General features: G+C 76.5%; 57 protein-coding genes (1 of these 57 cut by a window edge). 30 read left to right on the top strand and 27 right to left on the bottom strand.

Features of this window, described 5'->3' with window-relative positions:
• The 11 genes from ACI8AK_RS13085 to gcvP form a co-directional block, all read left to right on the top strand.
• Positions 1 to 713 carry the final stretch of an elongation factor G-like protein EF-G2 gene (locus ACI8AK_RS13085; RefSeq protein ID WP_456902455.1) on the top strand. The gene continues 1357 nt to the left of window position 1, outside the view, so the window shows 713 of its 2070 coding nt (coding positions 1358-2070); its start codon lies off the left edge, out of view; its stop codon occupies positions 711 to 713.
• 106 nt (positions 714 to 819) lie between these two features.
• Positions 820 to 1554, top strand: coding sequence for a CDP-alcohol phosphatidyltransferase family protein (locus ACI8AK_RS13080; RefSeq protein ID WP_387988170.1), 735 nt, complete (start codon positions 820 to 822; stop codon positions 1552 to 1554).
• Between the two features lie 56 nt (positions 1555 to 1610).
• The gene (locus ACI8AK_RS13075; RefSeq protein WP_387988171.1) at positions 1611 to 2522 is read left to right on the top strand and encodes a DUF881 domain-containing protein; all 912 of its coding nucleotides are present in this window, start codon (positions 1611 to 1613) and stop codon (positions 2520 to 2522) included.
• Positions 2523 to 2525: 3 nt separating this feature from the next.
• On the top strand, positions 2526 to 2858 hold the full coding sequence (locus ACI8AK_RS13070) for a small basic family protein (protein ID WP_387988172.1): 333 nt from the start codon (positions 2526 to 2528) through the stop codon (positions 2856 to 2858).
• Positions 2855 to 3790 carry a DUF881 domain-containing protein gene (locus ACI8AK_RS13065; protein ID WP_456956560.1) on the top strand — a complete coding sequence of 312 codons (936 nt, stop codon included), beginning with the start codon at positions 2855 to 2857 and terminating at the stop codon, positions 3788 to 3790. The genes ACI8AK_RS13070 and ACI8AK_RS13065 overlap by 4 nt, the downstream gene beginning before the upstream one ends.
• An 83-nt stretch (positions 3791 to 3873) precedes the next feature.
• The gene (gene gcvH / locus ACI8AK_RS13060) at positions 3874 to 4278 is read left to right on the top strand and encodes a glycine cleavage system protein GcvH (RefSeq protein WP_387988174.1); all 405 of its coding nucleotides are present in this window, start codon (positions 3874 to 3876) and stop codon (positions 4276 to 4278) included.
• Positions 4279 to 4542: 264 nt separating this feature from the next.
• On the top strand, positions 4543 to 5061 hold the full coding sequence (odhI, locus tag ACI8AK_RS13055; protein ID WP_387988175.1) for an oxoglutarate dehydrogenase inhibitor Odhl: 519 nt from the start codon (positions 4543 to 4545) through the stop codon (positions 5059 to 5061).
• A gap of 18 nt (positions 5062 to 5079) precedes the next feature.
• A complete protein-coding gene (gene ftsR / locus ACI8AK_RS13050; protein ID WP_387988176.1) occupies positions 5080 to 5817 on the top strand; it encodes a transcriptional regulator FtsR in 738 nt (245 codons plus the stop codon).
• A gap of 91 nt (positions 5818 to 5908) precedes the next feature.
• Positions 5909 to 6394: a bifunctional nuclease family protein gene (locus tag ACI8AK_RS13045; RefSeq protein ID WP_387988177.1), complete on the top strand. Its 486-nt coding sequence runs from the start codon at positions 5909 to 5911 to the stop codon at positions 6392 to 6394.
• A 301-nt stretch (positions 6395 to 6695) separates the two neighbouring features.
• Complete coding sequence (locus ACI8AK_RS13040) at positions 6696 to 7271, top strand: MerR family transcriptional regulator (protein WP_456902460.1); 576 nt, start codon at positions 6696 to 6698, stop codon at positions 7269 to 7271.
• Between the two features lie 133 nt (positions 7272 to 7404).
• Entirely contained in the window at positions 7405 to 10392 is a 2988-nt protein-coding gene (gene gcvP, locus ACI8AK_RS13035) for an aminomethyl-transferring glycine dehydrogenase (protein WP_456956558.1), read from the top strand.
• Positions 10393 to 10462: 70 nt separating this feature from the next.
• Here the strand turns inward: gcvP and ACI8AK_RS13030 are convergent, their stop codons facing one another.
• Positions 10463 to 11101, bottom strand: coding sequence for a DUF5701 family protein (locus ACI8AK_RS13030; RefSeq protein WP_456956556.1), 639 nt, complete (start codon positions 11099 to 11101; stop codon positions 10463 to 10465).
• Between the two features lie 104 nt (positions 11102 to 11205).
• On the opposite strand from ACI8AK_RS13030, the gene ACI8AK_RS13025 reads away from it, so the two are divergent.
• Positions 11206 to 12024 (top strand): hypothetical protein, encoded by an 819-nt coding sequence (locus ACI8AK_RS13025; RefSeq protein WP_456956554.1) that lies wholly within the window; start codon positions 11206 to 11208, stop codon positions 12022 to 12024.
• A gap of 67 nt (positions 12025 to 12091) precedes the next feature.
• Here ACI8AK_RS13025 and ACI8AK_RS13020 read toward each other — a convergent pair whose 3' ends face one another.
• Complete coding sequence (locus ACI8AK_RS13020) at positions 12092 to 12295, bottom strand: DUF5999 family protein (protein WP_387988181.1); 204 nt, start codon at positions 12293 to 12295, stop codon at positions 12092 to 12094.
• A gap of 271 nt (positions 12296 to 12566) precedes the next feature.
• Positions 12567 to 13520: a type I pantothenate kinase gene (gene coaA, locus ACI8AK_RS13015; RefSeq protein ID WP_456956552.1), complete on the bottom strand. Its 954-nt coding sequence runs from the start codon at positions 13518 to 13520 to the stop codon at positions 12567 to 12569.
• 121 nt (positions 13521 to 13641) lie between these two features.
• On the opposite strand from coaA, the gene ACI8AK_RS13010 reads away from it, so the two are divergent.
• Positions 13642 to 14445 carry a GNAT family N-acetyltransferase gene (locus ACI8AK_RS13010; protein WP_456956550.1) on the top strand — a complete coding sequence of 268 codons (804 nt, stop codon included), beginning with the start codon at positions 13642 to 13644 and terminating at the stop codon, positions 14443 to 14445.
• A 90-nt stretch (positions 14446 to 14535) separates the two neighbouring features.
• Here the strand turns inward: ACI8AK_RS13010 and ACI8AK_RS13005 are convergent, their stop codons facing one another.
• Complete coding sequence (locus ACI8AK_RS13005; RefSeq protein ID WP_456902464.1) at positions 14536 to 15081, bottom strand: YbhB/YbcL family Raf kinase inhibitor-like protein; 546 nt, start codon at positions 15079 to 15081, stop codon at positions 14536 to 14538.
• A gap of 148 nt (positions 15082 to 15229) precedes the next feature.
• On the opposite strand from ACI8AK_RS13005, the gene ACI8AK_RS13000 reads away from it, so the two are divergent.
• Both ACI8AK_RS13000 and ACI8AK_RS12995 read left to right on the top strand, forming a co-directional pair.
• Positions 15230 to 15961 (top strand): HAD family hydrolase, encoded by a 732-nt coding sequence (locus tag ACI8AK_RS13000; protein WP_387988185.1) that lies wholly within the window; start codon positions 15230 to 15232, stop codon positions 15959 to 15961.
• The gene (locus tag ACI8AK_RS12995) at positions 15958 to 18339 is read left to right on the top strand and encodes a glycoside hydrolase family 65 protein (RefSeq protein WP_387988186.1); all 2382 of its coding nucleotides are present in this window, start codon (positions 15958 to 15960) and stop codon (positions 18337 to 18339) included. Before ACI8AK_RS13000 ends, ACI8AK_RS12995 begins: the two co-directional genes overlap by 4 nt.
• Here ACI8AK_RS12995 and ACI8AK_RS12990 read toward each other — a convergent pair.
• Entirely contained in the window at positions 18336 to 19037 is a 702-nt protein-coding gene (locus ACI8AK_RS12990) for a M50 family metallopeptidase (RefSeq protein WP_387988187.1), read from the bottom strand. The two genes, ACI8AK_RS12995 and ACI8AK_RS12990, sit on opposite strands and share 4 nt — an antisense overlap.
• Positions 19038 to 19222: 185 nt before the next feature.
• Between ACI8AK_RS12990 and ACI8AK_RS12985 the strand changes: the two genes are divergently transcribed.
• Together ACI8AK_RS12985 and ACI8AK_RS12980 are read left to right on the top strand one after the other, a co-directional pair.
• Positions 19223 to 19825 (top strand): antibiotic biosynthesis monooxygenase, encoded by a 603-nt coding sequence (locus ACI8AK_RS12985; RefSeq protein WP_456956548.1) that lies wholly within the window; start codon positions 19223 to 19225, stop codon positions 19823 to 19825.
• A 127-nt stretch (positions 19826 to 19952) separates the two neighbouring features.
• The gene (locus tag ACI8AK_RS12980; RefSeq protein WP_456956546.1) at positions 19953 to 20600 is read left to right on the top strand and encodes a LysE family translocator; all 648 of its coding nucleotides are present in this window, start codon (positions 19953 to 19955) and stop codon (positions 20598 to 20600) included.
• Positions 20601 to 20783: 183 nt separating this feature from the next.
• On the opposite strand, the gene ACI8AK_RS12975 is transcribed toward ACI8AK_RS12980, so the two are convergent.
• Positions 20784 to 22739: an MFS transporter gene (locus ACI8AK_RS12975; RefSeq protein ID WP_456956544.1), complete on the bottom strand. Its 1956-nt coding sequence runs from the start codon at positions 22737 to 22739 to the stop codon at positions 20784 to 20786.
• Positions 22740 to 23409: 670 nt separating this feature from the next.
• Positions 23410 to 24267: an ABC transporter permease gene (locus tag ACI8AK_RS12970; RefSeq protein ID WP_387988191.1), complete on the bottom strand. Its 858-nt coding sequence runs from the start codon at positions 24265 to 24267 to the stop codon at positions 23410 to 23412.
• Between the two features lie 70 nt (positions 24268 to 24337).
• Between ACI8AK_RS12970 and ACI8AK_RS12965 the strand changes: the two genes are divergently transcribed.
• Together ACI8AK_RS12965 and ACI8AK_RS12960 are read left to right on the top strand one after the other, a co-directional pair.
• On the top strand, positions 24338 to 25291 hold the full coding sequence (locus ACI8AK_RS12965) for an ABC transporter permease (RefSeq protein WP_387988192.1): 954 nt from the start codon (positions 24338 to 24340) through the stop codon (positions 25289 to 25291).
• A 524-nt stretch (positions 25292 to 25815) separates the two neighbouring features.
• Positions 25816 to 26055, top strand: a complete 240-nt coding sequence (locus ACI8AK_RS12960; protein WP_387988193.1) for a hypothetical protein — start codon at positions 25816 to 25818, stop codon at positions 26053 to 26055.
• Between the two features lie 33 nt (positions 26056 to 26088).
• Here the strand turns inward: ACI8AK_RS12960 and ACI8AK_RS12955 are convergent, their stop codons facing one another.
• Positions 26089 to 26514 carry a hypothetical protein gene (locus tag ACI8AK_RS12955; RefSeq protein ID WP_387988194.1) on the bottom strand — a complete coding sequence of 142 codons (426 nt, stop codon included), beginning with the start codon at positions 26512 to 26514 and terminating at the stop codon, positions 26089 to 26091.
• A gap of 105 nt (positions 26515 to 26619) precedes the next feature.
• Between ACI8AK_RS12955 and ACI8AK_RS12950 the strand changes: the two genes are divergently transcribed.
• The 6 genes from ACI8AK_RS12950 to ACI8AK_RS12925 all read left to right on the top strand — a co-directional run bounded on the left by ACI8AK_RS12950 (position 26620) and on the right by ACI8AK_RS12925 (position 31695).
• A complete protein-coding gene (locus ACI8AK_RS12950; protein ID WP_387988195.1) occupies positions 26620 to 27396 on the top strand; it encodes a glycerophosphodiester phosphodiesterase in 777 nt (258 codons plus the stop codon).
• Complete coding sequence (locus ACI8AK_RS12945; RefSeq protein ID WP_456902995.1) at positions 27393 to 28292, top strand: lysophospholipid acyltransferase family protein; 900 nt, start codon at positions 27393 to 27395, stop codon at positions 28290 to 28292. Before ACI8AK_RS12950 ends, ACI8AK_RS12945 begins: the two co-directional genes overlap by 4 nt.
• Positions 28293 to 28338: 46 nt before the next feature.
• Positions 28339 to 29685, top strand: a complete 1347-nt coding sequence (locus ACI8AK_RS12940) for an MFS transporter (RefSeq protein ID WP_456956542.1) — start codon at positions 28339 to 28341, stop codon at positions 29683 to 29685.
• Positions 29682 to 30425 carry a thymidine kinase gene (locus ACI8AK_RS12935; protein WP_456956540.1) on the top strand — a complete coding sequence of 248 codons (744 nt, stop codon included), beginning with the start codon at positions 29682 to 29684 and terminating at the stop codon, positions 30423 to 30425. The genes ACI8AK_RS12940 and ACI8AK_RS12935 overlap by 4 nt, the downstream gene beginning before the upstream one ends.
• Before the next feature lie 193 nt (positions 30426 to 30618).
• Positions 30619 to 30963: an RNA polymerase-binding protein RbpA gene (locus ACI8AK_RS12930; RefSeq protein WP_387988199.1), complete on the top strand. Its 345-nt coding sequence runs from the start codon at positions 30619 to 30621 to the stop codon at positions 30961 to 30963.
• 177 nt (positions 30964 to 31140) lie between these two features.
• On the top strand, positions 31141 to 31695 hold the full coding sequence (locus ACI8AK_RS12925) for a dihydrofolate reductase family protein (RefSeq protein WP_456956538.1): 555 nt from the start codon (positions 31141 to 31143) through the stop codon (positions 31693 to 31695).
• A 4-nt stretch (positions 31696 to 31699) separates the two neighbouring features.
• On the opposite strand, the gene ACI8AK_RS12920 is transcribed toward ACI8AK_RS12925, so the two are convergent.
• From ACI8AK_RS12920 to ACI8AK_RS12905, 4 genes are all read right to left on the bottom strand, one after another.
• A complete protein-coding gene (locus tag ACI8AK_RS12920) occupies positions 31700 to 32236 on the bottom strand; it encodes an FxsA family protein (protein WP_456956534.1) in 537 nt (178 codons plus the stop codon).
• A 39-nt stretch (positions 32237 to 32275) separates the two neighbouring features.
• Complete coding sequence (locus ACI8AK_RS12915; RefSeq protein WP_387988202.1) at positions 32276 to 33067, bottom strand: polyprenol monophosphomannose synthase; 792 nt, start codon at positions 33065 to 33067, stop codon at positions 32276 to 32278.
• Positions 33064 to 34707 carry an apolipoprotein N-acyltransferase gene (gene lnt, locus ACI8AK_RS12910; protein WP_456956532.1) on the bottom strand — a complete coding sequence of 548 codons (1644 nt, stop codon included), beginning with the start codon at positions 34705 to 34707 and terminating at the stop codon, positions 33064 to 33066. Before lnt ends, ACI8AK_RS12915 begins: the two co-directional genes overlap by 4 nt.
• Positions 34708 to 34888: 181 nt before the next feature.
• The gene (locus ACI8AK_RS12905) at positions 34889 to 36412 is read right to left on the bottom strand and encodes an amidohydrolase (protein WP_456956530.1); all 1524 of its coding nucleotides are present in this window, start codon (positions 36410 to 36412) and stop codon (positions 34889 to 34891) included.
• Between the two features lie 82 nt (positions 36413 to 36494).
• On the opposite strand from ACI8AK_RS12905, the gene ACI8AK_RS12900 reads away from it, so the two are divergent.
• On the top strand, positions 36495 to 37028 hold the full coding sequence (locus ACI8AK_RS12900) for a GNAT family N-acetyltransferase (RefSeq protein WP_387988205.1): 534 nt from the start codon (positions 36495 to 36497) through the stop codon (positions 37026 to 37028).
• Positions 37029 to 37035: 7 nt separating this feature from the next.
• On the opposite strand, the gene ACI8AK_RS12895 is transcribed toward ACI8AK_RS12900, so the two are convergent.
• Entirely contained in the window at positions 37036 to 37896 is an 861-nt protein-coding gene (locus tag ACI8AK_RS12895) for a lysophospholipid acyltransferase family protein (protein ID WP_387988206.1), read from the bottom strand.
• 30 nt (positions 37897 to 37926) lie between these two features.
• The gene (locus ACI8AK_RS12890; RefSeq protein ID WP_387988207.1) at positions 37927 to 39060 is read right to left on the bottom strand and encodes a carboxylate-amine ligase; all 1134 of its coding nucleotides are present in this window, start codon (positions 39058 to 39060) and stop codon (positions 37927 to 37929) included.
• A gap of 123 nt (positions 39061 to 39183) precedes the next feature.
• Between ACI8AK_RS12890 and ACI8AK_RS12885 the strand changes: the two genes are divergently transcribed.
• Positions 39184 to 40725, top strand: a complete 1542-nt coding sequence (locus tag ACI8AK_RS12885) for an acyl-CoA synthetase (RefSeq protein ID WP_456956528.1) — start codon at positions 39184 to 39186, stop codon at positions 40723 to 40725.
• A gap of 164 nt (positions 40726 to 40889) precedes the next feature.
• The gene (locus tag ACI8AK_RS12880) at positions 40890 to 41741 is read left to right on the top strand and encodes a hypothetical protein (protein WP_456956526.1); all 852 of its coding nucleotides are present in this window, start codon (positions 40890 to 40892) and stop codon (positions 41739 to 41741) included.
• A 77-nt stretch (positions 41742 to 41818) separates the two neighbouring features.
• Here ACI8AK_RS12880 and ACI8AK_RS12875 read toward each other — a convergent pair whose 3' ends face one another.
• The 5 genes from ACI8AK_RS12875 to ACI8AK_RS12855 all read right to left on the bottom strand — a co-directional run bounded on the left by ACI8AK_RS12875 (position 41819) and on the right by ACI8AK_RS12855 (position 46073).
• A complete protein-coding gene (locus tag ACI8AK_RS12875; RefSeq protein ID WP_387988210.1) occupies positions 41819 to 42115 on the bottom strand; it encodes a DUF1540 domain-containing protein in 297 nt (98 codons plus the stop codon).
• A gap of 224 nt (positions 42116 to 42339) precedes the next feature.
• A complete protein-coding gene (locus ACI8AK_RS12870) occupies positions 42340 to 43464 on the bottom strand; it encodes an Rv2578c family radical SAM protein (RefSeq protein WP_456956524.1) in 1125 nt (374 codons plus the stop codon).
• Positions 43465 to 43591: 127 nt separating this feature from the next.
• Complete coding sequence (locus ACI8AK_RS12865) at positions 43592 to 44476, bottom strand: DMT family transporter (protein ID WP_456903004.1); 885 nt, start codon at positions 44474 to 44476, stop codon at positions 43592 to 43594.
• 15 nt (positions 44477 to 44491) lie between these two features.
• A complete protein-coding gene (locus ACI8AK_RS12860; protein ID WP_387988213.1) occupies positions 44492 to 44959 on the bottom strand; it encodes an Lrp/AsnC family transcriptional regulator in 468 nt (155 codons plus the stop codon).
• Entirely contained in the window at positions 44934 to 46073 is a 1140-nt protein-coding gene (locus tag ACI8AK_RS12855) for a M24 family metallopeptidase (RefSeq protein WP_387988214.1), read from the bottom strand. Before ACI8AK_RS12855 ends, ACI8AK_RS12860 begins: the two co-directional genes overlap by 26 nt.
• 89 nt (positions 46074 to 46162) lie before the next feature.
• Between ACI8AK_RS12855 and ACI8AK_RS12850 the strand changes: the two genes are divergently transcribed.
• Positions 46163 to 47080: a 5'-3' exonuclease gene (locus ACI8AK_RS12850; RefSeq protein WP_456956640.1), complete on the top strand. Its 918-nt coding sequence runs from the start codon at positions 46163 to 46165 to the stop codon at positions 47078 to 47080.
• A gap of 49 nt (positions 47081 to 47129) precedes the next feature.
• Here ACI8AK_RS12850 and ACI8AK_RS12845 read toward each other — a convergent pair whose 3' ends face one another.
• The 8 genes from ACI8AK_RS12845 to ACI8AK_RS12810 all read right to left on the bottom strand — a co-directional run bounded on the left by ACI8AK_RS12845 (position 47130) and on the right by ACI8AK_RS12810 (position 55413).
• Positions 47130 to 47780, bottom strand: coding sequence for a DUF4333 domain-containing protein (locus ACI8AK_RS12845; RefSeq protein WP_456956522.1), 651 nt, complete (start codon positions 47778 to 47780; stop codon positions 47130 to 47132).
• A 151-nt stretch (positions 47781 to 47931) separates the two neighbouring features.
• Entirely contained in the window at positions 47932 to 50778 is a 2847-nt protein-coding gene (locus tag ACI8AK_RS12840) for a DEAD/DEAH box helicase (protein ID WP_456956520.1), read from the bottom strand.
• A 151-nt stretch (positions 50779 to 50929) separates the two neighbouring features.
• Positions 50930 to 51817: a diacylglycerol kinase family protein gene (locus ACI8AK_RS12835; protein ID WP_456956518.1), complete on the bottom strand. Its 888-nt coding sequence runs from the start codon at positions 51815 to 51817 to the stop codon at positions 50930 to 50932.
• A gap of 108 nt (positions 51818 to 51925) precedes the next feature.
• Positions 51926 to 52825: a twin-arginine translocase subunit TatC gene (gene tatC / locus ACI8AK_RS12830; RefSeq protein ID WP_456956516.1), complete on the bottom strand. Its 900-nt coding sequence runs from the start codon at positions 52823 to 52825 to the stop codon at positions 51926 to 51928.
• A gap of 20 nt (positions 52826 to 52845) precedes the next feature.
• Positions 52846 to 53151, bottom strand: a complete 306-nt coding sequence (tatA, locus tag ACI8AK_RS12825) for a Sec-independent protein translocase subunit TatA (RefSeq protein WP_456903009.1) — start codon at positions 53149 to 53151, stop codon at positions 52846 to 52848.
• 86 nt (positions 53152 to 53237) lie between these two features.
• A complete protein-coding gene (locus ACI8AK_RS12820; protein ID WP_387989699.1) occupies positions 53238 to 53450 on the bottom strand; it encodes a hypothetical protein in 213 nt (70 codons plus the stop codon).
• A gap of 23 nt (positions 53451 to 53473) precedes the next feature.
• Entirely contained in the window at positions 53474 to 54439 is a 966-nt protein-coding gene (locus ACI8AK_RS12815) for a helix-turn-helix transcriptional regulator (RefSeq protein WP_456956514.1), read from the bottom strand.
• On the bottom strand, positions 54436 to 55413 hold the full coding sequence (locus tag ACI8AK_RS12810) for a helix-turn-helix transcriptional regulator (protein WP_387989693.1): 978 nt from the start codon (positions 55411 to 55413) through the stop codon (positions 54436 to 54438). Before ACI8AK_RS12810 ends, ACI8AK_RS12815 begins: the two co-directional genes overlap by 4 nt.
• Before the next feature lie 162 nt (positions 55414 to 55575).
• On the opposite strand from ACI8AK_RS12810, the gene ACI8AK_RS12805 reads away from it, so the two are divergent.
• A complete protein-coding gene (locus tag ACI8AK_RS12805) occupies positions 55576 to 56634 on the top strand; it encodes a DUF3866 family protein (protein WP_387989690.1) in 1059 nt (352 codons plus the stop codon).
• Positions 56635 to 56725: the final 91 nt, after the last annotated feature.

Raw genomic sequence — 56725 nt, 5'->3', positions numbered from 1 at the left:
TGGGGGAGGCCCACGGCGAGGTGCTGCTGGAGCGGCTGCGCACCCGGCACGGCGTCGCGGTGACCACCGTCCCGGTGCGGGTGCCGATGGTCGAGACCCTCGCCGCGCCGGCGAAGGCCACCGGGCGGCTGGTCAAGCAGTCCGGCGGCCACGGCCAGTACGCCGTCGTCGTGGTGGAGGCCGAGCCCGGGCCGCCGGGGTCGGGCATCACCTTCGAGCAGCGGGTGGTCGGCGGGGCGGTGCCCAGCCAGTACCACGGCAGCGTCGAGAAGGGCATCCGCGCGCAGTGCGCCAAGGGCGTCCACGACGACCGGCCGCTGGTCGACGTGGCCTTCGTCCTCGTCGACGGCAAGGCGCACTCGGTCGACTCCTCCGACGCGGCCTTCCAGTCCGCCGGGGCGCTGGCGGTCCGCGAGCTCACGGCCGCCGCGGGCACCAAGGTGCTCGAGCCGTGGTGCGAGGTCGAGGTGGTCGTGCCCGGCGAGCACGTCGGCGCGGTGATGAGCGACCTGTCCTCCCGCCGGGCCCGGGTCACCGGCAGCGACGCCGACCCCGACCGGGACCGCACCACCGTCCGCGCCGAGGTGCCCGAGGTGGAGCTGCTCGGCTACGCCGGCGCGCTGCGCTCGGTCAGCCACGGCACCGGGTCCTTCAGCCGGCGCCCGCTGGGCCACGAGCCGGCTCCCGCCTCGCTGGTCGCCGTCCCGGCGTAGCCGCCGGCCCCCGGCCGGACGTCCCCGCCACGAGCCTGCGCGTGGCGGGGACGAGCGGGGTCCGTCGACTAGCCTCGGGCACGGTGTGCAGCGGGGTGGAGGAGCAGTGACGTCGTCGCAGGGGTCGTCGGCCGTCCCGGCGTCCCCGGGACCGGGGTCGATGGCGGGCGCGGTCGTGGGGCCGGACGCGGGTGTGGGCCGGGTGCCCGACCGCAACGAGCTGCCCGACCGGGTGTGGACCGTCCCCAACGCCCTGTCGGTGCTGCGGCTGCTCGGCGTGCCGCTGTTCCTCTGGCTGCTGCTGGGCCCGCACGAGGACGGCTGGGCCGTGGTCGTGCTCATGGTCTCCGGCGTCACCGACTGGGCCGACGGCAAGCTCGCCCGGGTGCTCGGCCAGTCCAGCCGCCTCGGCGCGCTGCTCGACCCGGCCGCCGACCGGCTCTACATCGTCGCCACGCTCGTCGCCTTCGTGTTCCGCGACGTCGTCCCGCTGTGGGTGGTCGCCGTGCTCGTCGGCCGCGAGGTGGTGCTCGGGCTGATGCTGCTGGTCCTGCGCTCCCACGGCTACGAGCCGCTGCAGGTGCACTACCTGGGCAAGGCGGCCACGTTCAACCTGCTCTACGCCTTCCCGCTGCTGCTGCTGGCCGACGACGCCACCGGCGCCTGGCTGGCCTGGGTCCAGCCGTTCGCCTACGCGTTCACCATCTGGGGCGGCGTGCTCTACGTGCTGGCCGGGGTGCTCTACGTCGTCCAGGTGGCCGGGATCGTCCGCGCCGAGCGGGCGCTGTCGCGGGGGACGGCCCGGTCCGGGGCGGGCGCGCCGGCCCACCCGGCGCCGTGACCGCGACCCGACCGACTCCCCGGCCGGCCCCGCCGGCCCGCGGCGGGGTGCGCTCCATGGGCGCCTCGCTGCTGGACCAGGTGCTCGCCGAGACCCTCGACCCCGCCTACGCCCGCGCTGCCGAGGCCCGTGCTGCCCGTGCTGCCGAGGCCCGCGCTGCGGGGGCCCGCGCCGCCGGCCCGGGGGACGCGCCGCCGCGCCGCCGCCGGCTGGGCGCGCTGGCGGTCGCGGTGACGATGGCGCTGGCCGGGCTGCTGTTCTCGGTGACCTACCACCAGGCCGCCGCGCGGGCCGCCGGGCAGGACGAGGTCCGCGCCCGGCTGGTCGAGGAGATCGGCACCCAGTCCGCCAGCACCGACGACCTCGCCGCCGAGCTGGAGGACCTGCGCGGCCGGGTCGCCGACGCCCGCGACGACGCGCTGGCCGCCAGCACCGTCGGCCGGCGGGCCATCGACGCCCTCGAGGCCGCCGAGCTCGCCGCCGGCCTCGACGCGGTGACCGGCCCCGGCCTGCTGGTCACCCTGGCCGACGCCGAGCCCGACGCCGACGCCGACCCGGTCGGCGGCACCGACGACGACGGCAGCGGCGACGTCCGCGACGGCGACCTGCAGCTGGTGGTCAACGCCCTGTGGTCCGCCGGCGCCGAGGCGGTGTCGATCAACGGCCAGCGGCTCGGCCCGACCACCGCCATCCGCTTCGCCGGGGAGGCGGTCCTCGTGGACTTCCGCCCGGTCACCAACCCCTACCGCGTCAGCGCCATCGGGGACCCGGACGAGCTCCGGGCCCGGTTCCTGGCCAGTCCCGAGGTCAACGCCCTGGCGGTCATCTCGGAGACCTACGGCCTGCGTTTCGAGTTCGCCCAGGAGGACGAGCTGTCCGTTCCCGCCGGGGGAGTCCCCGAGCTGCGTTCCGCCGTGCCCTTCGCCGGCACCCCGGCCGAGGCCGCCGCCGGCGGCACGGGGGACTGAGCGGTGATCCCCGTCATCGGCCTGGCCGTCGGCATCGCGCTCGGCCTCGTCCTCGACCCCACCGTCCCGCTGTGGCTGCAGCCCTACCTGCCGATCGCGGTGGTCGCCGCGCTCGACGCGGTGTTCGGCGGCGCCCGCGCCCGCCTCGACGGCATCTTCGACGCCAAGGTGTTCGTCATCTCGTTCGTGTCGAACGTCGTCGTCGCCGGGCTGATCGTCTTCCTCGGCGACCAGCTCGGCGTCGGCGCCCAGCTGTCCACGGCGGTCGTCGTCGTCCTCGGCATCCGCATCTTCGGCAACGCCGCGGCCATCCGCCGGCACCTGTTCCGGGCATGAGCGGCACCCCGCGTCCCGCCGGGGACGACCCCCGCCCGCCCGGCCCGGCCGACGCCGGGCCGGAGGTCGCCGCCGCCGGCCCCGCCGAGGCCCCGGCCGCGGGGACCGCCCCGGCCGTCGAGGTCCCCGGGCCCGCCGACGACCTCCCCGAGCCCGCCGCGCGGCCCGCCGGGGAGCCGACCGCGGGGGAGCCGCCTGCGGGGGAGGACGCCGCCACCCCGGAGCGGGCCCCGGCCGCCCCGCGGCGCCCCCGGCAGCGCCTGGTCGCCGGCCTGCTGATCGGCGTCCTCACCCTGCTGCTCGGCTTCGCGATCGCGGTGCAGGTGCGCAGCACCGACACCGGCCAGGCGCTCGAGGGCGCCCGCGAGGAGGAGCTCGTCGCGATCCTCGACGACCTCGACCTCGAGGAGGAGCGGCTGCGCGCCCAGATCGCCGACCAGCGCAGCGCGCTGCGCGACCTGTCCGACACCGACAGCCGCTCGGCCGCCGCCCTCGAGGACGCCAACGAGCGCGCCGACGCCCTGGCCGTCCTCAACGGCACCGTCGCCGCCGAGGGGCCGGGCCTGGTCATGACCATCCGCGACCCCGAGGCGCAGGTGCGGGTCGCCGACCTGCTCGACGCCATCCAGGAGCTGCGCGGCGCCGGGGCGGAGACCATGCAGATCGACGGCGTGCGGGTCGGCGTCTCCACCGCCGTCACCGGCGTGCCGGGCGCCCTGCAGGTCGACGGGCGGGCGGTGAGCGCCCCCTACGAGGTCGTCGTCATCGGCTCCCCGCAGGACCTGCAGACGGCGATGAGCATCCCCGGCGGCGTCGTGGACCGGGTCGGCCGGCAGGGCGGCAGCGTCGACATCGAGCAGCGCGACCGCGTCGTGGTGGACGCGTTGCGGCCGCTCGACGAGCCTCAATACGCTCAGCCCGACACCGACTGAGGACCCTCCTGCCCCCACGCCTCGCTGGCGCTCGGCGCGGGCCCCTGCAGGAGGGCCACGGACCGACCTGGAGACGACACCGCATGAGCACGCCCGACGACCGCCGCTACACCGACCAACACGAGTGGGCGCTCGTGCAGGGCAGCGGGGAGGCGGGCACGGTCGTCCGGGTCGGCATCACCGACCACGCGCAGGACGCGCTCGGCGACATCGTGTTCGTGCAGCTGCCCGAGGTGGGGGAGGAGGTCGGCCCCGGCAACCCGATCGGCGAGGTCGAGTCGACCAAGTCGGTGTCCGACGTCTACTCGCCCGTGGCCGGGACCGTCTCGGCGGTCAACGAGGCCCTCGGCGACGCCCCGGAGACCATCAACGCCGACCCCTACGGCACCGGCTGGCTGGTCGAGATCACCGTGGCCGGCGACGGCGGCGACCCCACCGCCGACCTGCTCGACGCGGCCGCCTACCAGGCGCTGGTCGACGCGTCTTGACCACCCCCCGGGCCGCCCGGGCGCCCGGGGACGATCACTATGCTGCCCCTGGGAACGGGCCCTCGACGGCCCCGTGGGACAGCTGTGACACCTCCCCGGCGTCCGGTTGACCCTCGGGACCACCGCTGGTTCCATGACCAACGGCCCGCCGTGCCCCGCACGGCGGCCGACCCGCGACGACACCGTCCGGTGCCGTCGTCCGCCGGCCGCCCGCGGCAGGACCCCATGCCCGCGGCGGTGCCCCCTGCACCGGAGGAGACAGACGTGCACTGCACTCGTTGTGGCCACGACAACCCCGAGGGCAGTCGCTTCTGCGCGCAGTGCGGCGCCGCCCTCTCCCAGGAGCGCGTCGGGGAGTCGACGAGCGTCATCCCCAAGGTCGGCGGCGAGGACACCGGCGACGTCCCGGAGGCCGCGGAGCCCTCGGCCGACGCGCACGCCGGGGCGGTCGAGTCCCTGCCCGCCGGGTCGGCGCTGCTCGTGGTCAAGCGCGGTCCCAACGCCGGCAGCCGCTTCCTGCTCGACCAGGACGTCACCACCGCCGGCCGGCACCCCGACAGCGACATCTTCCTCGACGACGTGACCGTCAGCCGCCGGCACGTGGAGTTCCACCGCGAGGGCGGCGGCTTCTCGGTGCACGACGTCGGCAGCCTCAACGGCACCTACGTCAACCGGGAGCCGGTCGACGTCGCGACCCTGTCCGGCGGCGACGAGGTGCAGATCGGCAAGTTCCGCCTCGTCTACCTGACCGGCCCGCGCACCGGCGAGCCCGCCGCCCGCTGACAGCGGGGCGCTGATCCCTTGCGTTCCGCGCCCGCCGGCGCGTCCGGGGACGGCGCGCCCGACGCCCGCACCCCCCGCCTGACCATCGGGGCGGTGCTGGGCGCCCTGCGCGACGACTTCCCCGACGTGACCATCAGCAAGATCCGGTTCCTCGAGGCCGAGGGCCTGGTCTCCCCGCAGCGGACGCCGTCGGGGTACCGGAAGTTCTCCCGGGCCGACGTCGACCGGCTGCGGTACGTGCTCACCGCCCAGCGGGACCACTACCTCCCGCTGCGGGTCATCAAGGAGCACTTGGACGCGCTCGACCGCGGGGAGCCGGTGCCGGACCCGGCCGCCCCGGCCGTGCCGGAGGAGCTCCGGCCGGACGGGGACGCCGCGGCGGCGTCCGGGCCGATGGAGGCCGCCGCGTTCGCCGCGGCGGCCGGGCTGACACCGGCCCAGCTGGGCGACTGCGTCCAGTTCGGGCTGCTCGTCCCCGACGCCGACGGGCGGCACCCGGCCGGCGACCTGCCGGTCGCGCGGGCGGCCGCGGGGCTGGCCCGGCACGGCATCGAGCCGCGCCACCTGCGGGTGTTCCGCACCGGCGCGGAACGGGAGGCCGCCCTGGTCGAGCAGCTGCTCGCGCCGGTGCTGCGCTCCCGCTCGGAGGACGCGCGGGCCCGCGCCACCGAGCAGCTGGCCGAGCTCGCGGCGCTGTCGGCGCAGTTGCACCGGGCGCTGCTGGAGGCGCGACTGCGCGACCTGTTGCGCCCGTGAGTCCGGCGTACGGTGGACCCAGCCGCCGGACCGGCCGTCCGTCACCGCGCACCGGCGCCTCCCCGTACCGCCGCAGCTGAGGAGCAACACCGTGCAGGAACTCAGAGTCGTCGGGGTCCGGGTCGAGCTGCCCGGCAACCAGCCGATCCTGCTGCTGAAGGAGACGCAGGGGGAGCGGTACCTGCCGATCTGGATCGGCGCGGTCGAGGCCGCCGCCATCGCGTTCGAGCAGCAGGGCGTGCGGCCCGCGCGGCCGATGACCCACGACCTGCTCCGCGAGGTCGTGCGCACCCTCGGCGCCACGCTCGAGGCGGTCAACATCACCGAGATGCGCGACGGCATCTACATCGCCGAGCTGGACTTCGGTGACGACCGCGTGGTCAGCGCCCGCCCGTCGGACGCCGTCGCCCTGGCCGTGCGCACCGGCGCCCCCATCTACGGCGCCGAGGAGCTGCTCGACGAGGTCGGGATCGAGATCCCCGACGAGCAGGAGGACGAGGTCGAGAAGTTCCGCGAGTTCCTCGACCAGATCTCGCCCGAGGACTTCGGCGCCGGTTCCGGCTCCGGCGGCGCCTGACGCCCGGTGGGCGCGGGACGCCGCCGGGGAGCGGCGTCCCGGCTGCCGCGCGTGCACCCACGGGACGGGTGGGACCCCGTGTGCCTCGCTCGTCACACCAGTCACAGAACGCTGGAGTCCGGCGCGGAGCTGCCGATACCACTCTCTCGGGGTGAGTGGGGCGACACGCCGCCCGCGTCAGTTGACCGCCCTGGGGGCCCGGCTTACGGTCGCGGACAACACCGGTGTGACCCGTGGGGAAGCGGGAGCACTCCGGGACGCTCCGCCGCGCCCGTGGCGGGACTCGAAGGAGGACGCTGACGTGAGCGACCAGAGCGAGGGCTCCCAGGGTCAGCTCTTCAGCGACGCCGCCGTGGGGGCGACGGACTACGACGAGGTCGACACCGACCTCGTCGGGTACCGCGGCCCGACGGCGTGTGCCGCCGCCGGGATCACCTACCGCCAGCTGGACTACTGGGCCCGTACCGGTCTGGTCGCCCCCTCGGTGCGCAGCGCCACCGGGTCGGGGACACAGCGGCTGTACTCGTTCCGCGACATCCTGGTGCTGAAGGTGGTCAAGCGGCTGCTCGACACGGGGGTGTCGCTGCAGAACATCCGCAAGGCCGTCGACCACCTGCGCAACCGCGGGATCAAGGACCTCGCCAACGTCACGCTGTTCTCCGACGGGGCGACGGTCTACGAGTGCACCTCGGCCGAGGAGGTCGTCGACCTGCTCGCCGGCGGGCAGGGCGTCTTCGGCATCGCGGTGTCCGGCGCGCTGCGCGAGCTGTCCGGCGAGCTGGCCGAGCTGCCCGCGGAGCGGCTGGACGGCGCGCCGCTGCACGCGGCCGACGACGAGCTGGCCCTGCGCCGCCGTCGCCGCGCCCAGACCGCGTAGCCGACCCGCACGTCCGGGAGGGGCGTCCCGCACCCCGCGGGACGCCCCTCCCGCGCGTCCGGGGGAACGCCCCGCCCGGCGGCCGTGGGCGGTCCGCCGTTCCCGCGCGGGAGGCGCTGGTAGCGTCGTGGCAGTGGCGGACGCTGCTCACTCCCTCCCGTCGTTGCGCTCCCTGAGCCCCGCGGGTTCCTTCGCCGGCCGGCACATCGGCCCCCGGGCGGACGAGACCGCCGCGATGCTCGAGGCCGTCGGCCACGACTCGCTGCAGTCGCTGGTCGACGCCACCGTCCCCGAGGCGGTGCGCGACCGCGACGAGCTCTCGCTGCCCCCGGCCGCCGACGAGGCCACCGTGCTCGCCGAGCTGCGCGAGCGGGCCGCGGCCAACCAGGTCACCGTCCCGATGATCGGGCTGGGCTACTCCGGCACGGTCACCCCGGCGGTCATCCAGCGCAACGTGCTGGAGAACCCCGCCTGGTACACCGCCTACACGCCCTACCAGCCCGAGATCAGCCAGGGCCGGCTCGAGGCGCTGCTGAACTTCCAGACGATGGTCGCCGACCTCACCGGCCTGCCCGTCGCCGGCGCGTCGATGCTGGACGAGGCCACCGCCGCGGCCGAGGCGATGACGCTGGTGCGCCGCGCCGGGCGCGCGAAGCCCGACGCGGTGTTCGTCGTCGACGCCGACACGCTGCCGCAGACCCTCGCGGTGCTGCAGACCCGCGCCGAGCCGCTGGGCATCCGGCTGCACGTCGCCGACCTGTCCGCCGGCTGGCCGGCCGACCTGCCCGAGGCCGGCGCGTTCGGCGTGCTGGTGTCCTACCCGGGCGCCAGCGGCGCGGTCCGCGACCACCGGGCGCTGGCCGACGCCGCGCACGCCGCCGGCGCGGCCGTCGTCGTCGCCGCCGACGTCCTGGCGCTCACCCTGCTCGAGGCGCCGGGCGAGTGGGGTGCCGACGTCGCCTGCGGCAGCACGCAGCGCTTCGGGGTCCCGCTGGGCTACGGCGGCCCGCACGCCGGCTACCTGTCGGTGCGCGAGGGCCTGGCCCGGCAGCTGCCCGGGCGGCTGGTCGGGGTGTCGGTCGACGCCGACGGCGACGTCGCCTACCGGCTGGCGCTGCAGACCCGCGAGCAGCACATCCGCCGGGAGAAGGCGACCAGCAACATCTGCACCGCGCAGGTGCTGCTCGCCGTCATGGCCGGCGCCTACGCCGTCTACCACGGGGCCGAGGGGCTGACCGCGATCGCCGCCCGGGTGCACCGCAGCGCGCTGGCGCTGGCCGGGTGGCTGCGCGCCGGCGGCGTCGAGGTCGTCCACGACGCGTTCTTCGACACCGTGCAGGCCCGCGTCCCCGGCCGGGCCGACGAGGTGGTCGCCGCCGCCGCGGCCCGGCGGATCGACCTGCGCCGGGTCGACGCCGACACCGTCGCCGTCGCCTGCGACGAGACGACGACGCCGGAGGTGCTGCGCCGGGTGGCCGAGGCGTTCGGCGTCGCCGCGGACGGGTCCGCCCTCGACGACGACGGCCCGGACGCGCTGCCCGCCGCCCTGCGCCGGCGCACCCCGTTCCTCACCCACCCGGTCTTCTCCGCGCACCGCTCGGAGACGGCGATGATGCGCTACCTGCGCTCGCTGTCGGACAAGGACCTGGCGCTGGACCGCACGATGATCCCGCTGGGCTCGTGCACCATGAAGCTCAACTCCGCCGTCGAGATGGCCGCGATCACCTGGCCGGAGTTCGCCGGGCTGCACCCCTTCGCCCCGGCCGAGCGGGCGCGCGGCTACCGGCAGCTGATCGACGAGCTGTGCACCTGGCTGGCCGAGATCACCGGGTACGCCGCGGTGAGCGTGCAGCCCAACGCCGGCTCGCAGGGCGAGTTCGCCGGGCTGCTGGCGATCCGCGGCTACCACGCCTCCCGCGGCGAGTCGCACCGCGACGTCTGCCTGATCCCCAGCTCCGCGCACGGCACCAACGCCGCCAGCGCGGTGATGGCCGGGATGCGGGTGGTCGTGGTGGCCTGCGACGAGGCCGGCAACGTCGACGTCGCCGACCTGCGCACCAAGATCGACCAGCACGCCGAGCGGCTGGCCGCCATCATGATCACCTACCCGTCGACGCACGGGGTGTTCGAGACCGAGGTCCGCGAGATCTGCGCCGCGGTGCACGACGCCGGCGGGCAGGTGTACGTCGACGGCGCCAACCTCAACGCGATGGTCGGGCTGGCGCGGCCGGGCCGGTTCGGCTCCGACGTCAGCCACCTCAACCTCCACAAGACCTTCTGCATCCCGCACGGCGGCGGCGGGCCCGGCGTCGGGCCGATCGGCGTCCGGGAGCACCTGGTGCCGTTCCTGCCGGGCCACCCGCTGGCCGACACCGGCGGCTCCGGCCCGGCCGTGTCGGCCGCGCCGTGGGGGTCGGCCGGGATCCTGCCGATCTCGTGGGCCTACCTGCGGCTGATGGGCCCCGACGGGCTGCGGCGGGCCACCGAGCACGCGGTGCTGGGCGCCAACTACCTCGCCGCCCGGCTGCGCGAGCACTTCCCGGTGCTCTACACCGGCGCGGGCGGGCTGGTCGCCCACGAGTGCATCCTCGACATCCGGCCGCTGACGCGGGCCACCGGCATCACCAACGACGACATCGCCAAGCGGCTGGTCGACTTCGGCTTCCACGCGCCGACGATGAGCTTCCCGGTGGCCGGCACGCTGATGGTCGAGCCGACCGAGAGCGAGGACAAGGCCGAGCTCGACCGGTTCGTCGAGGCGATGGTGACCATCCGCGGGGAGATCGAGCGGGTCGCGTCGGGGGAGTACGACAAGGCGGACAACCCGCTGCGCAACGCCCCGCACACGCTGAAGATGCTCGCCGGGGACTGGGATCGGCCCTATCCGCGCGGCGCGGCGGTGTTCCCGGTGCCCTCGCTGGTCACCCGCGGCTACCTGTCGCCGGTGCGCCGGATCGACCAGGCCTTCGGCGACCGCAACCTGGTCTGCTCCTGCCCGCCGCCGGAGGCCTTCGCCGAGCCGGAGCCGGCGCACGCGCCGCGGACGCACGTGCCCGACCGCGGCGAGGGCGCCCCCGACGACCTGGGCACCACCGCCGACGTGGTGGGCGCCCAGGCCTAGTCGGAGGACCGCGCCGCAGGGTCCCGGGCCTCGCACGCCCGGCCCGGGACCCGGCAGCGGGGCCGTCCCCTCACGTCACCGGGGTGCGGCCGGCGGCGGAGGCGATGCCCAGCCAGGTGTGCCGGTTGCCCGCCCAGCACCAGCCGACCTTCGCCGTGCCCCGCCGCTCGGGGCCGTCGCGGCCGGTGCCGTTGCTGATCCACAGCGCCGGGGTGCGGGCGTCCAGCGACCCGTCGGCCCGCCGCAGCCGGGAGCCGACGGTCATCGTGCAGGCGTTGCGCTCCAGCAGGTCCGGGCACTGCAGCAGCCAGGTCAGCCCCTCGGTCACCGTCAGCGGGCTCCGGCCGGCGGCGCGGATGCGGGGCAGCGACTCGTCCGGCGTGCAGTTGCGGAACCCGTCGCCGCGCTCGGGGACGGAGAGGGCGTAGACGTCGGCGGGCGGGGCGGCGTCCTCCAGCGGGGCGAAGGCGTCGAGGTCGGTCAGGTCCACGACGACGAACACCGGCCGGTCCCGCCAGGACACCAGCTCCACCAGGGCGCCGGCCGGCAGCAGCGACGGCGCGAGGACGAGCAGGCCGTCGTCCGGGACGCCCGCCGCCAGCGCGCGCAGCTCGGTCGCCGACAGGCCCGCGCGCTCGTGGGCGCCGGCGGCGACCAGCCGCTCGGCCTGCTCGGCGGGGGCGGGGAGGGAGAGCAGGGCGGTCGGCACGGGGGCACCTCCGGCGACGGTGACGGACGGCGGACCAACGGCTCGGGGCGCGGTCCGGTTCCGACCCCTCGACGCCGCTCCCCGGCGAGGGGGACCATCACCGCATGGCGGGAAGGACGCGACGGGTGCGGCGGACGGCGTGCGCGGGGGTGCTGGCCTGCGGGGCGGCGCTGCTCGCGGCGTGCGGGGGGACCGGGGAGCAGACGGCCGGGCCCGAGGACGTGAGCCCGGCGGCGGCCACCGAGGAGGCCCCCGACCCCACCCCTGCCGAGGATCCCGGCACGCCCGGGGAGACGCCGGCCGCCGGCGACCTCGGGGACCGGCTGCTGCCCGCCGAGGCGTTCGGCCCGGACGCGTCCGTCGTCCGGCTCGGCGACGACGACGGCGACGGCTGGGGCTGGGGTCGGGGCTGGGGCGGCTGGCACGACCGCGACGACGACGGCGAGCACGACGGCCCGCCCGAGGGGGTGAGCGTGGAGCCCGCGGCGTGCGCCGACGTGCTGGAGGCGCTGCCGCAGCCCGCCGACGACGCGGCCGACCCGGTGGTCGCGGCGCAGGTCGCCCGCAGCGACGAGGTGCGCACCTACCAGGTGCTGGCCGAGTCGCCGGAGCTCACCGGCCTGACGCTGCCGGTCGACGAGCTGCTGGGCGCCTGCTCGTCGGTGACGGTCAGTGCTCCGTGGGGCCTCGACGCCACGGTGCGGCTCGCGCCCCTGGACCTGCCCGCGGTCGGCGGCGAGAGCGCCGGCCTGCAGGTCACGGTCGAGGGGTGGGGCGACACGGTCACCAAGCTGGTCGGTGTCGCCGTCGACGGGTCGCGCGGGCTGCTCCTCGCGCAGTCCGCGGGGCCCGGGGACCCGGCGCCCGACACCGCGGCCTTCGCCGGCCTGTTCGGCGACGCCGGGGCGGCGGCCTTCGACTGAGCCCGCGAACGTCCGGGCGCCCGTCCCCGCGAGGGGGACGGGCGCCCGGTCGTTCCGGGGGCTCCCGCTACGCGCGGACCAGCCCGGCGGTCCGCCACTGGTGGTGGTCGGCGACGGCGCTGCCGTCGGGGAGCAGCTCGCCGTCGTCGTCGAAGAGGACGACGCCGTTGCACAGCAGGCTCCAGCCCTGCTCCGGGTGGCTGCTCACGACGACCGCGAGGTCACGCGCGTCGGTGGCGGCGTCGGGGCAGGGGGTGGGGTGTACGCACATCGGGAGGACTCCGGATCGGGCCGGCGGCGGGACCGCCGACATCACTGACGGTGAGTGTCCGGTGACCGGACGCCTCCGAGTGTGCGCCGACCCGGGGGCGGTGTCAGGTGACGAACCTCACCACCTGACCCGATCGGGTCGTCAGTCCTCGCCATGGCGACAACCGCGGCGGTGGGCGGACCATGCGCGCCGCCCCGCCGGCCGTTCAACCGTTATCCCCAACTCAGCCACCACGTGAGCGGTTCGGGACGGACGCCGTGAGGGGGAGGCGTCAGAGCTTGCGCAGCAGCACCCGGCGCACCGAGTGGTCGGCCGCCTTCTGCAGCACCAGCCGGGCGCGCGAGCGGGTGGGGGCGATGTTCTGCCGCAGGTTGGGGCCGTTGACCGCGGCCCAGATCGACAGCGCGGTGGCGCGGGCGTCGTCGTCGCTGAGGTCGGCGTAGCGGTGGAAGTAGGCGGAGGTGTCGGCGAAGGCGGTGCGCCGCAGGGCGAGGAACCGCTCGACGTACCACTGCTGGATGTCGGCCTCGGCGGCGTCGACGTAGACGGAGAAGTCGAAGAAGTCCGAGAGGAACACCTCCGGCACCCGGCCGTCGTCGCGGCGGCCGGCCTGCAGCACGTTGAGCCCCTCGAGCACGAGGACGTCGGGCCGGTCGACCACCTGCCGCCGGCCGGGCAGCACGTCGTAGGACTGGTGGGAGTAGACCGGCGCGCTGACCTCGCCGCGGCCGGACTTCACGTCGGCGAGGAAGCGGATGAGCGCGCGCCGGTCGTAGCTCTCGGGGAAGCCCTTGCGGGCCATGAGGCCGCGGGCCTCGAGGACGGAGTTGGGCCACAGGAAGCCGTCGGTGGTGACCAGGTCGACCCGTGGGGAGCCGGGGGCGGCGGCCAGCAGGGTCTGCAGCAGCCGGGCGGTGGTGCTCTTGCCGACGGCGACGCTGCCGGCGACCGCGATGACGTAGGGGACCTTGGCGGTGGTGTCGCCGAGGAACCGGTTGCGCGCCGCCCACAGCCGCTGGCTGGCGGTGACGTGCAGGTTGAGCAGCTCGGCCAGGGGCAGGTAGACGGTGGCGACCTCGTCGAGGTCGATGCGGTCGCCCAGGCTGCGCAGCGCGCGCAGGTCGGCCTCGTCCAGGGGCAGGGTGCGGGTGGCGGCCAGCGACCGCCACGTGTCGCGGTCGAACGCCGCGTAGGGCGAGATCGAGGGGCGGGTCCCGGCCGTCACGGGTCCATCGTGCCGCCCGGGTGCGCGGCCCCTCGCCGCCGGGTCACCCGCCGGGGTGGGGGACGGGCCCCGGGCGGCCTCGGGCAGCGCCGTCCCGGGTGTCCGCGTCTAGGGTGCCGGTGTGCCGACGCGTCCCGTACTGCTCGACCGCGTCGAGCAGTACGCCGTCGCCGCGTCCCTGCCCGACGCCCCGCCGGTCGCCGCCGGCCCGCTCGAGGTCCCGATCGGCCCGCCCGCCTGGCCGTTCCCGGCCCGCCCGCGCCCGGGCACCCGCGAGGTCACCGGGGACGACGTCCGCGCCGCGGTCGCGCTGCAGGAGGAGGCGGGGCTGCCGGCCGCCGTCGAGTGGGTGGTCGAGCGGACGCCGACGCTGGGCGCCGCCGCCCGCGAGGCCGGGCTGCTGGTCACCGAGTTCCCGCTGCTGGTCGCCGACGAGCCGGTCGAGCTGCTGCTCCCGCACGGGGTGCGGCTGTACCTGGTCGGCGGCGAGGACCCGCGGCTGCCGCACTACCAGCACCTGCTGGAGAGCGGCTTCGCCCCCCACGTGAAGGGCGGCGCGGGGCTGCTGGACGACCCCGGCCCGCCGGACGAGGCGCGCACCGCCGTCCTGCGCGAGCGGGTGGCCACCGGGCGCACCGTGGTGATGGTCGCCGTCGAGGACGGCGAGCCGGTCGCCGTGGGCGCGCACCAGCCGGTCGACGTCGACGGCGCCGAGATCAGCGAGGTGGTCGGCGTGGCCAGCTCACCGCGCCGCCGCGGCCGCGGGGTGGGCGCGGCGCTGGCCTCGGCGCTGGTCGCCCAGGCCCGGGAGACCGCGGAGCTGGTGTTCCTCACCGCCGGGGACGACGACGTCGCCCGGGTGTACGAGCGGGTGGGCTTCGCCTGGCTCGGCTCGACCGGCGTCGCCGCCCGCCCGCCGGCCTGAGCCGCCGCGGGGCGCCCGGGGCGACTCCGGCCGGCCGAGATCCCCCGGGTCCCGGACGCCCCCGCGGGCGGCCGGCCGGTCCCGGACCGGTCAGTCCTGGACGTAGACGGGCACCAGCACGGCGCGCGCCAGCGTGTGGCCGAAGAGGTTGAAGCCGTGGAAGGCGGGGCTGGCGTCGTCGGGCACGCCCATGTCCTCGACGTCGAGGGCGTGCACCACGGTGAAGTAGCGGTGCGGGCCGTGACCGGCCGGGGGAGCGGCGCCGACGTAGCCGCGGAAGCCGGCGTCGTTGCGCAGCTGCCGGGCGCCCGCCGGCAGCTGCGCGCCGTCCCGGCTGCCGGCCCCGGCGGGCAGCTCGGTGACGTCGGCGGGGATGCCGGTGACGACCCAGTGCCAGAAGCCGGAGGCGGTGGGCGCGTCGGGGTCGTAGACGGTGACCGCGAACCCCTTGGTCTCCTCGGGGAAGCCGGACCAGGACAGCTGCGGGGAGTGGTCCTCGCCGCCGGCGCCCATGACGCCGCTGACGTGCGGCATCGGCAGCACCTCGCCGTCGGTGACGTCGGTGCTGGTGACGGTGAACGACGGGACGGGCGGCAGGAAGTCGTAGGGGCTCGGGGGTTGGGGCCGGTCGGCCATCGGGGTCCTCTCGTCGGGCGGACGGGGCGGCCGCTGCCGTCCCGGCGCCGACCCTAGGCAGCGGGTCCGCGCCGCGCGCCCCGGACGGGACGGGCCCCCGCGTGATCTCGACGGGTCGCCGGGGACCGGCCTGGGTAGCGTCCGCAGCGTGCTCGGACTCCCCGACGGCATCCGTGCCTGCCTCTTCGACATGGACGGCGTGCTCACCCGCACCGCCACCGTGCACATGGCCGCCTGGAAGCGGACCTTCGACGAGTTCCTCCGCGCACGGGAGCCGCAGGCGCCGGAGTTCACCCAGCTCGACTACAACCGCTACGTCGACGGCAAGCCGCGCGCCGACGGCGTCCGCGACTTCCTCGCCAGCCGCGGCGTCACGCTGCCCGAGGGCTCCCCGCAGGACCCGCCGGACGCGCCGACGGTGCACGGCATCGGCCGGCGCAAGAACGAGCTGCTGCTCGCCGAGCTCGAGGAGCACGGCGTCGAGGTCTACCCCGGGTCGATCGCCTACCTGCGCGCGGCCAAGGAGGCGGGCCTGCGCACCGCGGTGGTCACCGCCTCGGCCAACGGCGAGCAGGTCATCGCCGCCGGCGGCTTCGCCGACCTCATAGACGCCCGCGTCGACGGCGTGGTGACCGCGCGGGAGGGGCTGCGCGGCAAGCCCGCCCCCGACACGTTCCTGGCCGGCGCCCGCGCGCTGGGCGTCGAACCGTCGGCCGCCGCGGTGTTCGAGGACGCGCTGGCCGGCGTCGCGGCCGGGCGGGCGGGGCACTTCGGCTTCGTCGTCGGCGTCGACCGGGTCGGGCAGGCCGACGGGCTCAAGGAGAACGGCGCCGACGTCGTCGTGACCGACCTCGACCAGCTGCTGGAGGACCGCACGTGACCGAGGGGAGAGCGACCTTCCCGGTCGAGCCGTGGTCGCTGACCGAGATCGGCCTGGACCACTCGTCGCTGGGCGTGCACGAGTCGGTGTTCGCGCTCGCCAACGGGCACATCGGGCTGCGCGGCTCGTTCGAGGAGGGCGAGCCGGTCGTCGTCCCCGGCACCTACCTCAACGGCTTCTTCGAGGAGCGGCCGCTGCCCTACGCCGAGGCCGGCTACGGCTTCCCCGAGCAGGGGCAGACCGTCGTCAACGTGACCGACGGCAAGCTGGTCCGGCTGCTGGTGGGCGACACCCCGCTGGACCTGGACTACGGCGAGATCGTCGAGCACCGCCGGAGCCTGGACCTGCGCCGCGGCGTGCTGCGCCGGGTCACCGAGTGGCGCTCGCCCAACGGCCGCACGGTGCGGGTGACCAGCACCCGGCTGGTCTCGCTGCGCCGCCGCTCGATCGCCGCGATCGAGTACCAGGTCGAGTGCACCGACGACCGGGGCGACCTCTACATCGCGCTGCAGTCGGACCTGCTGGCCAACGAGCCGGTCGACAGCGGCAGCGAGGGCGACGACCCGCGCGCCGCGGCGGCGCTGCGCCGGCCGCTGGTCAACGAGCTCAGCGTCGCCCGGGGGCAGCGCGCGGTCATGGTGCACGCCACCCGGCGCAGCAGGCTGCGGATGGCCGCGGGGATGGACCACGTCGTCGACGTGCCCGACACCGCCACCGAGGACATGGAGGCCGGCGAGGACCTGGCCCGCTACACGCTGGCCGCGCGGCTGCCCGGCCGCGGGTCGGGCGTGAAGCTGGTCAAGTACCTCGCCTACGGCTGGTCCTCGCGGCGGTCCGCGGCGGCGCTGCGCGACCAGGTGGAGGGCGCGCTGGCCACGGCCAAGCTGGCCGGCTTCGCCCGGCTGGCCGACGAGCAGCGGCAGGTCCTCGACGAGTTCTGGGCGGGGGCCGACGTCGAGGTCGAGGGCGACGACGAGCTGCAGCAGGCCGTCCGGGTCGGTGTCTTCCACCTGCTGCAGGCGGGCCTGCGCGCCGAGCGGCAGCCCATCCCGGCCAAGGGGCTGACCGGCCCCGGCTACGACGGGCACACCTTCTGGGACACCGAGACCTACGTGCTGCCGGTGCTCACCTACATCGCCCCGCACGCCGCCCGCGACGCGCTGCACTGGCGGTACTCGACCCTGGACAAGGCCCGGGCGCGGGCCCGCGTGCTGGGCCTGCACGGCGCGGCCTTCCCGTGGCGGACGATCCGCGGCGAGGAGACCTCCGGGTACTGGCCGGCCGGGACGGCGGCCTTCCACATCAACGCCGACATCGCCGACGCCGTCGTCCGGTACCTGCACGCCACCGGGGACGAGGAGTTCGACCGCGACTTCGGCGCGGAGCTGCTGATCGAGACCGCCCGGCTGTGGGCGTCGCTCGGCCACTTCGACGAGGAGCACGGCTTCCGCATCGACGGCGTCACCGGGCCCGACGAGTACACCGCCGTGGTGGACAACAACGTCTACACGAACCTCATGGCGCAGCGGAACCTGCGCGAGGCGGCCGCGGCGGTCGACCGGCAGCCCGACGTCGCCGGCCGGCTGGAGGTCACCGAGGACGAGGTGGAGACCTGGCGGCGGGCCGCGCGGCTGATGGCCGTGCCCTACGACACCCGGCTGGGCGTGCACATGCAGTCCGACGCCTTCACCCACCACGAGGAGTGGGACTTCGCGAACACGCCGCCGCAGTGCTACCCGCTGCTGCTGCACTACCCGTACTTCGACATCTACCGCAAGCAGGTGGTCAAGCAGGCCGACCTGGTGATGGCCCTGCACCTGCGCGGGGACGCGTTCACCTTCGAGGAGAAGGTCGCCGACTTCGCCTACTACGAGGCCCGCACGGTGCGGGACTCCTCGCTGTCGGCCGCGCAGCAGGCGGTGGTGGCCGCCGAGACCGGGCACCTGGAGCTGGCCTACGACTACTGGGCGGAGGCCGCGCTCACCGACCTGCAGAACCTGCACGGCAACTCCGGGCACGGCCTGCACATCGCCTCGATGGCCGGCGGGTGGACGGTCGCCGTCGCCGGGTTCGGCGGCATGCGCGACCACGACGGGCACCTGCTGTTCGCGCCGCGGCTGCCCGAGCGGATCACCCGGCTGCGCTTCCGGCTGGCCTACCAGGGCCGCGTCCTGCAGGTCACCGTGACCAAGGAGCAGGCCACCTACCGGCTGCTCGACGGCGACCCGCTCGACGTGCACCACCACGGCCGCCGGGTGACCGTCGACCACGAGGACCTGGTGGTCGACGTCCCGCCGGCGCCCGACACCGGGAAGGTCGTCCAGCCGCACGGCGCCGAGCCGCGGCGGCGCAGCCCGTACTCCTCCCAGGGGCGCTAGAGGAGCAGCCACCGGACGGCGAGGCCGAGCGCGGCCAGGTCGACCAGCAGGAACACGCCCACCCACAGCAGCGCGGGCAGCCGGGTGAGGCGGGCCAGCTGGTCGGCGTCGGAGTCCGGCGCGGCCCGCCGCCGGCGCGCGCCCTGCAGCTCGAGCACGGTGCGCGGCGCGGCCAGCAGCAGGAACCAGGTGACCGCGGCGGCGACGGCGGCCTGCCCGGCCGGTGGCAGCCACGCGGTGACGGCGGCCAGGCCCGCGCCGGTGACCAGCACCGCCCACAGGCCGTAGAGGTTGCGGATCTGCAGCAGCAGGAGCGCGAGCAGGGCCAGCAGCGCCCACAGCACCCCGACGGCGTGCCCGGCCGCGAGCAGCGCGGCGGCGCCCAGCCCGAACAGCCCCGGCCCGACGTAGCCGGCCGCGCAGGTGAGCACCATCCCCGCGCCGGTGGGCCGCCCCCGGGACACGGTGAGCCCCGAGGTGTCCGAGTGCAGCCGGATGCCGGCCAGCCGGCGGCCGGTGGCCAGCGCGGCCAGGCCGTGCGCGCCCTCGTGGGCGATGGTGACGACGGTCCGCGCCGGCCGCCACAGCGCGGGGGCGGCCACGACGAGCAGCGCGACGGCGGCGGCCCCGGCCAGGACCGTGGGCGGCAGGGGCGCCTCGGCCGTCACGCGGGTCCACAGGCGGTCGACGGCGTCCATCCCGGCGAGTCAACCGCACGCGGCCGGCAGGACCCGGGAGGCCGCCGAACCGCCGTGTCGTCCGTTATCCCCAACTAATCGGCGCACCAGGTGGTGGTCCGGCCGGGGGAGGGGAGCGGCGAGGGCGGGACAGATCACGCCCGGACGGCCTGCGCGGCCCGCCGGTGGCCGCCGATCCTGGCGGTATGACGACGTCGCTCCCGGTCGCCGCCGCACGCCTCCCGGTCACCGTCTCCTTCACCCGCCGGGCCGATCCGTCGCACACCCGGGAGATGACGGCGTGGATCCGGGCCGGCATGACGATGGCCGAGTCCTTCCCGGGCTTCCTCGGCGCCGGGTGGGTGCGACCGCGCGGCGGCTCGGACGAGTGGTACATGCTCTGCCGCTTCGCCGACCAGGAGGCGCTCGACGCCTGGGAGGCCTCGGCGGAGCGCGCCTGGTGGCTGCGCTCGGCGGAGGGGCTGGCCGAGGTGACCCGCACCGAGCGCCGCACCGGTATCGAGGGCTGGTTCGACCAGCCGGTCAGCACGGAGGTCGCCACTCCTGCCGGGCCGCCGGCGCCGCCGCGGTGGAAGCAGGCGACGACGATCTGGCTGGTCTTCTACCCGCTCAACCTGCTGGCCACGGTGACCCTCGGGGCGCTGCTGGCCGACGTGCCCGTGGCGCTGCGGGTGCTGGTCGTGACGCTGGCGCTCACCGCGGTGATGACCTACCTGCTGCTGCCGTGGATCACCCGCCGGCTCGAGTGGTGGCTGCACGGCCGGCTCTGGCGCGACCGCCGGCGCTGAGCGGCCGGAGGCCCGCGCCGTCCTCCAGTTGCCCGTTATCCCCAACTACCCGCATCTCAGACGGCTGGGCACGACCGGACGGGGAAAAACCAGCGACGCCGGGAGGGGCCCCTGCCACGCTGGCCGGGTGGACGTCCCGGCGCTGCTGCTCGCGCTGCCCGCCTTCCTGGGTGCGGTGCTGCTGATCGCCGCGACCCCGGGACCGGCCGTCGCGCTCGTCGTGCGCCGGGCGGCCCTGCGGGGGAGCGCCGCCGCGGTGCCGACGGTGCTGGGGCTCGAGGCCGGGCTGTTCGTCTGGGCGCTGCTGGCCGGCGCAGGGGTCGCGGCCGCGGTCGCCGCGTCCGAGGCCGGCTTCCTCGTCCTGCGGGCCGTCGGGGCGGCGGTGCTGCTGTGGCTGGGCGGCCGGGCGCTGTGGCGGGCGCTGCGCGCCGGTCCCGTGGAGGAGCCCGGCGCCGCGGCGGGGCCGGTGCGCCGGCGCTGGGGTGGCGCCTTCGCCGAGGGGCTGCTGGTGCAGCTGGCCAACCCGAAGCTGGCCGTCTTCATGATCGCCTTCTACCCGCAGTTCGTCCCGGCCGGCAGCTCCCCGCTGGTGACCGCCGCGCTGCTGGGGTTGCTGCAGGTCACCGTCGAGACGGCGCTGTACCTGGGGCTGGCGGCCGGCGTCGGCCGGGCCGGCAGCTGGTTCCGGCGTCCCCGGGTGCGCCGTGGGCTGGACGCCACCTCCGGCGCGGTGCTCGTGGGTCTAGGCGTGCGGGTGGCGGCCGCCTCCCGCTGAGGGCGGGACGGGGGGGGGGGGGGGGGGGGGGGGGGGGGGGGGGGGGGGGGGGGGGGGGGGGGGGTGGGGGGGGGGGGGGGCGGGGGGGGGGGGGGGGGGGGGGGGGCGGCCCCGCCCCCCCCCCCCCCGCCGCCCCGCCCCCCCCCCCCCCCCCCCCCCCCCCCCCCCGCCGTGCGGCAGTGCTCAAGCGTCCGTGCGCTGCAGGGCCGCCAGCTCCCGGGCCACCATCTCCTCGTGCGCCTGCTCGTCCTGGCGTGCCCGGCGCGGGCTCCACCGGCCGGCCATCACGAAGACGAACGGCAGGAAGAGCACCTGCCCGGCGACGCACACCCACCACCAGCGCTGCCACTGGTGCGGGTTCTCCTCGGCGGCAGTGGCGACCTCGTCGCCGTGGGCCGCGAGGTAGGCGAGGTCGTCGGCCGGGATCGCGGAGTTGGCGTCGGTGAGCACCGTCGCGTAGCGCTGCACGAGCGCGAGGTCGGCCTGCACCGCCGGGTCGCCGAGGCCGACCAGCAGCTGGGTGGCGGTGCCGGCGTCGACGCCGAGGGCCTGCGCGATCTGCCCGACGGCGGCCGCACCGGCCGCGGCGTCGGCCGGGTCCTCCTGCAGCGCGGCCAGCGTGGCCGGGTCGACCGCCTGGGCGGCGGCCAGTTGCGGCGCCCGGTTCCGCACCGCCTCGGAGACCGCGGCGGCCTCGTCGGCGCCGGCGCCCTGCTGGGTGGCCACGGCGCCGAGGGCGGTGGCCAGCGCGTCGACGTCGGTGGGGTCCGCGGCCAGCGCCTCGGACGCCTCCGGCGGGACGGCCGACAGGACGGCGACCTCCTGCGGGTGCGCCTCGACGATCTCGGTGACCCGCGACCCCTGGTCGACCAGCACCGAGGTGGCCGGCACGACGAGGGTGAAGACCGCCAGCGACGCCGTCACCACGATCCGCAGCAGCCAGCCCCAGATGGCCAGGCCGGTCGCCGTCGCGGCCGGGTTGTGCCGCTCGACGGTCTCGGTGAACGAGGCCATCCAGGCGACGTAGGCCATGCCGCCGCCGGCCGCCGACAGGATGAAGTAGACCGCGATCGTGTAGTAGCCGGTCTCCGGCTCCGTGGCCGACAGCGCGAACAGCACCGAGCCCACCAGGCCGACGAGCGTCCCGACGACCATGAACGGCTTGCGCACCCGGAACCGGTCGGTGAGCACGCCGGTGACCACCAGCGCGATCGCGTTGGTCACCCAGTACCAGTTGGCCAGGGCGTTGGCGCGCTGCTCGGAGTAGCCGAACACGGTGGCGAAGTAGACGACCGCGAAGCCGACGAGGATGTAGTAGAGCAGCAGGAAGATGCTGATGGCGAAGGCCGACCCGACGACGTCGAAGCGCAGCACCTGCCGCCAGTGGCCCTTGAGCGCCTGCTCGGTGTCCAGGCCGCGGGCCCGAGCCTCGACCAGCGCGCGGTCGCGCATGCTGACCATGAGCTGGTCGCGCAGGGCGGGGGAGAGCTCACGCAGCCCGACCAGCGCGACGAGGAAGACGACCAGGCCGGCGACGCCGCAGACGTAGAACTGCCAGCGCCAGTCGGGGTGGTCGTCGAGGGTGTTGCTGGACACCGTGGTGACCACGAGGCTGCCCAGCACCGGGCCGAGGGTCCAGAAGCCCATGGCGACCCCGCGGCCGACCTGCGGGGAGAAGTCGCGGATCAGCGCGGGGGTGGCCACCAGCACGACGCCCTCGACGAAGCTCAGCACCGCGAACAGCACGGTGAAGGCCGTCTTGCCCGGCGCGTGCGGCAGGCCCACCAGCAGGATCAGGCCGGTGATCAGCAGGCCGCCGACGACGAGGTTGGCGCGGCCCCAGCGGTCGGCGAGCCCGGCGAACAGCGAGGCGAAGGCGCCGACCAGGTTGCCGATGACGGAGACGAAGACGTAGCCGGTGAACGAGTAGCCGAGCTCGGCGATGATCTGCGTCGCGACGGCACCGCCGACGTAGAGCTCGTAGTACAGGACCACCGTGGCCAGCACGGTGATCCCCAGGTACAGCGACCGGGGGCCGGTGTCGGGGTAGCGGTCGAGCTTGCGGTCCCACAGCCGGCGCAGGCCCCCACCGCGGGGCGGTGTGGGCGTCTCGCTCGGTCGGACGTCGGTAGCGGTCACGTGCGGTCCCTTCCCGGCGCAGCGCCGAGCACGGGGAGGAGACGGCCCGGTCGGGCCGCCGGTGTGGCGCGGAGCACACCGGCGCGGAACGTAGTGGCGGACTGTTGCAGGCGTCAACGGAACCGCCGGGTGCCGTCACCGGACCGTGACCGGTGGCTGTCGACCCGTTATCCCGAACTACTTGTCAAGAAGGAAGACGAAACACAAGAGAACAACGAGGTAAAGGGTCCGGGGACAGGGGCGGAGGGAGTGCCCTTGCGAGGGCCGTGACCGCCGGCCGTCATGTGCGGACCGGGGAGCCCTCGCGGGGGCGGCCGACACGCCGTCGGGGTTCGCGGCCCCGGGGTCGTGGCCGGGTGAGACTGTCCGCCGCCGGTGTCCTGCCCGGGCAGGGCACCGGCGGCGCGGCCTCGCAGGCGCCGGCGGACGCTCGCGCGGCCCCGGGCCGAGGCGCACTCCGGGAGGCCGATGGCGGAGAGGCACCGTTGTCCGTTATCCCCAACAAAAAACGATATCGTTCACAGGAAGACCGGAGAACAGTTGCAGGGCAGGGTCCTGTCGCTGTAGGGGTCCTCGGGCTTCCCGCGGCAACGGGGGAGGGCGGTGCGGCACTCCGGGGGCCGCACCCGGTGCCCGGTACGGGGGCCGGGAGCCGACCGGGGGAGCGGGCTCAGTGCTCGCGGGCGGTCCGGCCGGCCGCGCGCAGGCCCTCGCCGAGGAGGACGAAGGCGGCCACCGCGACGACGAGCACGAGGCTCGGCGCGACGAGGGCGTGCGGCGCCCGGGACGCCGCCTCGCCGCCCTGCTGCAGCAGGATGCCCCAGGACTCGGTGGGCCGCTGCAGCCCGACGCCGGCGAAGGTCAGCACCGCCTCGGCGGAGACGAGGACGCCCGCGTAGGCGCTGGCGAACACCAGCAGCGGGCGGACGGCGTCGGGCAGCACGTGCCGGAGGACCAGCCGCAGCGGCCCGGTGCCCAGGGCGCGCGCCGCGGTGACGTACTCGAGCGCCAGGACCTGCCGGGTGCCGGCCCGCACGACGCGCACCATCGGCGGCCAGCTGAACACCGTGAGCACCGCGACGACCTGCCACACCCCGCGCCGGTCGGTCGCGCTGAGCAGGACGACGCCGCCGAGCACGAGCGGGATGCCCGACCAGACGTCGGTGAGCCGGGAGACGACGCCGTCGACCCAGCCGCCGGCCGCGCCGGCCAGCGTCCCCAGCACGACGGCGAGCAGGCCGCTGAGCACGATGACGGCGACGGCCAGCAGCAGCGACGTCCGCGCGCCGTACATCGTCTTGGCGAGCAGGTCGCAGCCGAACAGGTCGAACCCGAAGGGGTGGTCCCAGGACGGCGCGACCAGGGAGTCGGCCAGGTCGCAGGAGCGGGGGTCGGCGTCGGTGAAGGCGCCGGGCGCCAGCGCCGTCGCGGCGAGCAGCCCCAGCACGGCGACGGCGACGACCAGCGGTGCGTTCCAGCGCCCCGCCGCCGGACGGACCTCCGGGGGGTCGGGGGACGAGGACGGCACCGGCGGAGTCTGACCGAGCGGGTGCCACGGCGTCGACCGGGATGATCACCGTCCTGCCACGATGTCGCCCGTGGTCGCGTTCGCCGCCCGCCGGTCCGGGCAGATGCTGCTCAGCCTGTGGGCGGCGGTGACCCTGGTGTTCGTCGCCGTGACGCAACTGCCCGGGGACCCGGTGCGGGCGCTGTTCGGCTTCCAGCCGCCGCCCCCCGCCCTCTACGCCCGCATCCGCAGCGAGTACCGCCTCGACGAGCCCCTGCCGGTCCAGTACGGCCTCTACCTGCGCGACCTGCTGACCGGCGACTGGGGCCGCGGGCTGCCCGCTCTCCGGGGCGACGCCGTGGTGCCCGGGCCGGCCGTCCTCGACGTCGTCGCCGCGACCGCGCCGGTGAGTGCGACCCTGCTCGCCGGCGCGGTCGTCGTCCAGCTCGTGGTGGGCGTCGTCGCCGGCGCGCTGGCCACGAGCGGGCGGTGGGCGGGCGCGGGCGTCGCCGCGGCGGCCACGGTGCTGGTGGGCACGCCGGTCGTCGTGGCGGCGTACCTGCTGCACTTCGTCTTCGTCTCCGAGCTCGGCTGGGCGCCGTTCCACGGGCGCACGGGGGAGCCGGCGGCCTACATCCTGCCCGTGCTCGCCCTGGCGGCGCTGTCGACCGGCTACGTCGCCCTCATCACCCGGGCTGAGGTCGGGGACACCCTGCGGGCGCCGTTCGTCCAGGCCGCGCGCGGCCGCGGGCTGTCGCCGTCCCGGGTCGTCGGCGTGCACGCGCTGCGGCCGGCGCTGACGCCGGTGGTGACGTTCGTGGCCGCGAACCTGGGTCAGCTGTTCGTGGGGCTGATCGTCGTCGAGGGCGTCTTCGGCATGCCCGGGGTCGGGGCGGCGATCCTGGGCGCGATCGAGGCGCACGACCGGGCGCTGCTGGTCGGGCTCACCACGGTCGTCATCGCCGCGGTCATCGTGGCGAACGCGGTCGCCGACGTCGCCGCGGCGGCGGTCGACCCGCGGGTGCGGCTGGGCCCGGCGACCTGATCAGGGGCGTGGGGAGCGGGCCCTCGCCACGGTGGTTGACATAATGTGCATTATCGGCGGTGGTTCGGAGCGCCGGAGAGGGGGTGCCCGGACGGCCGGCCGGGCCTCGATCCGGCTGTCGGGCCTGCCCGCTGACGACGGGTCGTCCCGTGCGCCGACGGGTGGCTCGTGCCGCCGCGTCGGGTCGCCGGTTCCCACGACGCCGCGCCGGCCACACCTGGGCGTTCCCCTCGGTCCGCGTGTCCCGACCCGGCGCCACTGTGCCGCACCCGACGCCGCTCGCTCACCTGCCGACCACCCGACCGTCGACCACCCGACCGCCTCGGTCCGGTCCGGCCGGGTCCCCGACGCGGCCCGCCGACCCTCCGGGTCCCGGTCGACCGCCGATCCGGGGCCCCGATCCGGCCGGCGCCCCCTCCCTCCCCACCCACCGACACCTCCGTCATTCCGTCACTGTGACGTTATGCCGGTGGTGTCGGCGCTTCGACGGGCGCCCGGCCAGGTGCCTGCTTAGGGTCGAGGACATGGAACTCCGACGCCCGATCGCCGCACTCATGACCGCGCTGGCGCTGTTCGGAGGCGGCGCGACGCTCACCGCCTGCAACGCGGCCGGGCAGGACCAGAACGACGGCACCACCGACGACAGCGAGAACACCAGCGGCAACGACCCGTCCGGCGAGTCGCAGGACAACCTGCCGGACAACAGCAACCCGGACCAGGACGCGCCCGAGGACCAGGACGACGACACCCAGGACCCGGACTGACCCGCCGCTGACGGGCCGGCCCGGGCGGCGGGATCAGCCCGCGGCGCGCTCGGAGACCCAGAGCTTGTCGAGCCGGCCCGTCGAGTGCACCAGGTCGGCCAGGGACCGCTCGAGCTCGGCCTTGGTGTGCCGCTCGCCGAGCAGCGTCTGGACGTCCTCGAGCGCGCAGCGCAGCTGGAACAGGCGGTCCTGCAGCCCGTCGAGCTCGGCGCGGCGCACGAGGACGACGTCGTCGGAGAGGCCGGCCTTGGCGACCGCCGTGCGCTGCTCGTACGCGCGCTGCCGGCAGCCCTGGCCGCAGTACATCCGCGGGCGGCCGACCGAGCCACCCTGGGGCAGCACCCGCCGGCACCACCCGCAGCGCCGTTCAGCCCCGCTCCCCTGCCGTCCCGTCGTCGTGTCCGCCTTCCCTGCCGTCCCGTCCGTCCCGACCACGCGGTCGGCGTGCTGCTTGCCCACGCCGGGCACGCTAGACGCCGCCACCGACAGTCCCGGCGGACACGCCCGACCCGCCGGGAGAAGGGGCTGGTGAGCGCGTCGGAGCCGCCGGTTAGCGTGTCGCCCGTGCCTCCTGCCCGGTTCGCCTTCCTCGACGCGCCGGCGCCGTTGGCGATGGCGCACCGCGGCGGGGCGATCGAGCACCTGGAGAACTCCATGCCGGCCTTCGAGGCCTGCGTGAAGATGGGCTACCGGTACATCGAGACCGACGTGCGGGTGACCGCCGACGGCGTGGTCGTCGTCTTCCACGACCCGGCGCTGGACCGGGTCACCGACCGCACCGGCCGCATCGAGCAGCTGCCGTGGTCGGAGGTCGCCGCCGCCCGCATCGGCGGCCGGGAGCCGATCCTGCGGCTGGAGGAGCTGCTCGGCGCCTGGCCCGACGTCCGGTTCAACCTCGACATCAAGGCCGCCGGCGTGCTCGCGCCGCTGGTGCGCGTGCTGCGCCGGATGGACGTCCTCGACCGGGTCTGCCTGGCCTCGTTCTCCGACGCGCGCGTCGCGGCCGCCCGGCGCCTGCTGGGCCCGAGCGTGTGCACGTCGCTGGGTCCGCGGGGCGTGGCGGCGCTGCGGCTGTCCTCCTACTCCCCCCGCGCGGCCGGGCTGGTGCGCGTGCAGGCCGGCTGCGCCCAGGTGCCGCTGCAGCTCGGCGGCCGGGCGCTGGTCGACGAGCGGTTCCTCGCCGCCGCGCACGCCCGCGGCCTGCAGGTCCACGTGTGGACCGTGGACACCGCGGAGGAAGCGACGGCGATGCTCGAGCTCGGCGTGGACGGGATCATGACCGACCGCCCGGCCATGCTGAAGGAGATCCTCGAGGCGCGCGGCCAGTGGGTGGGCCGGTGAGCGGGTGGCTCGAGCGGCTGGCCACGGGGGTGAGGGAGTGGCGGCCGACCCCGCCGCCGCTGCCCGACCACCTGGAGGCCGTCCTGCACGACGGCGACCCCGAGTGGTTCGCCCGTGAGCTGGCCATCGCCGCCGCGCCGCCGTGGGACGTGTGGCTGCTCCTGCTGCGCCGGTTCTCCTGGCTGGTCGACCTGTTCGGCCGGGTGGAGGTCACCGGGTGCATCCCCGAGGAGCTGCGCCGCGGGCCGCTGCTGCTGGCGGCCAACCACGTCGGCGACTTCGACCCGTTCGTGATCGCCGTCGCGCTGCACCGGCTGGGCGTGGTGCCGCGGATCATGGCCACCGGCGGGATCATCTCCGCGCCGGTCGTGGGGCCGCTGCTGGAGCGCGCCGGCGGCATCCGGGTGGAGCGCGGCACCGAGGTCGCCCGGCACGCGGTGCGGGTCACCGAGGTGGCGCTGGTGCACGGCGGGCACGTCGTCGCCTATCCCGAGGGGCGGGTGGGGCTGGCGCCCGACGGGTGGCCCGAGCGCGGCCGCACCGGGATGGCGCGCCTGGCCCTCGGCGTCGGGGTGCCGGTGATCCCGGTCAGCCAGTGGGGCGCGCAGGAGGTGCTGCAGTACGGCAACGACTGGGGGAAGCTGCGCACGCTGGCCCGCTCGCTGGTGCAGCGGCCGGTGCTGCGGGTGCACGTCGGCCCGCCGGTGTACCTGGAGGACCTGCGCCTGGGCCGGGTGGGCGACGCCAACCGGGCGCGGACGCGGATCGCCGCGGCGATCACCCGCGGGCTGGTGCCGCTGCGCGCGGCCAGCCGGCCGCTGCACCCGGACCCCACCCGCCCGACCGACGGCGCCGCGGCGTTCCCCGGCGGCGTCGTGCCCCCTGACATCCCGTGACCCCCCGGTGCTGGAACGGACGGGGCCGGGCTGACACCCTGCGCGCGTGACCGCCCCTCACGTCGACGCCGCGCAACCCGTCGACCGCGCCCTGCGCCGCGAGCGCTTCGGTTGGTACTCCTACGACTGGGCGATGTCGGTGTTCAACACCAGCGTCACCACGGTCTTCCTGGGCCCGTACCTGACCACCGTCGCCGAGGACGCCGTCGGCGCCGACGGCCGGCTGCCCTTCCTCGGGCTGTCCATCCCGCCGGGCAGCTGGTTCTCCTACGTGCTGTCGTTCTCCGTGGTCCTGCAGGTCGTCGTGCTGCCGCTCACCGGCGCCGTCGCCGACCGCACCGGGCGCAAGCGGCAGCTGCTCGGCGGGCTGGCGCTGCTCGGGGCGCTGGCCGCGACCTGCCTGTTCTTCGTCGCCGACGGCCGCTACCTGCTGGGCGCGGGGCTGTTCGTCGTCGCCAACGTGGCCTTCGGCGCGGCGACGGTCGTCTACTACTCGTGGCTGCCCGACCTCGCCGGCCCCGACGAGCGCGACGCGGTGTCCAGCCGCGGGTGGGCGTTCGGGTACGTCGGCGGGGCGCTGCTGCTGGCCGTGCACCTGGGGCTGTTCCTCGGCGCGGAGTCCCTGGGGCTGACCAGCGGCGAGGCGGTGCGCATCTGCCTGGCCACGGCGGGGCTGTGGTGGGGGCTGTTCACCCTGGTCACCGTCTCGCTGCTGCGCGACCGGCCGCCGGTCGCCGGGCACGGCGGCGCCACCAGCGGCTTCCGGCAGCTGGCCGCCACGCTGCGCGGGATGCGGGCGTTCCCGCTCACGCTGTGGTTCCTCGGCGCGTACCTGCTGTTCAACGACGGCGTGCAGACGGTGATCTCGCTGTCGGCCACCTACGCCAGCGAGGAGCTGGGGCTGTCCCAGTCGGTGCTCACCGGCGCGATCCTCATGGTCCAGGTGGTCGCCGTGTTCGGGGCGCTGGGCCTGGGCCGGGTGGCGGCCCGCTACGGCGCCAAGCGGACCGTGCTGGGCTGCCTGGTCGCCTGGACGGCGGTGCTGGTGGCGGCGTACTGGCTGCAGGAGGGCGCGGTCGCGCAGTTCTACGCGCTGGCCGCGGTGATCGGGCTGGTGCAGGGCGGCACGCAGGCGCTGTCCCGGTCGCTGTTCAGCCACCTCATCCCGGCCGGCCGGGAGGCGGAGTACTACAGCTTCTACGAGATCAGCGACCGCGGGACCAGCTGGCTGGGGCCGCTGGCGTTCGGTCTGACGTACCAGCTCACCGGCTCCTACCGGTACGCGATCATCAGCCTGGTGGTGTTCTTCGTCGCCGGGTTCCTGCTGCTGCTGCGGCTGCCGATGCGCCGGGCCGTGCAGGCCGCGGGCAACACCCCGCCGGAGCGGCTGTGAGCGACCCGTCCCTCACGCCGGCGTCGGTCCCGGCGGCCGGGGACCGGCGGCGCGCCCCAGCCCCGGCGCACCTGCGGTTCTTCCACGGGCCGATGGACTGCGGGAAGTCCACGCTGGCGCTGCAGGTCGACCACAACCAGAGCCGGCAGGGCCGCTCGGGGCTGCTACTCACCCAGGGTGACCGGTCGGCGCGGCCGCGGATCAGCTCCCGGGTGGGGCTGTGCCGCGACGCCGTCGAGGTCGACCCGGGCACCGACCTGCTGCTGCTGGTGCGCAGCCACTGGGCCGACGGGCGGCGGGTGGACTACCTGATCGTCGACGAGGCGCAGTTCCTCACCCCCGGGCAGGTGGACCAGCTCGCCGAGCTCGTCGACGCCTCGCACGTCGACGTCTACGCCTTCGGGCTGACCACCGACTTCCGCGCGCGGCTGTTCCCGGGCACGCAGCGGCTGCTCGAGGTCGCCGACGACGTGCAGCGGATCCAGGTCGAGGTGCTGTGCTGGTGCGGGCTGCCCGGGCTGCTCAACGCCCGGGTCGTCGACGGGCAGATGGTGCGCGAGGGCGCCACCGTCGTCGTCGCCGACACCGCGCCCACCCCGGCCCCGGGTGAGGCGGAGGGCGCCGGGGTGGGCCCGGAGCCCGGCCCGGAGGTGCACTACCAGGTGCTGTGCCGGCGGCACCACGTGCTCGGCCAGCTGGGCCCGACCGCGACGGGCCCGGGGCAGCTCGCCCTCCCCTGAGCCGGCCGCTCTCCCCCGGCCGAGGGGGTCGCGCGTGGCCCAATACCACCCCATGCGATGATGGGGAACCGACTCAGCGGAATCTCTCCGCGAAATCCGCCGTTGGTCTCTTTCGACACCCTCCCGCAGTGGGTACCCCCTGCCGCGACGAGGAGTCCTGACCGACACCACCAGCACGAGAGGACGGTGTGCCATGGGCGAGCGTTCCCTGCGGGGCAGCCGACTGGGCAGCGTGAGCTACGAGACCGAGCGGAACACCGCGCCGATCGAGCGGCAGTACGTCGAGTACAAGTGCCCCTCGGGTCACCAGTTCACCGTCCCCTTCGCGGACGACGCCGAGGTGCCCGACACCTGGGAGTGCAAGTTCGACGGCTCCTCGGCCAAGCTGGTCGGCGGCTCCGAGCCGGCGCCCAAGAAGGTCAAGCCGCCGCGGACGCACTGGGACATGCTGCTCGAGCGGCGCTCCGTCGAGGACCTCGAGGAGGTCCTGGCCGAGCGTCTCGAGGTGCTGCGCGGCCGGCGGACCCGCGCCAGCTGAGGAAGGACCCGCCTCCCCACCGCTCGCGAGCGCGCGGCGGGCCCCGGGAGGCGGGCCGTTCCAGGACCGTCGACGGCCCCGGTGGGACTCCCCACCGGGGCCGTTCCGCGTCCGGGGACCGATGAGTCGCCGCCCCTCCCCCGGTCTGCCCCGCAGGACCCGACCGAGGAGGACCCCGTGGCGCACCTGATCGCCGGCATGACCACGTCCCTGGACGGCTACACCGCCGACCCCGAGGGGGACTTCGGCATGCTGTACGCCGACCTCGGCACCCCGGCCGGCGAGGAGTACCTGGCGGCGTCCCAGGCCGAGACCGGCGCGGTGCTCATGGGCCGGCGCACCTACGACGGCGCGCCCGACCCCGACTCCTACGCCGACGACTACGAGTACCAGGTGCCGATCGTCGTCCTGACCTCGCACCCGCCGGCGACCCCGCCGCGGCGCAACGACCGGCTGTGGGTCACCTTCTGCGGCGACCTCCGCGAGGCCGTGGACACCGCCCGCGAGCTGGCCGGCGAGAAGGCGGTCACCGTCGTCGGCGGGGCCGACCTCAACCGCCAGCTGATCGACGCCGGCCTGTTCGACGAGCTGCGCGTCGACGTCGTGCCGGTGCTGCTCGGCGGCGGCCTGCGGGCCTTCGACGGCGTCGCCCGCGGCCGGCTGGAGGTCGTCGGCGTCGAGCGGGTGGGCGAGCGCACCTGCCTGCGGTTCCGGCCCCTCCGGCGGGACTGAACGGTCAGGCGCGAGGGCGGGTGTCGAGCACGACGGGGCCCTCGACGACCTCGCCCTCGACGACCTCGCCCTCGACGACCTCGCCCTCGACGACCTCGCCCTCGACGATCCGCACCGGCGGGCGGGCCGCCGTCGCGCCGGGCACCCGGGCGCTGCGCACCCGCACCGGCGCGGACAGGCCCAGCCGGGCGGCCAGCCCGCGGCCCACGGCGGCGCGCACCAGCGGCCGGGTGGGCGGCAGCAGGCACAGCAGGCCGACGACGTCGCCGAGGAAGCCCGGCAGCACCATCAGCGCGCCGCCGACGGCGACCAGCCCGGCGTCGGTGGCCGCGGTGCCCGGCGCGCGGTGCTCCCGGGCGCGGGCGCGCAGCTCGTCCAGCGCCCGGGTCCCCTGCCGGGCCAGCAGGGTCCAGCCCAGGACGGTGGTGGCCAGCGCGGCCAGCAGCGTCCAGCCCACGCCGATCCACGCGGCGACCAGCGCGAAGACGACGACCTCGGCGAGGGCCCACAGCCCCGCCAGCACCCGTACCCGGTGTCCCACGGCACTCCCCGGCCCGGCTCGCGTGCGGCCCGGGTCCGCCTACCGGACCTCGCTGGACCGCCCGCGCTCGCGGACCCGTCCCGGCACGGGCGGTGGGACCCGGCCCGGCAGGCGGTCGGCCAGCCGGTCCAGCAGGCCCCAGAGGGTGACCCGTGCCAACGCCTCTCCAACGATCGAGGGCGTCATCTTGCTCCTGCCGAACTCGCGTTCGCTGAAGGTGATCGGCACCTCCACCACCCGGGCGCCCTCCCGCCAGGCGCGCCAGGCCCAGTCGACCTGGAAGCAGTAGCCCTGGCTGGCCACGCGGTCGAAGGGCAGCCGGTCCACCAGCTCCCCGCGGACGGCGCGGAACCCGCCGGTGGCGTCGGCCAGGGGCAGCCGCAGCGCGCGGCGGGTGTAGACGTTGCCCAGCCGGGACAGCAGCAGCCGCCGGCGCGGCCAGTCCTCGACGCTGCCGCCGGGCACGTAGCGGGAGCCCAGCACGAGGTCGGCGTCGTCGAGGGCGGCCAGCAGCAGCGGCAGCTGCTCGGGGTGGTGGGAGCCGTCGGCGTCCATCTCGACCAGCACGTCGTAGCCGCGCTCGCGGCCCCAGCGGAAGCCGGCGACGTAGGCCGGGCCCAGGCCCGCCTTCTCGGTGCGGCGCAGCACGTGCACCCGGTCGTCCCGCGCGGCCAGCTTCTCGGCCAGCTCACCGGTGCCGTCGGGCGAGCCGTCGTCGACGACCAGGGCGTGCACGTCGGGGACGGCGGCGTGCAGCCGGTCGAGGACCGGCTCGAGGTTCTCCACCTCGTCGTAGGTGGGGACCACGACGAGGACCCGCGCCGCGCTCACCGGGTGGCCCGGCGGGCCCGCTGCCGGCGGCGCAGCGCCGGGGCGGCGACCGCGAGCACCGCGCCGGCCCCCAGGGCGGTCAGCACCCACTCCGGCGCCGCGCCCAGCCGCTCGGCGACGGTGGTGGAGTCGCGCTGGGCGACGTCCTCGACGAACACCGCGGGGGTGAACAGCTCCGAGCGGCGGGCCAGCGACCCGTCGGGCGCCACGACGGCGGAGATGCCGCTGGTGGCCGCGACGACGACGGTGCGGCCGAACTCCACCGCGCGCAGCCGGCTGGCGGCCAGCTGCTGCTCGCTCTCGTCGGTGTAGCCGAAGGTGGCGTTGTTGGTCTGGACGACGAGCATCCCGGCGCCGGCCCGCACGGTGTCGGCGACCAGGGAGTCGTAGACCACCTCGAAGCAGATGACGTCGCCCACCGGCGCGCCGCCGACGTCGAGCACCCCGACCTCGGTGCCGTGGGCGAAGTCCCGGCGGACCAGGTCGACCTTGTCGCTGAAGAAGCGGAAGAACCCCCGCGCCGGCACGTACTCGGCCAGCGGGACGGGGTGCCGCTTGACGTAGGTGTCGCCGGGCCCGGTCTCGGGGTCCCACACGATGCCGGTGTTGCTCAGGTACCGGCCCGGCCCCTCGACGACCGCGCCCACCAGGATCGGCGCGCCGATCGCCTCGGCGGCGCGGCTGATCTGCCGGGCGGCGTCGGCGTTGCGGTAGGGGTCGATGTCGGAGCTGTTCTCCGGCCAGACGACCAGGTCCGGCTGCGCCTGGTCCCCGGCCGCGACCGCGGCGGCCAGCTGCACCGTCTGCTGCACGTGGTTGTCCAGCACCGCCCGGCGGCGGGCGTTGAACTCCAGCCCGGCCTCCGGGACGTCGCCCTGGATGACGGCGACGGTCCTCGTGGGGCCGCCCGCGGTGAGCGAGGGGCCGGGCAGCGGCGTCCAGGCCAGCGCCCCGAGCAGCGGGACGGCGAGGACGGCGGCGACCAGCGCGGCCGCGGTGCGCAGCGCCGGCCCGCGGGTCGCGCCCTCGCCGGCCGCCCGCCGTGCCCGGGCCAGCGCGAGCAGCGCCGCGGCCAGCAGCGTGCCGGTGAGCGCGACGGCGAAGGACACCAGCGGCACCCCGCCGTAGGCGGCGAGGGAGAGGAAGGCGCCGTCGGTCTGGCTCAGCCCCAGCCGGCCCCAGGGGAAGCCGCCGAGCGGGAGGCGGCCGCGCAGCGCCTCGTCGGCCACCCACAGCGCGGCGGTCCACAGCGGCCACAGCCGCAGGCCGGACACCGCCGCGCCGGCCGCGCCGAGCAGCGCGAGGAAGAGGGCCTGGGAGACGGCCAGGGCCAGCCAGGGGAACGCGCCCACGTAGATGCCGGTCCAGGACAGCAGCGGCACGAAGAACGCCAGGCCGCACACCAGGCCCAGCCACGCGCCCGACCGGGCCCGCTGCCCGCGCACGGCCAGCGCCAGCGCCGCGGGGCCGAGCACCGCCAGCGGGGGCAGCGACCAGCCGGGGAAGGCCAGCAGCATCGCCAGGCCGCCGGCGGCGGCGAGCGCGGTGCGCCACGGCAGGCGGCGGGTCCGGCGCCGGCCGGTCCCCGCGGGCGCACCGGAGCCGGTGTCCCGCTCCTCCGTCACGGCTGCTGGCGGCACCCACGACCTCCCCGCGACGTCCTGCCGCGGGCGGCGCCCGGGCGTCCGGCTGCACCCGTCCGCGGCGGACGGGTGCGGGCCACGGTCGTGGCCCACCCACGAGCATCCCACCCCGCCCCCCGTCCTCCGGGACGCGACCGGCGCGGGGTCCCTCGTGCGTGCCGTCCCCCGGACCGGGTGGTTACAGCGACCGCAGTGGCCGGCCTCCGACCAGCAGCTGCCGGCAGGCCGGCCGGTCCCGGCGGTCGAGCACCGCCGACAGGCCGGCGTCCGTGGCCCACAGCGCGAGGTCGGCCGGGGCGCCCGGCGCCAGCGGCCCGGCGGCGGTCTCCGCGCGGACGGCGTGCCAGCCGCCGTGGGTGGCCGCGTCGAAGGCGTCGAACGGGCGCAGCCCGGCGCCGGCGGTGCGGTGGTCGACGGCCGAGTGCACGCCGCCCCAGGGGTCCATCGGCGTCACCGGGGCGTCACTGCCCAGCGCCAGGGCGACACCGGCGTCGGCGAGGTCGGCGAACGGGTTGCACCCGGCCGCGCGCTCGGTGCCCAGCCGCTCGGCGTACATGCCCGCCGGGCCGCCCCAGGCCGCGTCGAAGGCGGGCTGGACGCTGGCCACCATCCCCCACGACCGCATCCGCTCGACCGCCTCCGGGCTCGCCATCTCCACGTGCTCGAGCCGGTGCCGGCAGGCCCGCACGGCGGCCGGCCCGAGCTCGGCCACCACCGTCCCGACCGCGTCGAGCACCTGGTCGACGGCGGCGTCGCCGATGCAGTGGAAACCGGCCTGGATCCCGGCGGCGGTGCAGGCGCGCACGTGGTCGACCAGGGAGGCGGTGTCGAACCGCAGCGCCCCGGCGGTGCCCGGCCGGTCGGCGTAGGGGGCGTGCAGCGCGGCGGTGTGCGAGCCGAACGCGCCGTCGCAGAACAGGTCGCCGCCGGCGCCGGCCAGGTCCAGCTCGCGCACCAGGTCCAGCCCGCCGCGCTCGGCCAGCTCTCCCCAGTAGCCGGTGACCCGCGGCGCCGGCCGCTGCCGGGCCAGGTCCAGCAGCGCGCGCAGGTCCGCGGCGCCGGACACCTCGGGCCCGGCCATCTCGTGCAGGCTGCCGATGCCCAGACGCACCGCCTCGGCGAGCGTGGCGGCCTGCGCGGCGGCCCGCTGCGGCGCGGTCACCGCCCCGTAGGCGGCCTGCCGGGCGGCGTGGTGGGCGTCCAGCCGCAGCTGCCCGTCCGGCGAGAAGCCGGGCAGGCCGCGGACGCCGGGCACCAGGTCGAGCAGCGCGGTGGAGACGGTCGCGGAGTGCACGTCGACGCGGGCCAGGTAGGCCGGCCGGTCCCCGACGACGGCGTCCAGGTCGGCGCGGGTGAGCCCCCGGCCCTCGGGCCAGCCGGTCTCGTCCCATCCGGTGCCCAGCAGGATGCCCGGCGGCGCGCCGCGCACCGCCTCGGCGACGGCGGCCACCGCCTCCGCGAGGCTCGACCTCGAGTGGAGGTCGAGACCGGTGAGCGCCAGGCCGGTCGCGGTGGCGTGCACGTGCGCGTCCACGAACGCCGGGGTGAGCAGCGCCCCCTCCCCGGCCAGCACCCGGCCGGCCAGCGGCACGTCGGCGGCCGCGCCGGTCCAGGCGATCCGCCCGTCGACGACGTGCACGGCACGGCCGGGACGGTCGCCGACGGTCACGTCGGTGAGCAGCAGGTCGGTCGGGGGCGTCACGGCCCCGAGCATGACGGCGCGCCCGGGCCGCTCCGGCGCCGGGTCCGCGGGTAGCGCGGGGCGCGCCGGGTAGGCAGTCGCGATGACCGTGCCGGACGGGGAGCTGCTCACCGACCGGCTGCGGCTGCGCCCGTGGACCACCGGCCGCGACGACCTGGCCCGGCTCGCCGACATCTACCGGCGCGAGGAGGTCACCCGCTGGCTGGGCGGCCCCCCGTCGGTGGGCCCGGTGGAGCTGGTGGGCCGGTGGGCGGAGATCCGGCGCGCGGACCCGGTGCACGGCTGCTGGGCGGTGGAGGTGCGCGGGCCGGAGCCGGTGGTGGCCGGCACGGTGCTGCTCAAGCCGCTGCCCGGCGGCGTCGGGGAGGTCGAGGTGGGCTGGCACCTGCACCCGGAGTGCTGGGGCCGCGGCTACGCCACCGAGGCCGCGCGGGCGGTGGTCGACCACGCCTTCGGCGCGGGCGTGCCGGAGGTCTACGCCGTCGTCCGGCCCGGCAACGAGGCCTCGCGGGCGGTGTGCCGGCGCCTGGGCATGGAACCGCTGGGCCGGCTGCGCCGGTGGTACGACGTCGAGCTGGAGGCGTTCCGGCTCATGGCCCCGGTGGTGGTGGAGTAGCGCGTCCTCAGCCGCGGCGCCGGAGGCGGCGGGCCAGCCGCGCGCGGCGCGAGGTCCGCGCCCTCACCCGCTGCCCGGCGGCGTCCTGCGCGTCGCGGGCCGTGGCCTCCTCCAGGGTGGGCGCGGTCCCGCCCAGGTGCGCCGGCACCCACCACAGGTCCTCGGGGCCCGAGGGCTGCTGCGGATAGGTGCGCTGCGCCTCGTCGAGCAGCGCCTCCATCGCCACGCGGGTGCGGGCCAGCAGCGCCGCGGGCCGCTCGCCGGGCAGGGGGACGACCGGCTCGCCGAGCAGCACGGTCACCGCCCGGCCGCGGGTGAGGTCCACCGGGTGCTTCTTGGTGGCCACCCGGTGCCCGCCCCACACCGCGGCCGGGACGATCGGCACCCCGGCGTCGAGGGCCATCCGGGCGGCGCCGGCCTTGAGGTCCTTGACGGTGAAGCTCTGGCTGATCGTCGCCTCGGGGAAGACGCCGACGACCTCGCCGTCCTTGAGCGCCCGCACCGCGGCGTCGAAGGCGGCCGCGCCGGCCTTGCGGTCGACCGGGATGTGCCGCATGGCGCGCATGAACGGCCCGGCGAACCAGTGCGCGAACACCGAGGCCTTGGCCATGAACCGGACCAGCCGGTGCCGCGGCAGCGCGGCCAGGCCGAGGAAGGTGAAGTCCAGGAAGCTGACGTGGTTGCTGCAGACCACTGCGCCGCCCGACGTCGGCACGTGCTCGGAGCCCCGCACGTCGAACTGCAGCCGCAGCAGCCGGAAGACCACCAGCGCCAGCCGCACGACGAACCGGTAGGGGCGGTCCCGGGGATCGGGGGACGGCCCGAACAGGTCGCGCCGCACGACGTCGTGCCAGCTCGCGGTGTACATGGCGGGACGATATCCGCCCTGCCCGGAAGCTCACCTCCCGGTCGTGAGCTGCACCGCCGCGCGGACGACGGCGGTGAGGTCGCCGGTGTCGGCGTGCACGCGGCGCTGCAGGTCCGCGCCGGTGCCGCGCTCCAGGACCGCCGCCACGCCGTCGGCGACCCGCTGCCGGTCGCCGCTGGCCTCCAGCGCCGGGCGGACGTGCTCCAGCAGCGCCGCCACCACGTCGGCGGCCGGCGCCGGCGTCCCGGTGCGCGGGTGCACCAGGTCGGCGGTGGTGCCCGAGCGCCCGGCCCGCCAGGCGGCCACCCGCAGCAGCTCGCTGCGCACCCGAGGGGCGGGGACGCCCGCGCGCCACTCGCGGGCGGCGGTGTCCACCAGCGCGCGCACCAGCCCGGCGTGGGTGACCGCGTCCTCGACCCGCAGCGCGACGTCGGCGCTGCGCACCTCGACGGTGGGCCAGGTCCGCGACAGCCGGGCGTCGAAGTAGACCATCCCGGCGTCGACGATCGTGCGGGTCGCGACCAGGTCGGCGACCACCCGGTGGTAGGTCGCCGGGTCGCCGAACAGCTCGGTGGGGCCCGACGACGGCCAGCGGTTCCACGCCTGGGACCGGAAGCTGGCGTACCCGGAGTCGGCGCCCAGCCAGAACGGCGAGTTGGCGGTCAGCGCGGTGAGCACCGGCAGCCACACCCGGATCCGGTCGAGGACGGCCACGCCCTCCTCGTCGCCGTCCACCGACACGTGCACGTGGCAGCCGCAGGTGAGCTGGTCGCGGGCGATGAGCCCGAAGGTGTCGGTCATCTCCGCGTAGCGCTCGCCCGGCGTCGTCTCCGGCTCGACGCCGACCGGTGAGGTGGCCAGCGCCGCCACCCGGGTCCCGACGGCGCGGGCGGCGGCGTCGGCGCGCCCGCGCCAGTACCGCAGCTCCCGCTCCACCTCGGCCAGCCCGGTGCACACCCGGGTGCCCAGTTCCACCTGCTGCCGCTTGAGCTCGGGCACCAGGTGCCCCGGAGAGCCCTCCTCCTGCGCCGCGCTCTCGTGCTGCTCGGGGGTCTCCCCCTCCCCGCGGTGGGCGGCCACCGCCAGCGCCTCGGGGCCGCGCGGCACCGGCGTCCCCGACGGGTCGACGACCAGCAGCTCCTCCTCGACACCCACCGTGCGCACCGGCACATGGTGGAGGCGGGACGGCGCCGCCGCAGGACGGGCCCCGGGCACCCGGGTCGGGCACGATCCCCGCATGACCGAACCCAGGGCCTCCGGCGGTGGGGGCGACCGGCGGGTGGACCGGTGAGCCTCACCGCCTACCTGGACAAGGGCGCCTCCCTCGGCCCGGACGCCCCCTGCCTGACCGGCCCGGACGGGTCGATGAGCTACGGCGAGGTGCAGCGGTTCAGCCGGCGGGTCGCCGGGGCGCTGGCCCGCTCCGGCGTCCGGCCGGGCGACCCCGTCGCGGTCCTGTCGGCCAACGACCCCACCGCGTTCGCCGCCGTCTTCGGCATCGCCCGCGCCGGCGCGGTGTGGTGCCCGGTCAACCCCCGCAACGAGGCCGCGGAGAACCGCGAGCTGCTCGACCTGTTCGGCTGCACCGCGCTGCTCTACCAGCACTCCTTCGCGCCGCTGGTGGCCGCGATCCGCGACCGCCTGCCGCGGCTGACCACCCTGGTCTGCCTGGACGGCGACGGCGACGGCGGCGACCCGGCGCTGCAGGACTGGCTGGCCGGCGCTCCCGAGGGGGACGACACCGAGCCGCCCGGCGGTCTGGTCGTGCTGGTCGGCACCGGCGGCACCACCGGCCGCCCCAAGGGCGTGCGCCTGACCGACCGCAACCTCGAGACCATGTCGGCGCTGACGCTCATGAGCTATCCGTTCACCGGCCGGCCCACCTACCTGGCGCTCGCGCCGCTGACCCACGCCGCCGGGGTGCTGTGCTTCCCGGTGATGGCCCTCGGCGGCGAGATCGTCGTCATGCCGGCACCGGACCTCGGGCAGTTCCTCGCCCTCGCCGAGCGGCACCGGGTCACGCACGCCTTCCTGCCGCCCACGCTGGTCTACCGGCTGCTCGCCCACCCCGACCTCGACGGCACGGACCTCTCCGCCCTGCAGTGCCTCTGGTACGGCGCCGCGCCCATGTCCCCCGACCGCCTCGAGGAGGCCATCCGGCGCATCGGCCCCGTCCTCGGCCAGCTGTACGGCCAGTCCGAGGCGCCGATGATGATCTCGACGATGGCGCCGGCCGACCACCTGCGCCCCGACGGCTCCCCCGCCCGGGAGCGGTTCGCCTCCGCCGGCCGGCCGACGCCGCTCACCACCGTGGCGGTCGTGGACGACGCCGGGCGGCTGCTCCCGGCCGGCGAGCGCGGCGAGGTCGTCGTCCGCGGCTCGCTGGTCATGGACGGCTACCACCGGGACCCGCAGGCCACCGCGGAGGCGAGCCGGCTCGGCTGGCACCACACCGGCGACGTCGGCTACCTCGACGCCGACGGCTGGCTGTACCTCGTCGACCGCGCGAAGGACGTGATCATCAGCGGCGGCTTCAACGTGTACTCGGCCGAGGTCGAGCAGGCGGTCCTGGCCCACCCGGCGGTGCAGGACTGCGCGGTGGTCGGCGTGCCCGACGAGAAGTGGGGCGAGCGGGTGGTCGCCGTCGTCCAGCCGCGGGCCGGGGAGGCGCTGGACCCCGCCGACGTCCGCGCGTTCGTCCGCGCCCGCATCGGCGGCGTCAAGACACCCAAGGAGGTGCTCGTCTGGGCCGACCTGCCGCGGTCCACGGTGGGCAAGGTACTCAAGGGCGACGTCCGCTCGCAGCTGCTGACCGCCGGAGGCGCGTGAGGGCCCGGCCCTCCCCCCACCGGGACTCCCCCGGCACAGCGGCGCGGCGCCTCCCCGGCCCTCGACCCGTCGCCGCCGGCGTGTTCCCTGCCCTGGTCGTGGACTGGTTCCCGGTTTCCTGAAAAGTTGGCCAGATAGTTGGGGATAACGGGTATGGTGAGGACATGGCGAAGGGCTGGCAGGGACCGCTCCCGGAGATGCCGTCGCCGCCCGCCGCGCAGGCCTGGGCCCGGCTGGAGCCCCCGGAGGGCTACGCGGTGCAGTGGCGCCGGCTGATCGACGCGGCCCTGGAGCTCGGCCTCGGCCCCGACGAGCTGGCCGAGGGCGGGATGGACGACGTCGCGGCGGCCCGGGGCTGGAAGCCCGCCACCGTGACCCTGTACAGCAAGGTGGCCCGGTACGGCGGGGTCCCCCTGCCGGTGCCCCCGACGCCGGAGCCCGATCCGCGGACGCTGGACCTGCGGCCGCTCACCGAGGTGCGCAGCGAGGAGCCCGAGCACCTGCGCACGGTCGTGTGGTGCGCGATCGCGCTGCGCTGGCCGGCCCCGGTGGGCACCTTCCGCGACCTGCGCCGTGACCAGGTGCACGCCACCGCCCGCCGCCTGGTGGTGCGCACCGACGACGGCGAGTGGTCGGTGCCGGGGGCGCTGACCGCGTGGCACGCCTGGGAGGCGGTGCGCAACCGCTTCCCCGCGCTGGCCGACAGCCCGTGGGTGCTGCCCGCGCTGCGCCGCGGCCCCGGTTTCGCCTCACACGTCGGCGGCCGGCTGTCCAGCCAGGCGCTGCAGGTGACGTTCGCCAAGCACGCGGTGCGCACCGCCCTGTACCTGCGCGCCACCACGACCGGCGCGCGCCGGCAGCGGGCCGAGGTGCTGGCCGCCGTCTACGAGACGCTGTCCTACGACTCCTACCGCCGGCTGGCCCTGGCGGCCGGCGCCGAGCCGGTGGCCGCCCGGGGTGCGGTGCGGGCCGAGCGGGCCGCCCGCGCGAACAAGGCCGGGGCGCCTCCGGCCTGAGCCCGCTCCTCCCCCGGACGGCACGACGGCCCGGGCGGAGGCCCGGGCCGTCGTCGCGGAGAGGTGCCGGGGTCCCGTCAGGCCGGCGAGTAGGTCATGCAGGTGGCGGTGTCGTGGTCGAAGCCCACCCGGATGCCGTCGGCGTGGCACTCGAGGGCGTCGTTGTGCACACAGTCGGTCCGCTGGCACGCACCCACCAGCGCCTCGGCCCGGGGCAGGCCGCCGCGGACGGTGAGCGGGATGAAGGTCCCGCAGTCGGCACTGCCGTTGTGGCTGCTCACGGTGATCGCGAAGGCGTGGCAGCCGTGGTCGTGGTCGTTGTAGGAGCAGCCGGTGACGGTGCACTCGGCGACGGGGGGCACGACGGCGGTCATCTCTGGTCCTCCGGGCTCGGACGGATCGGCTGACCCCAGTGTGCCGCAGAATGGCGTCGATCTCGACCCCGGAATGCATTCCGCGTGTCGTTCTCCGACCATTTCCCCAGGTGAGCCTGACCTGAGAAGCCGCAGGTCAACGCGTTACGGGTAGGGAAGGCTCACCTTCCTCACCGCCATTTCGTTGCGGCACCCAATGGTCAGGGAAGGCTTGCCTGACCGTTTCAGATCAGCGCCAGCTGGCCGGGCACCGCGCCGTCCCGGGACCGCCGTGCGCGGGCCGCGCGGCCCCGCGGGGCGTCGTGGCGGACCGGCGGCAGGCTGCCGGCGGGGAAAGCGGCCTCGTCGTCCCCGGGGACTCCCGAGGGCGCCTCCGCCCCCCGGGCCGCGCCTCCCGACCGGCCGTCGAGGCCGTGCCGGCGCAGCAGCGGCCCGACCCGCCCGGCCAGCCAGGCCCGGTACTCCGGGGGCACGTACGCCCCGCCGCGGTACAGCTGCCGGTAGCGGCCCACCAGGGCGGGGTGCTCGCGCGCCAGCCAGGCGGAGAACCACTCGCGGGCACCCGGGCGCAGGTGCAGCGGCACCACGGTCACCCCGGTGGCGCCGGCGGCGGCGATGGCCTCCAGGGCGGCGTCGAGGTCGGCGAGGCGGTCGGTGAGGCCGGGCAGCACCGGGGCGAGGAACACCCCGCACGGCAGCCCGGCGTCGGTCACCGCGCGCACCAGGTCCAGCCGGGCGCGCGGCGAGGGGACCCCCGGCTCCAGGCTCGCGTGCAGGTCGTCGTCCCAGACGGCCATCGAGACGCCGAAGCCCACCGGGACGTCCCGCGCGGCGTTCGCCAGCAGTGGCAGGTCCCGGCGGGCCAGCGTGCCCTTGGTGAGGATCGAGAACGGCGTGCCGGAGTCGGCCAGCGCGCGGATGACGCCGGGCATCAACCGGTAGCGGCCCTCGGCGCGCTGGTAGGGGTCGGTGTTGGTGCCCAGCGCCACGTGCTCGCGCTTCCAGGACGGCCTGGCGAGCTCCCGGCGCAGCACCTCGACCAGGTTGGTCTTGACGACGATCTGGGTGTCGAAGTCGCGGCCGGCGTCCAGGTCCAGCCACTCGTGCGTCGAGCGGGCGAAGCAGTAGACGCACTGGTGGAGGCAGCCCCGGTACGGGTTGATCGTGTAGGCGAACGGCATCCGCGAGCCCTCGGGCACCGCGTTGAGGGCCGACCGGCACAGCACCTCGTGCATCGTCACACCCGGGAACTCGGGCACCTCCACGCTGCGCAGCAGCCCGCGCAGGCTCGGCATCCCCGGCAGCAGCGTCTCCTCGTCGGCGTCGAGGCGCCGGGCGTCCCACCTCACGACCCCGATGCGAACACGTGTTCGAGACGATGTCCAGTCGCACCGCCGTCGTCGCCGCTCCCCTTCCCCAGGACGGCACACCAGGTAGTCTTTCGAGTAGTTGGGGATAACGGTCGAACGACGGGTGTCAGGTCCCGACGGCGGGTGCCGCCTCCCGCGGCGGCCCGCTGCTGTGGGTGAGCAGGACGACCCCGACGACGGCGACCACCGCGGCCGGCCCCCACACCGCCGCGTGCCCCGGCTCGAGGTGCTCCCCGAGCAGCAGCCGGGCCGCGGGCACCGCGGCCAGCGGGTCGAACACCACGAGCGCGGGCAGTGACCAGGACAGCGCCCCGCGGCCGTAGGCCTGCTGCGCCCCCACCTGGGAGGCCACCGAGGCCACCACCGCACCCCACGGCTCGGGCCGGGCCAGCGCACCGGCCACCCCGTCGGCCGCGAGCACCGCGAGCCCGGCCGAGACCAGCACCGCGGCCACCCCGGCGGCCAGGCCCCCGGTGACCCCACAGGCCAGCGCCGCGCCGCTGCCGCCGCGCAGCCGGGCGGTGAGCGCGACCGCCAGCACCACCAGCACGACGGCGACCACGGCCGCCACGGCCGGCGGCGGGTCCCCCGAGCCCCGGCCCGGGCGGGCCGCCACGACGAAGACCACGAGCCCGCCCACGGTGAGCGCGGCCCCGGCCCCCTCGGTCCGGGACGGCGGGTGCCCGGTGCGGACGGTGCGCACCGCCAGCGCCGCCACCAGCGCGCCGGCCAGCAGCGGCTGCACGATCGCCACCGGCGCCAGCGCCAGCGCCGCCACCTGGGCGACGGTGCCGCTGGTGGTGGCCGCCTGGCCGAGCAGCCAGGTGCGCTGGCGCACCATCGCCCGCATCCGCAGCCGCCCGCCGGCGGTGGCGCGGACCGCCGCCTCGTGCTGCAGCACCGAGCCCAGCCCGAACAGCGTCGCCGCCAGCAGCGCCAGCAGCGTGCCGGGCAGGTGGTCCCCCACCCCGCGGGCCAGGGAGTCGGGCACGCCGGTCCTCCGGGCTCAGACGGGAGGACGGTCCTCGTAGAAGGTGGACAGCACGACGGTGGTGCGGGTGCTCACGTTCGCCGTCGTGCGGATCTCGCGCAGCAGCGCCTCCAGCGCCTCGGGCGAGGCCACCCGCACCTTGAGCAGGTAGCTCTCGATGCCCGCGACCGAGTAGCAGGCCTCGATCGCGTCCAGGTGGGTGAGCTTGGCCGGGGCGTCGTCGGCCTGGGCCTGGTCCAGCGGGGTGATCGACACGAACGCGGTCAGCCCCAGCCCCACCCGCCGGGCGTCGATCCGCGCCCGGTACCCGGTGATCAGTCCGCGCTGCTCGAGCCGGCGCACCCGCTGGTGCACCGCCGACACCGACAGGCCGACCCGCTCGGCGAGCTCGGTGTAGCTGGCCCGCCCGTCCCGCACCAGGGCGGCCAGCAGCGCCCGGTCGACGTCGGAGTGCGGCTCAGCCGGGGAGGACGACGAGCTCACGGGTGCCCTCGTTGAGCGTGCGGACGCCGTCGTCGGTGCAGACGACGATGTCCTCGATCCGGGCGCCGCAGCGGCCGGCCAGGTAGATGCCCGGCTCCACGGAGAACGCCATCCCCGCCTCCAGCGGCAGGTCGTTGCCCGCCACGATGTAGGGCGCCTCGTGGGTGTCCAGGCCGATGCCGTGCCCGGTGCGGTGGATGAAGTGCCCGCCCCACCCGGCGGCGGCGATCCGGTCGCGCGCGGCGGCGTCGACCTGCTCGGCGGTCACCCCGGGCCGGACGGCGGCGACGGCGGCCTCCTGCGCGTCCCTGAGCACCGCGTACCACTCGGCCACCTCGGCGTCGGGCTCCCCGCCGACGACGTAGGTGCGGGTGCAGTCCGACCGGTAGCCGGTGGCGGTCTCCCCGCCGATGTCGACGACGACCAGGTCCCCGGCCTGCACCACCCGGTCGGAGAGCTCGTGGTGAGGGCTGGCGCCGTTGGGGCCGGAGCCGACGATGGTGAAGTCCACCCCCACGTGTCCCTCGGCCAGGATCGCCGCGGCGACGTCGGCGCCGACCTCCGCCTCGGTGCGCCCGACCCGCAGCCACTCCCCCATCCGGGCGTGCACCCGGTCGATGGCCGCGCCGGCGAGGGCGAGCTCCTCCACCTCCGCGGGGGTCTTGACCATCCGCAGCCGGTCCAGCACCGGGGTGGCCAGCTCCAGCGCCGAGCCGGGCAGCGCCCGGTGCACGCCGAGGGCGTGCTCGGCCCAGGTGCGCGCCCCCACCGCGACCCGCGAGGGGGCGGCGCCCAGCCGGGCGGTCACCTCCCGGGCGACGACGGCGAACGGGTCGTCGGTCTCGTCCCAGGCGTGCACCTCCAGGCCGAGCGCGCCGGCCGGGGAGGCGTCGACCATCGGCGCCTCCAGGCGCGGGACGACCAGCAGCGGCTCCCCGCGGCGCGGGACGACCAGCGCGGTCAGCCGCTCCATCGCGTGGGCGTGGTAACCGGACAGGTAGCGCAGGTCCGAGCCCGGGGTGAGGACCAGGACGTCGACGCCGAGCTCCCCGGCCACGGTGCGGGCGGCGTGTACGCGGTCGATGCTGACGAGGGCCCCCGTGCTGCTTGCCACGCCGGGACACTAACCCCGCGGCCCGGCCGCGCCCGCGCCGGTTTCCCCGGCCCGTCGTCCCCGGCGGCTACGGTCCGCCCGTGACCACGATGCTGCTCGACGCCGCGAGCCTCTACTTCCGGGCCTTCTACGGCGTCCCGACCAGCGTGACCTCGCCCGACGGCCGCCCGGTCAACGCCGTCCGCGGGTTCCTGGACATGACCGCCCGGCTGCTCACCGCCCACGCCCCCACCCGGCTGGTCGCCTGCTGGGACGACGACTGGCGCCCGGCGTTCCGGGTCGAGGCGCTGCCGTCGTACAAGGCGCACCGGCTCGCGCCCGACGGCGGGGAGGAGGCCCCCGACGAGCTGTCCCCGCAGGTGCCCGTGCTGGTGGACGTGCTGGCCGCGGCGGGCATCGCCCGGGTCGGCGCGCCGGGCTACGAGGCCGACGACGTCATCGGCACGCTGGCCACCCGCGCGCGCGGGCCGGTCGACGTCGTCACCGGCGACCGGGACCTGTTCCAGCTGGTCGACGACGCCCGCGGCGTGCGGGTGCTGTACACCGCGCGCGGCATCGCCGACATCGAGGTGGTCGACGAGGCGGCGGTGGCGGCGAAGTACGGCATCCCCGGGCGGGCCTACGCCGACTTCGCGGTGCTGCGCGGGGACCCCAGCGACGGCCTGCCCGGCGTGGCCGGCATCGGCGCGAAGACGGCGGCGGCGCTGGTCACCGAGTTCGGCGACCTGGCCGGCATCCGCGCGGCCGCGGCCCGCACCGCGGTGCCCCGGGCGCCGCTCACGCGCGGCGTGCTCGAGAAGCTGCACGCCGGCGGGGAGTACCTGGACGCCGCGCCGGTGGTGGTGGCCGTGGCCCGGGACGTCGACCTGCCGCCGGTGGAGGGGGCGCTGCCCACCCGGCCGGCCGACGCCGCGGCGCTGGCCGCGCTGGCCGACGCGCACGGGCTGCGGTCCTCGCTGGGGCGGCTGGGCGCCGCCCTGGGCTGGCCGGCCGACGCCCTCGACTGAGGCGCCGGCCGGCCCGGAGCTCAGCGGCCCCCGGTCCAGCGGCCCCCGGTCAGGAGGCGACCTCCCACGTGTAGGCGGCCTCGTCCGCGTCGGTGATCGCGATCTGCAGCGTCACGTCCTCGCCGTCGTCGGTGGTCCCGGTGCACTCGTAGGTGGCGCCGTCCTCGACGACCATCTCGTCGTCGCAGGAGACGTCGACGGCGACGCCGAAGGTCTCCTCGAACTGCTGCGCGATGTCGCTCTCGGCCTGCGCGCGGTCGAGCACGTCCTGGCCGAGCACGATCGGCAGGACGATCGCCGCGGCGATCACGACGACGGCGAGCGCGACCAGGCCGACGACCAGCCCGGTCCGGGACTTCCTCGGCTGCTGCCCGGAGCCGGGCTGGCCGTGGCCCCCGGGCTGGCCGTACTGACCCGGCTGCCCGTACTGCGGCGGCTGCCCGTAGCCGCCGGGCTGCTGGCCGGGCTGGCCGTAGCCGGGCTGCCCGTACTGCGCCGGCTGGCCGTACTGACCGGGCTGCCCGTACGGGCCCGGCTGCTGGCCGTACTGCCCCGGCTGGGCGGCGGGCTGCCCGTACTGCCCACCCGGCTGGCCGTACTGACCGGGCTGCCCGTACGGGCCCGGCTGTCCCGGCTGCTGGCCGTACTGCCCCGGCTGCCCGTACTGCCCCGGCTGGCCACCCTGCGGTGGGTTGGTCATCGTCGCTCCCGTCCGGTGCGGCCCCACGGGGGCCGGATCGTGTTCCCGCGCCCCCATGACCGTCCGTCACCGGAGCGGGGGAGATTGTGCACCACGGGGGGCCTCCGGCAGCTCCTCCGCGGCGCGGCCCCCCGGCCGGGCGGCGGCGGCCTCAGCCGCTGACGGCGACCGCGACCACCCCGCGCCGCACCAGCCCCACCGCGGCCCGCGCGACGCCGGCCACGGCCTCGTCGGCCACCTTCGCCAGCTGGTCGAGCAGGTCCACCAGCTGCCGCGCCCAGCGGACGAAGTCGCCGCCGGAGAGCTCGGTGCCCGCCTGCTCGGCGCCGGCCAGCACCCGGTCCAGCGCCTGCCCGTCGGCCCACCGGTAGGCCGCCCAGGCGAAGCCGAGGTCCAGGTCGCGGCTGGCGGGCAGGCCGCGGTCGAGCTCGACGTCCTGCAGCCGCGCGCGGATCCGGCGCATCTCGGCGATCGCCCCGGCGACCCTGCCCGCGGGCACCGCCGGCTGCCCGGGCGTCTCCCGCCGCGCCTCGAACACCAGCGTGGACACCGCCGCGGCCAGCTCCGCCGGGGTGAGCCCGCGCCACGCGCCGGCGCGCAGGCACTCGGCGACCAGCAGGTCGGCCTCCGACCAGATCCGCGCCAGCCGCCGGCCCTCCTCGGTGACCCGCGGGACGTCGTCGACCGGGGTGGGCTCCTCGGTGTCGGCCGGCACCAGCGGCACCGCCTCGGGCACCAGGTAGCCCAGCTCCTCGAGGACGTCGCAGGTGAGGTCGAACTGCCGGGTCAGCGAGCCGGTGCGCTCGGCCATCTTCCGGTGGGTGGCCTCGGCGTCGGCGACCGCGCGCAGGTAGCGCTCGGCGAAGCGCACCCGCTCCTCCCGGTCGGGCAGCGCGTGCACCGGGTGGTTGCGCACCGCGCGGCGCAGGTCGTGCAGCACCGGGTCGTCGGCGGCGGCCGAGCGCTGCTTGGTGCGCCGGGCGCCCAGGTCGTTCTCCAGCCGCGCGGTGCGCAGCGTGGAGGCCAGGTCGCGGCGGGCGTGCGGGCTGCGGTGGTTGAAGTTCTTGGGCACCCGCACCCGGGCCAGCGCGGTGACCGGCGTCGGGAAGTCCACGCTGGCCAGCCGGCCGGCCCACTTGTCCTCGGTGAGCACCAGCGGGCGGGGGTCGGACAGGTCGGTGACGCCGGGGTCGAGGACGACGGCCAGGCCCTGCCGGCGGCCCGAGGGCACCCGGATGACGTCGCCCGGGCGCAGCGCGGCCAGCGCGTCGGCGGCCTCCAGGCGCCGCTTGGCCTGCGAGTCGCGGGACAGCTCCTTCTCCCGGTCGGCGATCTCCCGCCGCAGCCGGGCGTAGGCGAGCACGTCGCCGCCCTCGCTGGCCAACTCCGCGGCGAACCTCTCCGCGTCCCGCTCGGAGCGGGCGGCCTGCCGGGCCAGGCCCACGACCGAGCGGTCGGCCTGGAACTGGGCGAAGGAGGACGCCAGCAGCTCGCGGGCCCGGGCGCGCCCGTAGGAGCCGACCAGGTTGACCGCCATGTTGTAGCTGGGCCGGAACGACGACCGCAGCGGATAGGTGCGGGTGCTGGCCAGCCCGGCGACGACGGAGGGGTCCATGCCCGGCGCCCAGACGACGACGGCGTGCCCCTCGACGTCGATGCCGCGCCGCCCGGCCCGCCCGGTGAGCTGGGTGTACTCCCCCGGCGTGACGTCGACGTGCGCCTCGCCGTTCCACTTGACCAGCCGCTCGAGCACGACGGTGCGGGCGGGCATGTTGATGCCCAGCGCCAGCGTCTCGGTGGCGAACACGGCCTTGACCAGGCCGCGCACGAAGCACTCCTCGACGGTCTCCTTGAACGCCGGCACCAGGCCCGCGTGGTGGGCGGCGAGCCCGGCGAGCAGCCCCTCGCGCCACTCCCAGAAGCCGAGGACGTGCAGGTCCTCGTCGGGCAGGCTGCCGGTGCGCTCGTCGACGATCCGGGCGATCTCGGCGCGCTCGGCCTCGTCGGTGAGCCGCAGCCCGGCCGTGAGGCACTGGTGGACGGCCTGGTCGCAGCCGTTGCGGCTGAACACGAAGGTGATCGCGGGCAGCAGCCCGGCGCGGTCCAGCCGCTCGACGACCTCCGGGCGGGCCGGCGGGCGGTAGCGCGGCTTGTGCCAGTCGCGGTCGCGCCGGTTCCCGCCGTTGCCGCCGCCCCAGGTGTCCAGCCGCCGCTCGTGCTCCCGCACGTACCGGACCAGCTCGGGGTCGACGACGCTGGCGCCGCGGTCGCGCGTGGACTGCCCGCGGGGGTCGTCCCCCTGCTCGGCGGCGTGCGCGGCCGGCCGCAGGCTGAACAGGTCGAACACCCGGTTGCCGACGAGCATGTGCTGCCACAGCGGGATCGGCCGGACCTCGCTGACGACGACCCGGGTGTGCCCGCGGACGGTGACCAGCCAGTCGGCGAACTCCTCGGCGTTGCTGACCGTCGCCGACAGCGACACCAGGGTGACCGACGCCGGCAGGTGGATGATCACCTCCTCCCACACCGCGCCGCGGAACCGGTCGGCGAGGTAGTGCACCTCGTCCATCACCACGTAGCCCAGGCCGGCGATCGCCGGGGACTCGGCGTAGAGCATGTTGCGCAGCACCTCGGTGGTCATCACCACCACGGGCGCGTCGCCGTTGATCGCGTTGTCCCCGGTGAGCAGCCCGACCTTCGCCTCGCCGTAGCGGTCGACCAGGTCGTTGTACTTCTGGTTGGACAGCGCCTTGATCGGCGTCGTGTAGAAGGCCTTGCGCCCCTCGGCCAGCGCCTTGTGCACCGCGAACTCGCCGACGACGGTCTTGCCGGCCCCGGTGGGCGCGCACACCAGCACCCCGGCGCCCTCGTCGAGCGCCTCGCAGGCCTCCACCTGGAACGGGTCGAGGGAGAAGCCGAGCTCGGCGGTGAAGTCGGCGAGGGTGGGGTGCGCGCTGCGCCGCCGGGCAGCCGCGTACCGCTCGGCGGGGCTGGACATGCCCCCACGTTAGGCGCTCCCCGGACGGCGCTCAGCCCGGACCGGACCTCCCCGCGTCATCGCCCCACCCCCCGCGGGACGCGCCACCGGCCGGTCGGCGGCAGGGTTGGGGATAACGGTCGACTAGCCGGCGCTGCGGTCTCCGGGGCCGTCAGGGACGCCCGGAGCCCACGATCCGCAGCGCGCCGGGCACCGCCTCGGCGCGCACCGGCAGCGCGGCCACCGGCTCCCCGTCGGCGTAGGTGGTCAGCCCCACGCCGGCGAGCTCCACCCGCGCGGCGCGGTGCACCGTGACGGCGGGGTGCCCGACGTGCGTGCCCTCGGTCAGCCGCGGCCGGGTGCGCACCAGCTCCCGGCGCGACACCGGCCCCACCACGGTGACGTCGAGCCGGCCGTCGGCGGGGTCGGCGGCCGGGCACACCCGCATGCCCCCGCCGTACCAGGCGGTGTTGCCGACGGCGACCAGCGTGACCGGCAGCGTCCGCGCCTCCCCGTCCAGGGTCAGGGTGACCTCGCGGGGCCGCAGCCGGGCCAGCTCGGCGAGGATCGCGACGTCGTAGCGGCGCGGCCCGCGCGGCCAGCGCAGCCGGTTGGCCCGGTCGGTGACCGCCGAGTCGAAGCCGCAGCACAGCACGGTGGCCCACCAGCGCCCGGCGGTGCGGCCGGCGTCGAGGGCCCGCACCGCGCCCTCCCGCAGGTCCGCGGCGGCCGCGGTGGCGGCGGTGACCGGCTCGGGCGGCACGCCGAGGGCGAGCGCCAGGTCGTTGCCGGTGCCGGCCGGGACGACGGCCAGCGGCGTGCCGGCGCCGGCGACCGCCTGCAGCGCGGCGTGCACGGCGCCGTCCCCGCCGATCGCGACGACCGCGCCGGTGCCGGCCGCCACCGCGCCGGCCGCGGCCCGCTCGGCCTCGGCGCGGGTGCCGGCCGCGAGCACCGTGGGGGCGAGCCCGCCCCGGCGCAGCGCGTCGAGGACGGCCGCGGACACGGTGCGGGCGCGGCCCCGGCCGGCGGCGGCGCTGACGAGGACGGCGACGTCCACCCGGGTCTCCTCCCCTGCGCCTCCGGCGGGCGGCGGCCCAGGCTACGGCCCGCGCCCGGGTGGTCGGAGGCCGGTCGAGCCGCCCGGGGCCGCCGGGCCCCGGGCGGCTCAGCGGCGGGAGGTGTCCGCCGGGGCGGCGTCGAGGTCGGAGGGCCGGGCGTCCAGCGGGGAGGCCTCGTCGTCGGGCACGTCGTGGAAGTGCTGCACCGCCTCCCGGCGGACCCGCCGCCGGTCCACGAACCGGGCGACCTGGATGGCCAGCTCGAACAGCACCACCATCGGCAGCGCCATGGCGAGCATGGTGAACGGGTCCTGGGTGGGCGTGACGAACGCGGCGAAGACGATGGTCAGGAAGAAGATCCACCGCCGGCTGCGCGCCAGCGCGGCGTGCGAGAGGACGCCGACCAGGTTCAGCGCCACCGCGATCAGCGGCAGCTCGAAGCTCAGCCCGAAGGCGACCAGCAGGCTGATCACGAAGCCCAGGTAGTCCGGCGCGGTCAGCTGGAAGGCCACCTCGTCACCGGCGAGCTCCAGCAGCAGCTCCAGGCCCTTGTACAGGGTGACGTAGGCCAGCACCGCGCCGAGGGCGAACAGCGTCGTGGAGACGGCGACGAAGGTGATCGCGTAGCGCTTCTCGTTGCGCTTGAGCCCCGGGGTGATGAACGCCCACAGCTGCCACAGCCAGAACGGGCTGGACAGCACCGCCCCGGCGATCAGGCCGATCTTCAGCCGCAGCAGCACCCCGCCGAAGACGTCGAGGACCACCAGCGAGCAGCTCTCGTCGCCCTGGAAGCGCAGGTCGGCGGGCAGCGAGCAGTAGGGCTCGCTGAGGAAGGTCAGCAGCCCGTGGTCGTACCAGAGGAAGCCGACGACGGTGCCCAGCGCGAGCGCCAGCAGGGCCTTGGCGACGCGGTTGCGCAGCTCGGTGAGGTGCGCGACGAGGGTCATCGTCGCCTCGGGGTCCCGCGGCGCCCGCCGCCGGCGGCGGCGCAGGGAGGGACCGCTCACGTTCCTGCCCCGGGAGGCGGTCAGCGGGCGTCGGCGGCGCCGGGCTGCGCGGCGCGCGCCCGCAGCTCGGCGGCGCGGGCCTCGGCGGCGGCCGCCTCGGCCTCGAGCTGGGCGCGCCGGTCCCGGTCGGCGGCGTCGAGCGCGGCCGGCGGCAGCGGCGCGGACGGGCCCGCGGTGCGGTCGTCGTCCCTCATGCCCTTCATCTCGCCCTTGAAGATGCGCAGCGAGCGGCCCAGCGAGCGCGAGGCGTCAGGGAGCTTCTTGTAGCCGAACAGCAGCAGGACGGCCAGGATGATCAGGCCGATCTCGAGCGGGCCGAGGTTCATGCGTCCTCCAGGTCGCGGGGGGCGGGGCCGATGCTACGCCGGGAGGGGTGCGTCCCCGGGGCGCCCGGCGGGCGGTCGCCGTCGGTTCAGCGGGCGTCCGCGGGCCGTTCACCGGCCTGCAGCGCGGCGGCGCGGGCGGCGGTGGCCGCGGCCTGCTCGAGCACCGGCCGCACCTCCCGCTCGGCGGCCTGCAGCTCCCGGCCCAGCCGCCGGAACGCCCCGACCAGGCCGTACCCGATCGAGCCGAGGACGACCAGCGACACGACGACGGCGGCGATCCACACGACGAGCAGCAGCACGGCGCGAGCCTAGGCGCCGGGGCTCAGGCGCCGTACCGGGCGAGGGCCGCGCGCGCGTCGGCGGCGACCGCCGCGGCGAGCCCCGCCGGCTCGTCGACGGTCGCCGCGCCGCCCAGGGACGCGACCAGCCGGCGCGCCCAGGCCAGGTCGTGGGTGCGCAGCGCGACCGCCAGCCCACCCGGCGGGTCCTCGACCTCGCGGACGTCCTCCACCGGGTAGTACTCGGCCACCCAGCGGGCGGTGCGGGCCAGCCGCAGCCGCACCACCGGCGCGCCGGGCGCGGGCTGGTACAGGCCGGACTCCACGTCCCGCGGCGCGGCCTGCGGCGGCGGGGCGGCCGGCTCGTCGAGCACCTCGACGTCGTCGATGCGGTCCAGCCGGAACAGCCGGACGCCGGCCACCTCCCGCGACCACGCCTCCAGGTACCAGCGGCCGTCGACCAGCAGCAGCCGCATCGGGTCGACGGTCCGCTCGGTGCGCTCGTCGCGGGTGGGCACGTAGTAGTGCAGGTGCAGCGCCCGGCCCCGCTCGAGCCCCTGCCGGACGACGGCGAGCGCCTGCTCGCGGGCGTCGACGCTGAGCGCCACCGGGGTGACCCGCTCGGCGGCGTGCCCGGCGGCGGCCGACACCTTGGCCAGCGCCCGGCTCACCGCCTCCTGCTCGGCCAGCCCGGGCAGGTCCAGCAGCGTGCGCAGCGCGACCACCAGCGCGACCGCCTCGTCGGTGGTCAGCCGCAGCGGGCGGACCATCCCGGCGGTGAAGGTGACCCGCACCCGGTCGCCCTCGAAGGACAGGTCGATGAGGTCGCCGGGGCCGTAGCCGGGCAGGCCGCACATCCACAGCAGCTCGAGGTCGCGGCGCAGCTGCCGCTCGGGCACGCCGAAGTCGCGGGCCACCTCGGCCAGCGGCACGCCCTCGGGCCGGGCGGTGAGGTACGGGACGAGCGAGAGCAGCCGGGTCATCCGCTCGTTGGTGGCCGGGCTGGTCATCGCTCCCCCATGGCGGCCAGGCGGGTCAGCCGCTCGACGACCGCGTCGCGGACCGCCGCCGGGGACTCGACGACCACGTCGGGGCCGTAGGCGGCCAGCTGGTCGGCCAGCCGCCACGGCTCCGTGGTGCGCAGCTGCAGCCGGTCCTCCCCGTCCGGGCCGGCGCCCAGCGGGGTCGCCCAGCGGCGCAGCCCGACGGCGGTGCCCGGGCGGGCGCGCACGACCACCAGCTGCTCCTCGCCCCGGCCGCCGAACTGGCCGGCGACGATCCCGGCGAGGTCGAGGTCCGGCGGCGGCTCGAAGGCGTTCTCCGGCCCGGTCGCCCGCGGCGTGCCGACCACCCGGGACAGCCGGAACACCCGCGGGGCCTGCCGGTCCAGGTCCAGCCCCACCAGGTACCAGCGGCCGTGCCAGGCGACGACGCCCCAGGGCTGCACGTGCCGGCGGGCCGGGGCGTCCTCGTCGGGACGGCGGTAGTCGAACTGCAGCACCCGGCGGTCGCGGGCGGCGGCGTAGCAGGGCTCGAACGCCGGCTCGTCGGAGTCCAGCCGCGGCTGGATCGGCAGCCGGGTCGGGTCGACGTCGACGCCGGCGGCGCGCAGCTTCACCAGCGCGCTGTGCGCGGCCCCGGCCAGCTGCGCGGACTCCCACAGCCGCAGCGCCAGGCCGACGGCGGCGGCCTCCTCGCCGGTGAGGGTGATCTCGGGCAGCTCGTAGTCGGCGCGGGCGATGCGGTAGCCGTCCTCGGTGTCGAAGACGCTGGTGCGGCCGGTCTCCAGCGGGATGCCCATCTCGCGCAGGTCGGCCTTGTCCCGCTCGAACATCCGCTTGAACGCCTCGTCGGCGCGGGCGGTGCCGTCGTCGGGCTCGTAGCCGGGGACGGTCGCCCGGATCCGCGCCGCCGTCACGTACTGGCGGGTGCCCAGCAGCGCGATGACCAGGTTGACCAGCCGCTCCGCCCGCTTCGCCGACACGCGCCCCAGCCTAGACACAGGACCCCCTGGCCCCCGCTGCTCGCACGCGCGCAGCGGGCCCCTGCAGGGAGCCACGGGGGGCGCGGGGGGCACCGGGGTCCTTACGCTCGCCCCGTGGGGGAACGGACGACTGCGCAACGGATCCGCTGGCGACGCGGCACGGTGACCGCGACCGGGAGGAGCTGGCGCGACGCGCTGGAGCTCACCGTCGAGGTGCCCGGCGACGGCGCGGTGCGCTCGCTGGCGCACCCGTCGCTGGTGGGGGTGCCCGAGGTCGGCGACGAGGTGCTGCTCAACACCACCGCGTGGGCACAGCGGCTGGGCACCGGCGGGTACGCGCTCGTCGTCGCCGTCCCCGACCGGCTGCCGCCGGACCCCACCGGCCCCGGCCACCTGGTCAAGGCCCGGTACACCCCGCTGCAGGTCAGCGTGCAGGGCGTGGACGAGCAGGACACCGAGCACCACGACACCATCGCCGCGGCCGAGGACCTGGGCGGGATGCCGGTCGTCGTCGCGGACCTGCACTCGGCGCTGCCGGCCGTGCTCATCGGCCTGTTCGCCACCGACCCCGACCTCCGGGTCGCCTACGTCATGACCGACGGCGGCGCCCTGGTGGCCGGGTTCTCCCGGACGCTGCACACGCTGGCGCCGTCGCTGGCCGGGGTGGTCACCGTGGGGCAGGCCTTCGGCGGCGACCTGGAGGCGGTCACCCTGCACACCGGCCTGCTCGCCGCGAGGCACGTGCTCGGCGCGGACGTCGCCGTGGTCACCCAGGGGCCGGGCAACCTGGGCACCGGCACCCCCTGGGGCTTCTCCGGGGTCGCGGCCGGGGAGGCGTGCAACGCCGTCAGCGTGCTCGGCGGGGAGCCGATCGGCGCGCTGCGGATCTCCGACGCCGACCCGCGCCCCCGCCACCGCGGCGTCTCCCACCACTCGCTGACCGCGTTCGGCCGGGTGGCCCTGGCCGGGGTGACGCTGGTGGCCCCGCGCGGGCTGGGCTCGGAGCTCGGCCGGCAGGTCGAGGAGGACCTGGCCGGCCAGCCCGAGCGCAACCGGGTGGTGTGGGTCGACGTCGAGGGGCTGGACGAGGCGCTGCAGCTGTCGCCGGTGACGCTGTCGACGATGGGCCGCGGCTGGCCCGAGGAACGCGCCTACTTCCTCGCCGCCGCGGCCGCCGGCCGCTACGCCGCCGTCCGGGTGCCCCTGCCCGACGAGGCCTGACCGGACACGTCCGCGGGCCCGGCCCGGGGGGGGGGGGGCCGGGGCCGGGGCCCCGGCCGCGGTGGGCGTGTCCCCGCGCGGGGGGGCGCGC

It is taken from the genome of Geodermatophilus sp. SYSU D00867 (assembly GCF_054050315.1).
The sequence above is the reverse complement of the archived record's forward strand: the minus strand, read 5'-3'. Positions and strand labels throughout refer to the sequence as shown.

Bases quoted from the DNA above. Each gene is read 5' to 3' on its own strand.
- ACI8AK_RS13075 (WP_387988171.1), top strand. From the start codon at position 1,611: ATGGGCGCCTCGCTGCTGGACCAGGTGCTCGCCGAGACCCTCGACCCC.
- ACI8AK_RS13065 (WP_456956560.1), top strand. From the start codon at position 2,855: ATGAGCGGCACCCCGCGTCCCGCCGGGGACGACCCCCGCCCGCCCGGC.
- gcvH (WP_387988174.1), top strand. From the start codon at position 3,874: ATGAGCACGCCCGACGACCGCCGCTACACCGACCAACACGAGTGGGCG.
- ACI8AK_RS13025 (WP_456956554.1), top strand. From the start codon at position 11,206: ATGGCGGGAAGGACGCGACGGGTGCGGCGGACGGCGTGCGCGGGGGTG.
- ACI8AK_RS13020 (WP_387988181.1), bottom strand. From the start codon at position 12,295: ATGTGCGTACACCCCACCCCCTGCCCCGACGCCGCCACCGACGCGCGT.
- ACI8AK_RS13005 (WP_456902464.1), bottom strand. From the start codon at position 15,081: ATGGCCGACCGGCCCCAACCCCCGAGCCCCTACGACTTCCTGCCGCCC.
- ACI8AK_RS12990 (WP_387988187.1), bottom strand. From the start codon at position 19,037: ATGGACGCCGTCGACCGCCTGTGGACCCGCGTGACGGCCGAGGCGCCC.
- ACI8AK_RS12985 (WP_456956548.1), top strand. From the start codon at position 19,223: ATGACGACGTCGCTCCCGGTCGCCGCCGCACGCCTCCCGGTCACCGTC.
- ACI8AK_RS12960 (WP_387988193.1), top strand. From the start codon at position 25,816: ATGGAACTCCGACGCCCGATCGCCGCACTCATGACCGCGCTGGCGCTG.
- ACI8AK_RS12930 (WP_387988199.1), top strand. From the start codon at position 30,619: ATGGGCGAGCGTTCCCTGCGGGGCAGCCGACTGGGCAGCGTGAGCTAC.
- ACI8AK_RS12900 (WP_387988205.1), top strand. From the start codon at position 36,495: ATGACCGTGCCGGACGGGGAGCTGCTCACCGACCGGCTGCGGCTGCGC.
- ACI8AK_RS12895 (WP_387988206.1), bottom strand. From the start codon at position 37,896: ATGTACACCGCGAGCTGGCACGACGTCGTGCGGCGCGACCTGTTCGGG.
- ACI8AK_RS12880 (WP_456956526.1), top strand. From the start codon at position 40,890: ATGGCGAAGGGCTGGCAGGGACCGCTCCCGGAGATGCCGTCGCCGCCC.
- ACI8AK_RS12875 (WP_387988210.1), bottom strand. From the start codon at position 42,115: ATGACCGCCGTCGTGCCCCCCGTCGCCGAGTGCACCGTCACCGGCTGC.
- ACI8AK_RS12850 (WP_456956640.1), top strand. From the start codon at position 46,163: ATGCTGCTCGACGCCGCGAGCCTCTACTTCCGGGCCTTCTACGGCGTC.
- ACI8AK_RS12845 (WP_456956522.1), bottom strand. From the start codon at position 47,780: ATGACCAACCCACCGCAGGGTGGCCAGCCGGGGCAGTACGGGCAGCCG.
- ACI8AK_RS12840 (WP_456956520.1), bottom strand. From the start codon at position 50,778: ATGTCCAGCCCCGCCGAGCGGTACGCGGCTGCCCGGCGGCGCAGCGCG.
- tatA (WP_456903009.1), bottom strand. From the start codon at position 53,151: ATGAACCTCGGCCCGCTCGAGATCGGCCTGATCATCCTGGCCGTCCTG.
- ACI8AK_RS12815 (WP_456956514.1), bottom strand. From the start codon at position 54,439: ATGACCAGCCCGGCCACCAACGAGCGGATGACCCGGCTGCTCTCGCTC.